The sequence below is a fragment of the Chryseobacterium luquanense genome (assembly GCF_026460945.1).
In the GTDB taxonomy this organism is placed as follows: Bacteria; Bacteroidota; Bacteroidia; order Flavobacteriales; family Weeksellaceae; genus Chryseobacterium; species Chryseobacterium luquanense.
The window spans coordinates 229,740-287,410 of sequence record NZ_JAOVZV010000015.1; the positions used below are offsets into that span (position 1 = coordinate 229,740).

At 34.7% G+C, this 57,671-nt stretch carries 56 protein-coding genes (2 of these 56 cut by a window edge); 23 read left to right on the forward strand and 33 right to left on the reverse strand.

The genetic code is table 11. From position 1 onward, the window contains the following. Positions 1 to 182 carry the 3' end of a YifB family Mg chelatase-like AAA ATPase gene (locus tag OEA66_RS13735; protein WP_267281908.1) on the forward strand. Its footprint begins 1,354 nt before the window's first position, so 182 of the gene's 1,536 nt are visible here — the last part of the coding sequence; its start codon lies off the left edge, out of view; the stop codon is at positions 180 to 182. Positions 183 to 283: 101 nt separating this feature from the next. On the opposite strand, the gene OEA66_RS13740 is transcribed toward OEA66_RS13735, so the two are convergent. Both OEA66_RS13740 and OEA66_RS13745 read right to left on the reverse strand, forming a co-directional pair. After that, complete coding sequence (locus OEA66_RS13740) at positions 284 to 499, reverse strand: hypothetical protein (protein ID WP_267281909.1); 216 nt, start codon at positions 497 to 499, stop codon at positions 284 to 286. Positions 500 to 610: 111 nt separating this feature from the next. Beyond that, entirely contained in the window at positions 611 to 2,809 is a 2,199-nt protein-coding gene (locus OEA66_RS13745; protein WP_267281910.1) for a S46 family peptidase, read from the reverse strand. Positions 2,810 to 2,967: 158 nt separating this feature from the next. On the opposite strand from OEA66_RS13745, the gene OEA66_RS13750 reads away from it, so the two are divergent. Then, entirely contained in the window at positions 2,968 to 3,330 is a 363-nt protein-coding gene (locus OEA66_RS13750) for an META domain-containing protein (RefSeq protein WP_267281911.1), read from the forward strand. A gap of 61 nt (positions 3,331 to 3,391) precedes the next feature. Here the strand turns inward: OEA66_RS13750 and OEA66_RS13755 are convergent, their stop codons facing one another. From OEA66_RS13755 to OEA66_RS13765, 3 genes are read right to left on the reverse strand one after another with little or no spacing between them, the layout of a single operon-like run. Then, positions 3,392 to 3,796: a hypothetical protein gene (locus OEA66_RS13755; protein WP_267281912.1), complete on the reverse strand. Its 405-nt coding sequence runs from the start codon at positions 3,794 to 3,796 to the stop codon at positions 3,392 to 3,394. A 7-nt stretch (positions 3,797 to 3,803) separates the two neighbouring features. Further along, positions 3,804 to 6,350, reverse strand: coding sequence for a beta strand repeat-containing protein (locus OEA66_RS13760; RefSeq protein ID WP_267281913.1), 2,547 nt, complete (start codon positions 6,348 to 6,350; stop codon positions 3,804 to 3,806). A 4-nt stretch (positions 6,351 to 6,354) separates the two neighbouring features. Beyond that, positions 6,355 to 6,834, reverse strand: a complete 480-nt coding sequence (locus OEA66_RS13765; RefSeq protein WP_267281914.1) for a T9SS type A sorting domain-containing protein — start codon at positions 6,832 to 6,834, stop codon at positions 6,355 to 6,357. A 209-nt stretch (positions 6,835 to 7,043) separates the two neighbouring features. On the opposite strand from OEA66_RS13765, the gene hflX reads away from it, so the two are divergent. The 9 genes from hflX to OEA66_RS13810 all read left to right on the forward strand — a co-directional run bounded on the left by hflX (position 7,044) and on the right by OEA66_RS13810 (position 16,440). Next, positions 7,044 to 8,282 carry a GTPase HflX gene (hflX, locus tag OEA66_RS13770; protein WP_267281915.1) on the forward strand — a complete coding sequence of 413 codons (1,239 nt, stop codon included), beginning with the start codon at positions 7,044 to 7,046 and terminating at the stop codon, positions 8,280 to 8,282. Next, positions 8,269 to 8,895: a DUF4919 domain-containing protein gene (locus tag OEA66_RS13775; protein ID WP_267281916.1), complete on the forward strand. Its 627-nt coding sequence runs from the start codon at positions 8,269 to 8,271 to the stop codon at positions 8,893 to 8,895. The genes hflX and OEA66_RS13775 overlap by 14 nt, the downstream gene beginning before the upstream one ends. Before the next feature lie 21 nt (positions 8,896 to 8,916). Then, positions 8,917 to 10,203: a cation:proton antiporter gene (locus tag OEA66_RS13780; protein WP_267281917.1), complete on the forward strand. Its 1,287-nt coding sequence runs from the start codon at positions 8,917 to 8,919 to the stop codon at positions 10,201 to 10,203. A gap of 14 nt (positions 10,204 to 10,217) precedes the next feature. Beyond that, entirely contained in the window at positions 10,218 to 10,937 is a 720-nt protein-coding gene (locus OEA66_RS13785; protein ID WP_267281918.1) for a DNA alkylation repair protein, read from the forward strand. A gap of 63 nt (positions 10,938 to 11,000) precedes the next feature. After that, positions 11,001 to 11,669, forward strand: coding sequence for a hypothetical protein (locus OEA66_RS13790; RefSeq protein WP_267281919.1), 669 nt, complete (start codon positions 11,001 to 11,003; stop codon positions 11,667 to 11,669). Positions 11,670 to 11,684: 15 nt separating this feature from the next. Continuing rightward, the gene (locus OEA66_RS13795) at positions 11,685 to 13,733 is read left to right on the forward strand and encodes a hypothetical protein (protein WP_267281920.1); all 2,049 of its coding nucleotides are present in this window, start codon (positions 11,685 to 11,687) and stop codon (positions 13,731 to 13,733) included. Next, complete coding sequence (locus OEA66_RS13800; protein ID WP_267281921.1) at positions 13,733 to 14,959, forward strand: hypothetical protein; 1,227 nt, start codon at positions 13,733 to 13,735, stop codon at positions 14,957 to 14,959. Before OEA66_RS13795 ends, OEA66_RS13800 begins: the two co-directional genes overlap by 1 nt. A gap of 6 nt (positions 14,960 to 14,965) precedes the next feature. Continuing rightward, complete coding sequence (locus tag OEA66_RS13805; protein WP_267281922.1) at positions 14,966 to 15,304, forward strand: DUF6122 family protein; 339 nt, start codon at positions 14,966 to 14,968, stop codon at positions 15,302 to 15,304. Between the two features lie 65 nt (positions 15,305 to 15,369). After that, complete coding sequence (locus OEA66_RS13810) at positions 15,370 to 16,440, forward strand: calcium:cation antiporter (RefSeq protein WP_267281923.1); 1,071 nt, start codon at positions 15,370 to 15,372, stop codon at positions 16,438 to 16,440. 24 nt (positions 16,441 to 16,464) lie between these two features. Here the strand turns inward: OEA66_RS13810 and OEA66_RS13815 are convergent, their stop codons facing one another. Beyond that, positions 16,465 to 16,845 carry a group III truncated hemoglobin gene (locus OEA66_RS13815; RefSeq protein ID WP_267281924.1) on the reverse strand — a complete coding sequence of 127 codons (381 nt, stop codon included), beginning with the start codon at positions 16,843 to 16,845 and terminating at the stop codon, positions 16,465 to 16,467. A gap of 172 nt (positions 16,846 to 17,017) precedes the next feature. Here OEA66_RS13815 and OEA66_RS13820 point away from each other — a divergent pair, with 172 nt between their 5' ends. The 3 genes from OEA66_RS13820 to OEA66_RS13830 are packed head-to-tail and all read left to right on the forward strand — an operon-like array spanning position 17,018 to position 19,157. Beyond that, entirely contained in the window at positions 17,018 to 17,989 is a 972-nt protein-coding gene (locus OEA66_RS13820; protein ID WP_267281925.1) for an ion channel, read from the forward strand. After that, positions 17,989 to 18,477, forward strand: a complete 489-nt coding sequence (locus OEA66_RS13825) for a YkgJ family cysteine cluster protein (RefSeq protein ID WP_267281926.1) — start codon at positions 17,989 to 17,991, stop codon at positions 18,475 to 18,477. The genes OEA66_RS13820 and OEA66_RS13825 overlap by 1 nt, the downstream gene beginning before the upstream one ends. Before the next feature lie 41 nt (positions 18,478 to 18,518). Beyond that, the gene (locus tag OEA66_RS13830) at positions 18,519 to 19,157 is read left to right on the forward strand and encodes a hypothetical protein (RefSeq protein ID WP_267281927.1); all 639 of its coding nucleotides are present in this window, start codon (positions 18,519 to 18,521) and stop codon (positions 19,155 to 19,157) included. A 144-nt stretch (positions 19,158 to 19,301) separates the two neighbouring features. Here the strand turns inward: OEA66_RS13830 and OEA66_RS13835 are convergent, their stop codons facing one another. The 4 genes from OEA66_RS13835 to OEA66_RS13850 all read right to left on the reverse strand — a co-directional run bounded on the left by OEA66_RS13835 (position 19,302) and on the right by OEA66_RS13850 (position 23,122). Beyond that, positions 19,302 to 19,526, reverse strand: a complete 225-nt coding sequence (locus OEA66_RS13835; protein ID WP_267281928.1) for an iron chaperone — start codon at positions 19,524 to 19,526, stop codon at positions 19,302 to 19,304. 129 nt (positions 19,527 to 19,655) lie between these two features. Continuing rightward, positions 19,656 to 21,014 carry an NADP-specific glutamate dehydrogenase gene (gene gdhA, locus OEA66_RS13840; protein WP_267281929.1) on the reverse strand — a complete coding sequence of 453 codons (1,359 nt, stop codon included), beginning with the start codon at positions 21,012 to 21,014 and terminating at the stop codon, positions 19,656 to 19,658. Positions 21,015 to 21,205: 191 nt separating this feature from the next. Then, on the reverse strand, positions 21,206 to 22,315 hold the full coding sequence (gene dprA, locus OEA66_RS13845; protein WP_267281930.1) for a DNA-processing protein DprA: 1,110 nt from the start codon (positions 22,313 to 22,315) through the stop codon (positions 21,206 to 21,208). Positions 22,316 to 22,354: 39 nt separating this feature from the next. Continuing rightward, positions 22,355 to 23,122 carry a rhomboid family intramembrane serine protease gene (locus OEA66_RS13850; protein ID WP_267281931.1) on the reverse strand — a complete coding sequence of 256 codons (768 nt, stop codon included), beginning with the start codon at positions 23,120 to 23,122 and terminating at the stop codon, positions 22,355 to 22,357. 216 nt (positions 23,123 to 23,338) lie between these two features. Between OEA66_RS13850 and OEA66_RS13855 the strand changes: the two genes are divergently transcribed. Beyond that, entirely contained in the window at positions 23,339 to 24,271 is a 933-nt protein-coding gene (locus tag OEA66_RS13855; protein WP_267281932.1) for a DUF3078 domain-containing protein, read from the forward strand. A 70-nt stretch (positions 24,272 to 24,341) separates the two neighbouring features. On the opposite strand, the gene sufD is transcribed toward OEA66_RS13855, so the two are convergent. The 6 genes from sufD to OEA66_RS13885 all read right to left on the reverse strand — a co-directional run bounded on the left by sufD (position 24,342) and on the right by OEA66_RS13885 (position 28,861). After that, entirely contained in the window at positions 24,342 to 25,649 is a 1,308-nt protein-coding gene (gene sufD / locus OEA66_RS13860) for a Fe-S cluster assembly protein SufD (RefSeq protein WP_267282012.1), read from the reverse strand. 114 nt (positions 25,650 to 25,763) lie between these two features. After that, on the reverse strand, positions 25,764 to 26,507 hold the full coding sequence (sufC, locus tag OEA66_RS13865) for a Fe-S cluster assembly ATPase SufC (protein ID WP_047443242.1): 744 nt from the start codon (positions 26,505 to 26,507) through the stop codon (positions 25,764 to 25,766). A gap of 6 nt (positions 26,508 to 26,513) precedes the next feature. After that, complete coding sequence (locus OEA66_RS13870; protein ID WP_267281933.1) at positions 26,514 to 26,786, reverse strand: Txe/YoeB family addiction module toxin; 273 nt, start codon at positions 26,784 to 26,786, stop codon at positions 26,514 to 26,516. Beyond that, positions 26,777 to 26,986: a DUF2683 family protein gene (locus OEA66_RS13875; protein WP_191736885.1), complete on the reverse strand. Its 210-nt coding sequence runs from the start codon at positions 26,984 to 26,986 to the stop codon at positions 26,777 to 26,779. The genes OEA66_RS13870 and OEA66_RS13875 overlap by 10 nt, the downstream gene beginning before the upstream one ends. 30 nt (positions 26,987 to 27,016) lie before the next feature. Beyond that, a complete protein-coding gene (sufB, locus tag OEA66_RS13880) occupies positions 27,017 to 28,465 on the reverse strand; it encodes a Fe-S cluster assembly protein SufB (protein WP_267281934.1) in 1,449 nt (482 codons plus the stop codon). Positions 28,466 to 28,531: 66 nt separating this feature from the next. Next, positions 28,532 to 28,861: a HesB/IscA family protein gene (locus OEA66_RS13885; RefSeq protein WP_267281935.1), complete on the reverse strand. Its 330-nt coding sequence runs from the start codon at positions 28,859 to 28,861 to the stop codon at positions 28,532 to 28,534. A 145-nt stretch (positions 28,862 to 29,006) separates the two neighbouring features. Here OEA66_RS13885 and OEA66_RS13890 point away from each other — a divergent pair, with 145 nt between their 5' ends. Beyond that, a complete protein-coding gene (locus OEA66_RS13890) occupies positions 29,007 to 29,849 on the forward strand; it encodes a GLPGLI family protein (protein ID WP_267281936.1) in 843 nt (280 codons plus the stop codon). 36 nt (positions 29,850 to 29,885) lie between these two features. Here OEA66_RS13890 and ypfJ read toward each other — a convergent pair whose 3' ends face one another. The 12 genes from ypfJ to OEA66_RS13950 form a co-directional block, all read right to left on the reverse strand. Beyond that, positions 29,886 to 30,743 carry a KPN_02809 family neutral zinc metallopeptidase gene (ypfJ, locus tag OEA66_RS13895; RefSeq protein ID WP_267281937.1) on the reverse strand — a complete coding sequence of 286 codons (858 nt, stop codon included), beginning with the start codon at positions 30,741 to 30,743 and terminating at the stop codon, positions 29,886 to 29,888. 47 nt (positions 30,744 to 30,790) lie between these two features. After that, complete coding sequence (ribH, locus tag OEA66_RS13900) at positions 30,791 to 31,318, reverse strand: 6,7-dimethyl-8-ribityllumazine synthase (protein ID WP_267281938.1); 528 nt, start codon at positions 31,316 to 31,318, stop codon at positions 30,791 to 30,793. A gap of 3 nt (positions 31,319 to 31,321) precedes the next feature. Beyond that, positions 31,322 to 32,032, reverse strand: coding sequence for a YfgM family protein (locus OEA66_RS13905; RefSeq protein ID WP_267281939.1), 711 nt, complete (start codon positions 32,030 to 32,032; stop codon positions 31,322 to 31,324). Between the two features lie 160 nt (positions 32,033 to 32,192). Beyond that, complete coding sequence (locus OEA66_RS13910) at positions 32,193 to 32,729, reverse strand: adenine phosphoribosyltransferase (RefSeq protein ID WP_267281940.1); 537 nt, start codon at positions 32,727 to 32,729, stop codon at positions 32,193 to 32,195. 1 nt (position 32,730) lies between these two features. Beyond that, positions 32,731 to 33,918, reverse strand: a complete 1,188-nt coding sequence (locus tag OEA66_RS13915) for a hypothetical protein (protein ID WP_267281941.1) — start codon at positions 33,916 to 33,918, stop codon at positions 32,731 to 32,733. Between the two features lie 52 nt (positions 33,919 to 33,970). Then, positions 33,971 to 34,990 carry a hypothetical protein gene (locus OEA66_RS13920; RefSeq protein ID WP_267281942.1) on the reverse strand — a complete coding sequence of 340 codons (1,020 nt, stop codon included), beginning with the start codon at positions 34,988 to 34,990 and terminating at the stop codon, positions 33,971 to 33,973. A gap of 139 nt (positions 34,991 to 35,129) precedes the next feature. Then, on the reverse strand, positions 35,130 to 36,461 hold the full coding sequence (locus tag OEA66_RS13925; protein ID WP_267281943.1) for a quinol:cytochrome C oxidoreductase: 1,332 nt from the start codon (positions 36,459 to 36,461) through the stop codon (positions 35,130 to 35,132). Between the two features lie 8 nt (positions 36,462 to 36,469). Beyond that, the gene (locus tag OEA66_RS13930) at positions 36,470 to 37,162 is read right to left on the reverse strand and encodes a c-type cytochrome (RefSeq protein ID WP_267281944.1); all 693 of its coding nucleotides are present in this window, start codon (positions 37,160 to 37,162) and stop codon (positions 36,470 to 36,472) included. Beyond that, the gene (locus tag OEA66_RS13935) at positions 37,155 to 37,676 is read right to left on the reverse strand and encodes a DUF3341 domain-containing protein (protein WP_267263837.1); all 522 of its coding nucleotides are present in this window, start codon (positions 37,674 to 37,676) and stop codon (positions 37,155 to 37,157) included. The genes OEA66_RS13930 and OEA66_RS13935 overlap by 8 nt, the downstream gene beginning before the upstream one ends. Further along, positions 37,663 to 39,060, reverse strand: a complete 1,398-nt coding sequence (gene nrfD / locus OEA66_RS13940; protein ID WP_267263836.1) for an NrfD/PsrC family molybdoenzyme membrane anchor subunit — start codon at positions 39,058 to 39,060, stop codon at positions 37,663 to 37,665. The genes OEA66_RS13935 and nrfD overlap by 14 nt, the downstream gene beginning before the upstream one ends. Positions 39,061 to 39,089: 29 nt before the next feature. Further along, positions 39,090 to 42,152, reverse strand: a complete 3,063-nt coding sequence (locus tag OEA66_RS13945; RefSeq protein ID WP_267281945.1) for a TAT-variant-translocated molybdopterin oxidoreductase — start codon at positions 42,150 to 42,152, stop codon at positions 39,090 to 39,092. A gap of 23 nt (positions 42,153 to 42,175) precedes the next feature. Continuing rightward, positions 42,176 to 43,534: a c-type cytochrome gene (locus OEA66_RS13950; protein WP_267281946.1), complete on the reverse strand. Its 1,359-nt coding sequence runs from the start codon at positions 43,532 to 43,534 to the stop codon at positions 42,176 to 42,178. 184 nt (positions 43,535 to 43,718) lie between these two features. Between OEA66_RS13950 and OEA66_RS13955 the strand changes: the two genes are divergently transcribed. Then, positions 43,719 to 44,255 (forward strand): SPOR domain-containing protein, encoded by a 537-nt coding sequence (locus OEA66_RS13955; protein ID WP_267281947.1) that lies wholly within the window; start codon positions 43,719 to 43,721, stop codon positions 44,253 to 44,255. 52 nt (positions 44,256 to 44,307) lie between these two features. On the opposite strand, the gene OEA66_RS13960 is transcribed toward OEA66_RS13955, so the two are convergent. The 5 genes from OEA66_RS13960 to OEA66_RS13980 form a co-directional block, all read right to left on the reverse strand. Then, positions 44,308 to 45,582 (reverse strand): DUF6080 domain-containing protein, encoded by a 1,275-nt coding sequence (locus OEA66_RS13960; RefSeq protein WP_267281948.1) that lies wholly within the window; start codon positions 45,580 to 45,582, stop codon positions 44,308 to 44,310. Positions 45,583 to 45,646: 64 nt separating this feature from the next. After that, positions 45,647 to 47,188: a protein adenylyltransferase SelO gene (locus tag OEA66_RS13965; RefSeq protein WP_267281949.1), complete on the reverse strand. Its 1,542-nt coding sequence runs from the start codon at positions 47,186 to 47,188 to the stop codon at positions 45,647 to 45,649. Positions 47,189 to 47,264: 76 nt separating this feature from the next. Next, positions 47,265 to 49,649 (reverse strand): penicillin-binding protein 1A, encoded by a 2,385-nt coding sequence (locus OEA66_RS13970; RefSeq protein ID WP_267281950.1) that lies wholly within the window; start codon positions 49,647 to 49,649, stop codon positions 47,265 to 47,267. 6 nt (positions 49,650 to 49,655) lie between these two features. Continuing rightward, positions 49,656 to 50,117, reverse strand: coding sequence for a gliding motility lipoprotein GldH (locus OEA66_RS13975; RefSeq protein WP_267281951.1), 462 nt, complete (start codon positions 50,115 to 50,117; stop codon positions 49,656 to 49,658). Then, positions 50,110 to 51,561, reverse strand: coding sequence for a PSP1 domain-containing protein (locus OEA66_RS13980; protein ID WP_267281952.1), 1,452 nt, complete (start codon positions 51,559 to 51,561; stop codon positions 50,110 to 50,112). Before OEA66_RS13980 ends, OEA66_RS13975 begins: the two co-directional genes overlap by 8 nt. A gap of 277 nt (positions 51,562 to 51,838) precedes the next feature. Between OEA66_RS13980 and OEA66_RS13985 the strand changes: the two genes are divergently transcribed. The 6 genes from OEA66_RS13985 to OEA66_RS14010 form a co-directional block, all read left to right on the forward strand. After that, on the forward strand, positions 51,839 to 53,077 hold the full coding sequence (locus OEA66_RS13985) for an OmpP1/FadL family transporter (RefSeq protein WP_267281953.1): 1,239 nt from the start codon (positions 51,839 to 51,841) through the stop codon (positions 53,075 to 53,077). A gap of 9 nt (positions 53,078 to 53,086) precedes the next feature. Further along, positions 53,087 to 54,523: an SGNH/GDSL hydrolase family protein gene (locus tag OEA66_RS13990; protein ID WP_267281954.1), complete on the forward strand. Its 1,437-nt coding sequence runs from the start codon at positions 53,087 to 53,089 to the stop codon at positions 54,521 to 54,523. Between the two features lie 83 nt (positions 54,524 to 54,606). Next, positions 54,607 to 55,545, forward strand: a complete 939-nt coding sequence (locus OEA66_RS13995) for a ribose-phosphate pyrophosphokinase (RefSeq protein ID WP_267281955.1) — start codon at positions 54,607 to 54,609, stop codon at positions 55,543 to 55,545. A 56-nt stretch (positions 55,546 to 55,601) separates the two neighbouring features. Beyond that, complete coding sequence (locus tag OEA66_RS14000) at positions 55,602 to 56,240, forward strand: 50S ribosomal protein L25/general stress protein Ctc (protein WP_267281956.1); 639 nt, start codon at positions 55,602 to 55,604, stop codon at positions 56,238 to 56,240. 160 nt (positions 56,241 to 56,400) lie between these two features. Further along, complete coding sequence (locus OEA66_RS14005; RefSeq protein ID WP_267281957.1) at positions 56,401 to 57,621, forward strand: aminotransferase class V-fold PLP-dependent enzyme; 1,221 nt, start codon at positions 56,401 to 56,403, stop codon at positions 57,619 to 57,621. A gap of 43 nt (positions 57,622 to 57,664) precedes the next feature. Further along, positions 57,665 to 57,671, forward strand: the start of a protein-coding gene (locus tag OEA66_RS14010) for a retropepsin-like aspartic protease (protein ID WP_267281958.1). The gene runs 1,112 nt beyond the window's last position; only the first 7 of its 1,119 coding nucleotides appear in the window; its start codon is at positions 57,665 to 57,667; the stop codon falls past the right edge of the window.

Here is a 57,671-nt window from a genome sequence, read left to right on the forward strand (position 1 = left end):
CATCTTTTAACCTCATCAAATTGGCAATGGAAAAACTGAATCTTTCGGCAAGAGCGTACGACAGAATTTTAAAAGTTGCCCGAACAATTGCCGATCTTGAAGAATCTGAAAATATTTTGTCACATCATATTTCGGAAGCGATACAGTACAGAAGTCTCGATCGTGAGTTTTGGAATGTTTAATGTAAATTAATATTTATGCAAATCAAAATCTAATCTGTTATTACTTCTCTTTAATGTTTGTTTAAAATTTTCTGCTTTTTTTCGCATCACTTCGTTTGGGTCTAATCTAAATCTGAATTGATAATTGAGTCTGTTACAAAAACATCATAACTGTAATATTTAGAACCTTTGTCCGAAATATCCAGTAACATTAATTCCTTTTTTACATCAGCTCGATTTGTAGAGTCTGTAATAAAGTGATATTCGTATGTGAAGCGCTGGATTTGTGACGAACACCATGCAGAAAGTAACAAAAATAGAAATGCGTAGATTTTCATTAATAATATTTTCACTAAAAATAAATAATTTTTCACTTAAAATTGAGAAATTTAAACACAAAAAAACCGTGAAATAAAATTCCACGGTTTCAAAAATATATTTCAAAAAAATTATTTTTTCTTCTTTACAGGAGCTGCAGTTTTAATTTTAGATTTTCCTGTATCAGCCGGAGTATTTTCGTCTCTTACTAATTTCAGCTCATCTACAATTCTTCTTGCACCAGCATATTTATCAATCGTCCAAAGAACGAAACGGATGTCTACACTGATTGTTTTCTGCCAATCGTTTTCGAATACGATATCACCGCTTAAAGCTTCGCTGTTTCCGTCGAATGCGATACCGATAAGGTTTCCATCTCCATCAATTACCGGAGAACCAGAGTTACCACCTGTAATATCGTTGTTTGAAAGGAAGTTTACCGGAAGGTAACCTGCTTTATCAGCATATTGACCGTAATCTTTAGCATTTTGAAGAGCGATTACTCTTTGTGGAAGATCAAACTCTTCGTCACCCGCTTTGTATTTTCCTACTAAACCTTCCATTGTTGTGTAATAGTTGTCTGTTACACCGAAATAGTTTCTGTCGTCTCTGATTGGTAAAGTATCAATTGTTCCGTACGTTAATCTCATGGTAGAGTTTGCATCCGGATAGAATTTTTTCTCAGGCATTGCTTTCATTAAACCAGCTAAGAAAAGACGGTTGTTTTTAGCAAAACTGTCATCAAGCAAGATATATTTTTCGTTTGATGCTTTTTGATCTGCGATAATCCCTCTTGCGATTTTTAAAAGTGGATCAGCATCCAATTTTAAACGATCAGGATTCATTATATAATTAGTTACAGACGTTTTGTTTGCAAACAATGAAGAGAAAGCCAAAGTTGACAAGTTTTTAGAATCTAAAGCCGTAATTGTTGGGGATGCAACATCTGCTTTTACTCTTGTTTGATAAAGATTTACCAAAGAATTCAACATTTCTCCTTCAAGATTGGTGTTGATGTTGTCATAAGCTTCTTTTACAGCAGTTTCCAATTTAGCTTTCATTGCTAATCTTCCTGCTAAATCTTGTTTTGCGTAAGCATCTAAGGCAGGAGCCAATTGGTTTGCAAGAGCAAGATATTTAGCATTTCTTGTTAATAAAGAAGCGTAGTTTCTTTCTACATTTCTGTCTGAAACTTGTGAGTAATAGTTTTGAATTCTTTTCAAAACATCTTCATACATTTCATTCCCTGGTTGCAATGCCCAATCTTGAAATTTCTTTTCTAGCTCTCTTTTGTCAGTAATTGTACCGTTTTTTTCAACAGCATCAATTGTACCTTGTCTGTTTTTCCAATAGTTGGCTACAGAAGCATATTGAGAAGCGTAACCCAATTGAGTTGCTTTATCTTTATCCATATACTTCTTCATAATGTCCATCGCCATTTTAGAAGTCTCTACCCAAGCTGGATAGTCTTTAGATACCATTTGCTCAATTCCGTAAGAAGTTAAGTAACGGTTTGTTCTTCCAGGGTATCCTAAAATCATTGAGAAATCTCCTGGCTTAATTCCTTTTAGAGATACCGGCAAGAAATGCTTAGGTTTTAATGGAACATTGGTAGGCTTAAATTCTGCTGGATTTCCTGCAGCATCAGCATAAACTCTGAATACTGTAAAATCTCCTGTATGTCTTGGCCATTCCCAGTTATCAGTATCTCCACCGAATTTTCCGATTGATGATGGCGGTGCACCAACTAATCTGATATCTTTATAATCTTGATAAACGAAGAAATAAAACTCGTTTCCGTTGAAGAAATCTCTTACAACAACAGTGTATTTTCCGTTTTCAGAATTTTCTGTCTGAATTGCTTTCGTTTCAGCTTCAATTACAGCTCTTCTATTGGCTGCAGACATATCGTTGCTTAATTTAGAATTGATTCTCTGAGTCGCATCATCCATTCTTACCAAAAATCTTACGTAAAGATCTTTAGAGTTGAATTCTTCTTTTTCATTTTTTGCCCAGAAACCATTCTTCAGGTAATCTTTTTCCGGAGTAGAAGCCGCAGCAACCGCACCGTAACCACAGTGGTGATTGGTAAAAATCAAACCTTTGTCTGATACAATTTCTCCTGTACAAAAACCTCCGAAACTTACGATAGCATCTTTCATGCTGGAATTGTTTACAGAATAAATCTCTTCTGGAGTCAAATGCAGACCTTCTTTCTGCATATCAACACCATTAAGTCTTTTGATGAGCATCAACAGCCACATCCCTTCGTCTGCTCTCATTTGAGCAAAACCTAATAAGAAAGTGAATAGTAAAAATATTCTTTTCATTTTTTAAAATAATTTTAGTGGGGCTAATTTACTAATTTTTACTGTATTTATTATTTAAATGGTATGAAAATGGGTATCTGTGCATTATGAATAAGTTTTTAACAATATTTATCGGAGTTATTTGTTTAGGATTTGTCTTAAACTGCTCCTCGGCGAAGATGGAAAATCAGCACATTCAAAGACAATGGATGCTGGTTTCTTTTGACCAATTTTCTAAAGATCAATTGGTGAAAAACAAAGCAGAAATTAATCTTACAGCAGAAAAGAAAGACGGAAAAATAAGAGGAACGGCTTTTATGGGTTGTAACAGAATGTTTTTTAATTCTGAATTTAAATCTAAAAACAAAGCAGAGATTTCCGGAGTTGGAAGCACATTAATGGCTTGTCAGGAAATGGATTTAGAAACAAAATTTGCTCAATCATTTGAAAAAATGACTCGATATCAAATTGAAGGTCATTTTTTGACGCTTTCAGACGACAAAGGAAACCAGATGAAATTTATTGCTGCAGATTGGGATTAAATAAGATAAAGCCCGCAAAATACTACGGACTTTATCAAACTTAAAATTATAAAAGAGATAATTAATTTTTAGGAATCGTTTTTTTGATTTCCTCTAAAGTTGCCGTATTGGGAAGTCTTTGAATATTATCATTTGAACTTTTGGAAATATTTTCTTTCTTTGATGCTCTTCCCGGAATTGTTGCTAAAATTTCTTCCATTGAAGCCGTGTTTGGCAATAATTTTCCTGAATCGTTTTCAGAAGGCTGAGTTTTTTGCTTTTCTTTTACTTCAAGACCTTGCTCTGAAGCCAATCCTGTTCTTACTTTTTGTTTTGCGTTTTCCTGAGCCTCCTTCATCATTTTTGCTTCAAAATCTTTAGATTCTTTATAATTTTCGGTTTGCTGTGTTTCTACAGATTTTCTGTCTTGCTGTGCATAAATATTTAGACTAAATACTAAAAATGCGATGATATATAGTGATTTCATAAGTAGATTATTTAATGTTAACTAATACTTTTATTTTCCCGATTTCGTTTTGATTGTAGTCTTGAAGTGCTTTTCCAAGAACCTGTCCGATCTGTACTTTTTTGATGTCGGCTTTCATGGCAACTCCTGCTTTTGACGAGGTTACCAAAAGATCACCTCTTTTGATTTCACCACCTTCAAGGCAAACTTTAGTAGGAATTACTCCAATTACACCCATCGGAACCTTGTCTGAAATATCAGTGTCAACACTTTCTTCAGTCAATAAAACTCCAGGTTTTGTAGCGTAAACTCCCGAAACTAATGACGAATAGGGTTTTGAAGATTTTTCCACAGCTCTGTCACTTGAAGTGGAAATTACTAAGACGTCACCCATTTCGTATTCTGAAATATTTCCTTCCACATCAAACGCTTCTGCAAGGTCGGCGCCGCTGTTTTGAGTTCCGCCATTAAAGAATCCCGTTCCTGTTTTATTGATTCTTGCCACATTGGTACTTCCACTTTGGAAAACTGCGATATTTCCTGATGCTCCCGTATGATTTACAAACACTCCCGTTCCGGTTCCTACATTGGTTACAGAGACTACTGCTTGAGAATTTGCTGTATTAAAGTTTCTGAAATAAGCAGCGCGACCGGTTCCAAAGTTGGGAACCCAACCATAGATTGCGCTTCCGGTTCCGTCAACAGTTGCTTCTACGCCGTCTCCTGAATTTTTGGCATTAGCAGTAATTCCGTTTCCGTTTCCATTGGCTAAGGCAATTAAAGCGGGACCATTTCCTGAAGCATTACTTGCATAAAATAATCCCCCAAAACCTCCTGTTCCGGCAGATTCGCCATAAATCCCTGCGGTTCCGAAATTGGCAAACTGGGAATTAACTTTTCCTTTTACCGCCGGAGAAGTTCCATTGGTATTATCTACGAAGAAATCTCCTGCGATACCATTTCCAACTGTAGTGGAAGAAAGTGCTGTCGACGTATTTGATGTATTGAAATTTTTAAACTCTGCGGCTTTTCCTAAGCTGAATGTAGGAACCCAGCCATAAATTGCACGTCCTGCTCCGTCTACATTTGCTTCGACAGCATCACCGTCTTTACCTGCATTGGCTCTGATTGCATCACCGTTTCCATCTGTTAATGCAACTAATGCGTTACCATTTCCTGTTGCATTTGAAGCGTGAAAAAGCCCTGCAAAACCTCCTGTTCCGGAAGAAACGCCAAAGATTCCCGCCGCACCAAAGTTTCCGAAAATTGTTTTCACTTCTCCTCTTACTGCTGCACTTACACTGTTTGTGTTACTTGAAAGAAATGATGCAACGTTACCTTGAGTATTATCAGGGATATTACCATTACCATTAGATTCTACTTCGAAAGTGTTTCTGTCGTTCGTTGCAAGGAAATTTTGAAATCTTCCTGCTCTACCTTTGCTTCCGCTTACGCCGACTCTTCCGTAAACTCCAATCCCGTTTCCGGAGGTATTAGTTGCTACAAAACCATGAACACCGTAGCCACCGCCATCATTTCTTCCGACTACGGCTCCTGCAATATCACTTGTGTTTCTACCAACTACTGCTTCACCTGCACCATTATTATCGGCAATTACTCCGGCAGAAGTCTGTGCGTTGGTAATACCATGAATGGCAAAACCTGCACCTGTATTACTTACAACACCTGCACCTGTTCCTGTCGTTGAAACATTAACTACCGTTCCGTTTCCTAACGTATTGGCATTGATAACATTATTGGCATTAGCATTATTTGAGATTGAAATATTGGCTGCAATTCCATTAGTACTTGTTGCATTTAAACCAGTTCCTGTGTTGCTATTAGCATAAACACCATATCCTGCACCTGAAGAGTTTCCGTAAACTCCCAAACCTGTAGGTGTTACACCGTAAACTCCCCATCCGCTTCCTGCTTGTGAGCCCCAAACGCCTACGCCTAAACCTGCTGTTCCATTGTTGATTCCACGAACTGCAGAAGAGAATCCTCCGGGAGCAGTTTGGTTTACAATTCCTCTTACTGAAGCAATGCTTGAAGTTGTTGTATTATTAATTCCTTCCAGAGAAGTTCCGTCTCCATCATTGTTAATTGAAAACAACGTGTTTGCATTGTTTACTGATGCTGTATATGGCAAAGTGAATCCTCCTCCCGAACTGCCTGAAGTTTTTGCGTACATTGCATAAGGAACGCTTAGTAATTGGCTGGTTCCTGCGATAGAGTAGGCTGTTCCTCCTGTAGGGTCGGTTTCTGTTTTCAGATAATAATTTCCGGATGCCCAATTGATAGTCGCAAAAGTTCCTGAAAGTACCGTTCCTGTTCCTATTTCAAGACTTACCAAACCGTTTGTGTTGGTTGTTCCTGTTAATCTTTCAGAATAAACGACCGTTCCCGATGAAGATCCTTGAAGTACACTTACTTTTACTCCGATGTTTTGATTGATTAATAATTGCCCACCTGTATTTCTCATTACCGCTTGGTAACTCATTTTTTCCGGAGCCTGAGCTGAAACTAAATGACAGCCTAATAAAATTCCGACTGTTAGTAAAACTTTTTTCATGATATTATTTTTTAATGATTTTAAATGTTTTTAGGTTTTTTCCATTTTGATTGACTCTGATGATATACATCGCCGAGGGAAGAGCAGAAAAATTAAATTCCGATTTCGATTCTTTTATTTTTTCTTCTTTTAAAAGTTTTCCTGAAGAGTCAAATAGTTGATATTCAGAATTTTTGTAATCGTTTGTAGTAAAATCCAGAAAAACAAAGTCTTTAAAAGGATTCGGGTACAATAAAATGTTTTTTTTGTCTGCTGCTGGAGCTTCATTGGTCGCAAGTGTGGTAATTTCATACGCCTGTTGCACACCTTCCATAATCTGGCTGTTGCTTCCTTTGTTGTAGTAGTCGATTTGCCCGACACTGTAAGAAAGAGAGCCGTTGCTTCCTGTAGCATTTGATCCGGTGGCGAGAACTGCTTTTTGAGCATTTATATTTATCGCTAAACCAAAGACCAAAAAGAAGCTGTAAGTGAAAGTTCTTTTCATGTTATTTAATTTTAGGTTGTTAAAAATCGTTTTGAGGTTAGTCTCTGTAAATGAATTTTTTACGATGTAAAGGTAGTAGTGGAGACAGCAGATTTGTAAGAGGTAAAAAACTGGAATTTAAAAGGTGTTTTGCCTGTATTTAGATTGTCAGTTTGCATTTATTGATTAAAAATGTTATCTTGTAAATCTTATAAATTATATAGAATTTAATGTTAGAAAAGAAACAACATAGTTACGAAAAGGCAGTCTTGGTGGGAGTTGTCACACAAAACCAAGATGCAGATAAGTTACAGGAATATATGGACGAGCTGGAGTTTTTAGCCTTAACGGCGGGCGCTACGGTAGATAGACGCTTTACTCAGAATTTAACTCAGCCAGATTCTAAAACTTTTGTAGGGAGCGGAAAAGCTCAGGAAATAAAAGAATATGTAAAGGAAAACGGTATAGGTACAATTATTTTTGATGATGAATTGTCTCCTTCTCAGCTTAAAAATCTTGAAAAAGAAATTGAAGTAAAAATTCTCGACAGAACCAATCTTATCCTTGATATTTTTGCCCAGAGAGCACAGACTTCTTACGCAAGAACGCAGGTTGAATTGGCGCAATACCAATATCTGCTACCCCGATTAAGCAAAATGTGGTCTCACTTAGATAAGCAAAAAGGGGGAATCGGAATGCGTGGTCCCGGTGAAACGGAAATTGAAACCGATAGAAGGATTATTCGTGACAGAATATCTTTATTAAAGGATAAGCTGAAAATAATCGATAAACAAATGGCGACCCAGCGAAACAACAGAGGTAAGGTTGTTCGTGCGGCTTTGGTGGGGTACACAAACGTTGGAAAATCAACTTTGATGAATGCTATTTCTAAATCTGATGTGTTTGCTGAAAATAAATTGTTTGCGACTTTAGATACAACTGTTAGAAAAGTTGTTATCGGAAATTTACCTTTTCTTTTAACCGATACAGTTGGTTTCATCAGAAAATTGCCGACACAGTTGGTAGAATCTTTCAAATCGACTTTGGATGAGGTGCGAGAAGCAGATCTTTTGATTCATGTTGTGGATATTTCTCATGAAAGTTTTGAAGATCACATCGAATCGGTGAATCAGATTTTAATGGAAATAAATGCACATCAAAAACCGATGATCATGGTTTTCAATAAAATTGATGATTTCAGTTATGAGAAGAAGGATGAAGACGATCTTACGCCGGGTTCCAATAAAAATATCTCTTTAGAAGAATGGAAAAAAACGTGGATGGGTAAATCAAAATATCCTGCAGTTTTCATTTCGGCATTAACGAAAGAAAATTTCCCTGAGATGAAAAGATTGGTTTACGATGAGGTAATGAAAATTCACATTTCAAGATTTCCATACAATGATTTCCTTTTTGAATATTTCGATAATGACGAAGAGGAAAACGAAAAGGAGAATGATGAAGTTTAAATTCTTATTTTTTATTCTGATTATTCCGTTTTTGGGATTCGGTCAAAAACTTGATTTCAAGGAAATTGAGAAAAACCTCAGCGATCCGAAGTCGAATTTTAATTACGATAAACTGATTTTTAAGTTTAAAGGAATGCCTAAATCTTTAGACAGTATTGAAGCACGTAATCTGTATTATGGAAGAAATTTTAGAAAAGATAAAATTTCAACTTTAGATGATGATTTTAAAGGACTTGCAGATTCGTTTAAAGCGGGTGATTTTGAAGAATGCATCAAAAAAGGAAAAGTTCTTTATACAAAAGATCCCACCAATCTTGATGTAATTCTCATTTTGCTGAGAGCGTATGATCAGATCAAAAAAGCAGATGATTTTGTGCATCATCTTTCCCAATTGAGACTTTTGACCAATGCTATCAGAACTTCCGGTGACGGAAAATCTGAGAAAACGGCCTTTGTGGTTAATTCTGTTGGTGACGAATATATTTTTCTCAATATTATGAATGTCGGACAAGATTATTCCAGGCATTCTACAACGTACAAAGATTCGGTGATTGATGTCTGGACAAAAGACAGCAACACAATATATATTAAAGTTCTGTATATGAGCTTTTAAAATTTTTTAAAAAACTTAGTTTTGGAGTTATATTATTCATTTTCTGCGCTAATTGTATTAGCCTCTATTTTTGCTTACATTAATTACAGATTTTTAAAACTTCCGAGTACAATTGGAATCATGGTGATTGCAATTGTAGTTTCTATCATCCTCGTTTTTTTTGGTGAGAAATTTCTTCCGAAAACGTTTACTCATTTGCATGATTTAATGAGCAGTATTGATTTTACGGAGGTTTTGATGGGAGCAATGCTTAATTTCCTGTTGTTTGCGGGAGGAATTCACATTAATATCAACGATTTAAAAGAGCAGTTTCGTCCTGTCCTCATATTTTCTACAGCCGGAGTCATCATTTCGACCTTTATTGTAGGTTTTGGAATGTTTTATTTGCTTCCGTTTGTAGGGCTGCATATTCCATTTATTTACTGTTTGGTTTTCGGAGCGTTGATTTCTCCGACAGATCCGGTTGCGGTTTTGAGTGTTTTAAAACAGGCAAATGTATCAAAATCACTAGAAACAAAAATCGCCGGAGAATCTTTGTTCAACGATGGTATGGCGGTTGTGGTTTTCACGGTCGTTCTTCAGTTGGCAATTGGAAATGAAGTCGATTTAGGGATTGAAAACATCGCTATATTACTAATAAAAGAAGCAGGTGGTGGATTGTTGCTGGGAATTGTTTTGGGTTGGACGACATCAAGATTAATGCGTGAAGTTGATGATTATATTATCTCAGTTTTAGTAACACTTGCCGTTGTTATGGGAGGTTATCTTGTAGCAAGACAAATGCACGTTTCCGGTCCGTTAACGATGGTTGCAGCAGGTTTGTTTATGGGGAACTTTAGTATGAAGTTTAAAATGAAATCGATCACTCAGGATTATTTAATAAAATTCTGGGAGTTGATTGATGAAATTTTAAATGCCGTTTTATTCCTTTTCATCGGTTTTGAATTACTGATGATTAAAGATTTAAATCATTATATCATTCCGGGAATTGCAGCAATTGCAGTTGTTTTAATAGCAAGATTTATTTCAATTTGGGGTCCCACGAAATTTATGTCTTTCAGAACAAGGTTTAGTCCGCAAACTATAAAAGTTTTATTTTGGGGCGGAATTCGCGGTGGTGTTTCCATCGCTTTGGCAATGTCTATTCCGAAAAACGAGTACAGCAATGCTATTTTAAGTATTACTTATTGTGTGGTTGTGTTTTCTATTATTGTTCAGGGACTTACGATTGCAAAAGTTGCAAACCCAAAAAGGATTGCTGATGAAGAGAAAGAGCTGGAAAGTATCGCTTTAGAAGAAAGTCATTAATTATTTGTTAATCAATGAGTACAATTCTCAAAGAAATAAAAGAATCATTAGCTGTTTTGTCCATTCCAGAGAAAGCAGCTTTTTTTCCTAAATTTTTCAAAACTGGAAAAGGAGAATATGGCGAAGGTGATTTGTTTTTGGGAGTAAAAGTTCCAGATCAAAGAGCGGTTGCCAAAGAATTTTTTGCTAAAATATCTTTGGAAGAATTAGGTGAATTGTTGTCCTCCCCTTATCACGAACATCGTTTGACGGCTCTACTAATGTTGATTTCTAAATTTGAAAAAACGAAAGATTTAGCAGTAAAAGAGGAGATCATTAATTTCTATCTGAGGCATCTTGATTATGTTAATAATTGGGACTTGGTTGATACAAGTTGTTATAAAATTTTAGGTCGGTATGCTTTTGAAAATCAGAAAGAAAACTTGTTGAGAGATTTGGCAGCTTCCGACAAAATGTGGTACAAAAGAGTAGCGGTTGTCGGAACAATGTATTACGTTAAAAAAGGTTCGTTCGAACTTACAAAAGAATTTGTGACTCAAAACTTATATCATCCACACGATTTGATGCATAAAGCAAATGGGTGGCTTTTAAGAGAAATGGGAAATAAGAATGAGGCAGAATTGATCTCTTATCTGAATCAATACTACAAAGAAATGCCACGAACCTGTCTTCGTTACGCTATTGAAAAATTAGACGAAGAATTGCGACAGGATTATTTGAAAGGCAGAGTTTAAACATGATGAATTTCACATTCAGGCAAACTAAAAAGAGGTACATTTGTTTCTCAACACCGATTTATGAAAATATACTTAAAGCAGATTTTTCTGCTGATTCCCTTATTTCTTTTGACGAGCTGCTTTGATATTTTAGATAAAGTCAATGTCAAAGCCGATGGAAGCGGAGAATATTCTTTAATTCTAAATGCCAGTAAAAGCAAAACCAGATTGGCTTCTATTTCAAAAATGGAAACTGTCAATGGTAAAAAAGTTCCTAAAAAATCTGAGATTGAAAGTAAAATCAACGAAGCTGCAATGGTTTTCAAAAGCGTTCCAGGAATCTCCAACGTGAAAACTTCAATGGATTTTGATAATTATATCATTAAACTAAGTTGTAATTTCAAGAAAATTGAAAATATCAATGCGGGTTTAGAACAGTTAAAAGCCAAAAATATGTTAGGTAAAATGGTTCCGACACAGATTTACAGTCAAAGTTCAGACAGAAAATCTTTCACACGAAATAAGATTAATACTTTCAAAAGCGATTACGATAAATTGAGTAAAGCCGATAAAGAAATTTTTAACGACGCAAAATATACATCGATTTTACAGTTTGAAAACACGATTAAATCTCAATCAAATTCTGCTTATTTATTAGCTCCCAACAAAAAAGCGTTAAAGCTTGACGGAAATATATTAGACTTTATCCTTCAGAAAAAACAGATTCAAAACAACATCAACTTTCAATAATAACTAAACTCAAATATGAAATCTCTATTTTTTAAAACACAAACAATTTTCATCTTTCTCTTCGGTTTTATGCTAGTTTTTGCGCAAAATGGCTTGAAAATTCCTCAAAATTCCGTTTTTTACATGGAAGTAAACGGGAAACAATTGAATCAAAAAGTCAATTGGGAAAAATTCAATCCGCTTCTAAAAGAAATGGGCAAAAAAGACAAAAAAGCTTCATGGAATGATTATTCTAAAACGGGAATCAAGTATGATGCGACTCAATATCATTATGCCACGATGAATGATTCTGTAAAGTCTTACAATATGCGTTTTGCTTTAGATAATCAGAATAAATTTCTGGAATTTATTAATTCAATCAAGAAAAAAGGACAGGAAGTTACCAAGAAAAACAATTATTCATACATTGATATTGATAATGATGTTTTCGTAGCCTGGAGCGAAAATCGCGCAGTTTTAAGCATTATTAATTATCAGAAACCATACAAATGGGATGATGATTATGCAGTTGATAGCGCTGTTGCAGTGATTGACAGTACTGCTGTTGCAATTGATAGTGCTTATGTGGAAGAAGAAAAACCTTTTGATTATAAAGAGGAAATACAATATCTTAAGGACGATATTAAATATTTAAAACAAAGTATTAAAGATAATAATGCAGAGATTTTAAAGTTACAAAAAGATATTAAGTATCTTGAAAAACATCACAAATATCCTGAAGAAAAGAAAGAGCCGGAAGTTGCTGTTGAAGATTCTACATATGCTCCGAAAGTAGAAATTTTACCACCACCAATTTCACGAGAAGATTATTACGAAGATGAATCTCATGAACTTGATTCTAGTTACCAGAAAAAAATGGATTCGCTGAATATTGAGGAATTTAAAATCGTAAAGAAATTTGCGGAAGATAGTTTTGATCAATATTTTAATTCAAATAAGGAGATTTCTGTTACCAAAGATATGTTGAGTTTCAGAGATCCGAATTCTGATGTTTTTATTTATGCAGATTACGGGAAAATCATCAATGACGGAATCTATAAAAAAATGCCTTCCAACTTCAATTTCACAGGTATTTTAGGCAAATTATATAATTCAAATACTTCTTACAACTTGTATTTTGATAAAGACAAAGTAAGACTCGTTAATAATTACCAGCATAAAGATTCTGAAACGCAAAAGAATATTTCTGACGTCTATAAAGGCAAAAAAAATAAAAAATTGGCTGCGTTAATCAATGATAAAAGTATCGGTTATTATGTGATGAATGTGGATGGTTCTAAATATTTTGATATGATGTATGGAATGCTGAAAAATTCCGGGGATTCTGGATATCAAAAAGAAGCAGAACTGGTTATAGAAACCATGAAAATTGTTTTGGATGAAGAAGCCATCGCCAAAATCGCTCCAGGGAACGGAATCTTTGTTCTAAATGAATTAAAATCTAAAAACGTAGAATACACCGATTACGATTACGACGAAAATTACAATGAAAAAGAAGTAAAGAAAACGAAAGATGTTATGGTTCCTGACTTTACTTTTGCATTCGCTACAGAAAATGAAAACTATTGGAAACGTGTTTTTAATGTCTTGACTTCTAATAAAGCTTTTGCCAAAAACTTTTCGAAAAGTGGCGAGTTTTATGCTTTCAAAGATGAGAAAAATAAAAACACTTATGTTGAGCAATTATTTTTCACCGTAAAAGACGGAATCGTTTATGTGACGACCTCAAAAGATAATATCAACACCAATAATCAGTCTGAAATTTCTAAGCAATGGATGAAAGATTCGTCAAAATATCCTTTGTCTGGAAGATTGAATATTCAGAAGCTTTTGGGTGGACTGGATAAAGAATTTAAGAGTAAATCTGAAAAAGGGACGCTTGATATTTTAAGGAAAAATGCAGGAGAGGTTTATTTTAAAACTGAGTCTAAAGCAGGAAGTATTCAGACCGAAATGAATTATAATATCAAATCAAATTCTGAAAACAGTTTGATGTATTTCTTTGATCTGATCGAGGATTTTTATAAAAATTCACAGACTGATAAATCATCAAAAACTTTGTAATGAATTGGAAAAAAATTGTACTTGCTGTTACAATTCTGCTTTCTGTTTGTATTTATTTTCTGTTTTTCCACAAAGATAAAAATCTGAAATACATTCCTGAAAATGCAGATATTGTGGTTTTGCTTGATGTAAAAAAAGCGACAAGACAATATATTTCCAGCTTTATAACACATCCTTCAAAATGGTTTGAAGAAGGAAAAAAAGATGAAAATAAAATTTCAATAAAAAATTCGGGTCTTGAAATTCCGGATTTTCTGCAGATTTTCCATTTAAATAAAACTAATATTTCTGAATGGTACACTATTTTAGAAATTGAGGATAAAAAGAAATTTTCAGCGTTTTTGAAAAGCTGGCAATTTGTAAATGATGGAAAAAACAGGTTTAAAAATAGTCGGGTTTTTATTAAAATCGAAGGTGAAAAATGCATTGTCGGAACATCAAATTTAAATTTTAACAATATTGGAAAACCATTTTCTCAGAATTTTAGAAATAATGAATTAAATGCCGATTCGTTTTTAAAAGATGGATTAGGAAGTATTTCTTTTATTACTGAATTACGAACTCAAAATTTTTCAATTATCTTAAATGATGATGAAATTGAAGTTAAGAATGACGAAAATTCTATAAATTTTGAATCATTAATCACTGATTTAGAAAAGAAAACTCAATTTTTGCAGACTGAATTAGATTCAGAAAATATCAAAAAAATAAGTTCTTTTTTTAATAAGAATTTAAGTGATTCTATATCTGTTAATTCTTTGAAAATGAGTGCGAACCTTTTAGAAGTTAGTGATACAATAATCAGTTATGGTTATGATGATAACTTTAATGAGATTGAAAAAGTAAATTATCAGAAAATCGTTCAGCCGGATTATGAAATTTTGCTTCAATCTTCAAATCCCGATAAAACCTGGAGTTATTTCCAAAATAAAAAATGGATTAATCCACAAAACCAATTTACGGCAATTCCATTTCAGCCCAATTTAATTAGTAAAAATGGAATGCAGATTTTAATTAAATCTGCACGAAAATCTGTTAAAATTCAAGAAAGTAGAAATCAAAATTTCATCTTTGTGAAAAATAATCCGTTATTATTTTCTTCATTTAAAACTTTAAACAACCCGATTTTTAAAAACATCGAATATCTTTTTTACGGAAATAAAAATCAAGATTATTCAGTGAAAATTAAATTCAAGAAAGATAAATATCCATTAATTCTTAGATAAAAATAAATGTGTCCTCCTGAAATTGCTCTATTAAAAACATGTACGCATTACTTTCTGCATTTGGTTTTTCCTGCAGTGATTGCTCTTGTTTTTTACCGCAAATATTGGAAAAAAGCATATTTAATTCTTTTGGCAACAATGTTGGTCGATCTCGATCATTTGTTTGCGGATCCAATTTTTGATCCCAGCCGAATGAGCGTTGGTTTTCATTTTTTACATTCCTATTATGCAATTGCGGTGTATTTTTTGCTGTTATTTTTCAAAGGAAACTTAAGATTAATTGGCATCGGATTACTCTTTCACATGCTCACAGATTTTCAGGATTTTGAGTTGTGGTGTCATTAAAATATTATTAATATTTTCTCTTAAGATTGCGGTTTTCATAGATTTTTTGTATTTTAGAGACAATTATGAAGCTAAAAGAATTTCTACATTATACGTATATTTTCCCTGTCCTTTCAGTAATTTATTACTTCACCGGATTAATGGGAACTGGTACAATTTCAGACATTGTTGCGGGTATTTTATTAACAGGTAGTGTGCTTTCTGCTGTACATCATGCAGAAGTTGTAGCTCACAAAGTAGGTGAACCGTACGGTACAATCATTCTAGCGCTTTGTATCACTATTATTGAGGTTGCGCTGATTGTGTCACTCATGGTTGCAGGTGGTGAACAAGCTATTACTTTAGCCAGAGACACGGTTTTTGCTGCTGTAATGATTATTCTGAATGGTATTATTGGTATTTGTGTTTTGGTAGGTGGCGTTAAGTATTTTGAACAATATTTTGCCCGAACTTCAGCCACAACATATTTGGTAAGTATTGTATCGATTTTGGTGATTACTTTAGTTCTCCCGAATTTCACTTCAAGCGTGAACGGTCCTTATTATAATAATGCGCAGTTGATTTTTGTTTCCATTGCCTGTCTTGTGATTTATGGAGTTTTCCTGATGGTGCAAACAGTGAGGCACAGAAGCTATTTTGTACCTGCAGATGGTAATGCAGAAGAATATTTTATTCCAAATAAAACGCAGGCGATTATCAGCTTTGTATTTTTGGTAATTTGTCTTGTGATCGTTGTATTGTTGGCAAAAAGCCTGTCAAAAACAATCGAAGATATGGTGCAGAGTATGGGAGCGCCTAAGTCTCTTGTGGGAGTTATTATTGCAGGAGTTGTATTGCTTCCGGAAGGTCTTGCAGCCATCCGTGCTGCGAGAAATAATCAGATACAGTCGAGTTTAAATTTAGCTTTGGGATCGGCTTTGGCAAGTATCGGTTTGAGTATCCCGGCGATTTCTGCAGTAAGCATTATGTATGATATTCCTTTGGTTTTAGGACTTGATAAGAAAGATATTATTTTACTTACCTTATCTGTATTTATCGTGATGTTGTCCTTAAGCAGAGGAAAAACCAATGTTTTATACGGAACAGTTCTTTTAGTAAATTTAGCAGCTTACATCTTTACGGTAATCGTACCTTAATTTTAACCTAAAATTCCGAAAAGCTTAAAGTTTTCTTGCCATTTCCATTTTATAAGCCATCAGATTGGCAATGTTTTCAGACTTTGTAATGGCCATATCAGCGTTTTGACCTGTGAAATTTTTTTCAATAGTTTGTTTCCAAAGTTTTAACCATCGTTCAAAATGATGCTTTTCCATCGCTTCCAATGCGTTGATAGGGAAATGTACTGCCATCGGGTTTCCTTTGTAGCTCATCTGTCCGAAGAGAATCGTTTCCCAGAAAGAGTACATTTTCGGTAAATGTTTGTCAAAATCAACTTTTATAATGTCTTTAAAGAAGAAGCCAATTGTTTCATCCTTAATTACTTTATCGTAAAAAGAATTAACAAGCAATTCTATATCTTCTCTGGATTCTAAATTTTTCATTTTTAAAATTTTTAATTTAAGCTAAAAATTATACCTCAAATTTAGTTTAATTCTAAATCTTTATGATGACGATGTTTGTGATAAAATTCATAAAAACAATATTTTATCTTTGTAAATTATTTTATCTTTTTAAAGTTTCAAAATAAAAATCAGCACAAATGATATAACTATTATGGCAAGAGGTTTCAGAAAAAAAATCACACAGGAAAACACCGAAAACAGCGGTTTTGGAAGTCGTGCTTCCGGAAGATTTATCAATAAAGACGGGCTTCCCAATGTAAGAAGAAGAGGAGTCAATGTGTTCAACAGATTAAGTTGGTATCATACGATGCTGAATTTATCGTCTTTTAGGTTCATTACTTATTTGGTGGTAATGTATATCTTGATAAATCTCGTTTTTGCGTTTATTTATTATTTAATTGGCGTAGAACATCTTACGGGAATTGATAAAAGTGATCCGTTAAACGAATTTATTGATGTATTCTTTTTCAGTTCACAGACATTTACAACGGTTGGTTACGGGAGAATTGCTCCTGTAGGATTTTTGGCAAGTTTAGTGGCTACTTTTGAGGCATTTTTAGGATTGCTTACCTTTGCCATTGCAACAGGTTTATTTTATGGAAGATTTTCAAGACCGAGAGCTTATCTCAGATTTTCAGATATTGCGGTGATTGCTCCTTTTCAGGGTGTTACAGCTTTAATGTTTAGGTTGGCTCCTTATAAAAATAATGCGTTGACTGATGCGGATGTTACACTTTCTACAGCAATTGAAATTAATGAAGAGGGAACAACGAAGAGTAATTTTTATCGTTTAGAAACTCAGTTAAGTAAGATTAATACTTTGGCTTTAAACTGGACGGTTGTTCATAAAATTGATGAGGATTCTCCTTTTTATGGTTTTTCAGATGCAGATTTTAAGAATATTAATATCGAAATTATCGTTCATGTAAGAGCATTTGATGAAGTGTTTTCAAATACAGTTGTTCAAAGATCGTCTTATGTGTCGAGAGAAATTATTTATGGAGCAAAATTTCTCCCAATGTACTATCCTGATAAAGAGAAAGATTCAACGGTTTTGGATCTTGATAAAATTAATGAATATCAAAAAGCGGAACTTCCTGTTTTTGATGCGGAAAGATCATAATGGATTTAGAATCATATAAAAAGCAAGCTTTACAAAAGCAGAAAGAACATAAAAAATTCCTGGAAGGTTTGAAAAAAAAGCCTCCCAAAAATCTCGATTACGTTGTTCAGGAAACGCACGAAGAGGTTTTTGAAAAGATCGACTGTCTTCAATGTGCCAATTGCTGCAAAACGACAGGTCCGCTTTACACTGAAAAAGACATCGAGCGAATTTCAAAGCATCTTCGCATGAAACAAGCTGATTTTGAAGCTAAATTTCTGCGTGTTGATGAAGAAAACGACAAAGTTTTACAAAATCTTCCGTGTTTTTTTCTGAATCAAGATAATACGTGTTCTATTTATGATGTCCGTCCAAAAGCTTGTCGGGAATATCCGCATACAGATCGTAAAAAAATCTATCAGATTAATAATTTAATGATTAAAAATACAGTGATTTGTCCGGCTGCATTTGAGTTTGTAGAAAGGATGATAAAGAATTTGGGTAAGTAAATAATAAAATATTCTTTCAAAAGTTATTACATAAATTTCTGATGAGATCATTAATAATTCTTTGGTCAATTAGTTTTATACTAATAAGTTGTAAACTGGCACCCTCATCTACTGTAAAGATTGAAAATCACGAACTTCCACATGACACATTTGTTCTAGAAAAAGAATCAGATTTTGAAAAAATAGGAAAAGATTATATTATTTATATTAAATGGAATTTTGGAAGCAGAAAAATAAATAATGATTGTAATTGTCCTGAGTTAGAAGAAAAATATATTTTATTTAAGAAAGATAATAAATCTCATATTCAAAAGGTTGTTGGCAATGCTGTTTATTATCCTATAAAACTAAAATCAAATCATATAATCACTCTATATTCTAAATCATTTTCAAAGTTTAGGAATGAAAGCGTTAAAAAATTTGGAACAATGCAAGGAGATCAAGTTTTTCGATCTCATAGTATTATTAAACAATATATATTAGCAATTGAACAAGACAGGCCTATTACGATTAAATTTTATGAAGAAGATTTTCAAAAAGATAGTTTTGATAAAATTAACGCGAGCTACATTCACAATAAAAATTTAATGCTTTATAAAATTGATAATTTGCTTAATTCAGAGATTAATGAGCTGAATAAACAAGATGCTTTCATATTTAGAATATGTCGCAAAGATTAATAAGTTATAAATTTTCAATTTCCATAATTCTCCATTTTACCATTTTTTCAATCAAATCTAAAGTCAAGTCCTCTTTCATAGGAAACTGTACAGCACCTTTTGAATATTTAAATTTCCTTTCAATAAAGTCATTTTCAAATTCTTTTAATACATCCGGAAGCGGTAAAAGCCAATGTGTTTTTTATAGGCTGCAAAATAAAGCAAAGGTTTGTTTTTATATTTAAAAGCAGGCATTTGATAACCGATATATTCTTCTAAATGAGGATTTTGGGCATGAATGGTTTTTCTTAAAATTTCAAGCTTAACTTGTGCTTTTTCAGGAAAAAGAAGAAAATATTCCTCAAAATTTTTAAATGTGTTTTTCATCATATAAAATAAAAAAAAGCATTGAACTGGACATTCAATGCTTTCACTTTCACTATTACTTTTTTCCCATTTATAAATCCCGGGACAGGCTGTAAGAAAAAAGGCCGGGTAAACTTCCCGACCTTTATATTTTTATACTACTCCTTGAGCTAACATTGCTTCTGCTACTTTTACGAATCCAGCGATGTTTGCACCTTTCACGTAATTTACATATCCGTCTTCCTCTTTACCGTAGTCTCTACAAGCTTTGTGAATTCCGATCATGATTTCTTTTAATCTTGCGTCAACTTCTTCAGATGTCCAGTTTAATCTGATTGAGTTTTGAGTCATTTCTAAACCAGAAGTTGCTACACCACCTGCATTTGAAGCTTTTCCTGGAGAGAATAATACTTTATTTTCAAGGAAATAATTGATTGCTTCTAATGTAGAAGGCATATTTGCTGCTTCAGTTACACAAACGCAACCGTTTTCTACCAATAATCTTGCATCTTCTAAATCTAGTTCGTTTTGGGTTGCAGAAGGAATTGCTACATCACATTTTACTTCCCAAGGACGTTTCCCAGCATAGAATACAGCTGAAGGATATTGTTTAGCGTAATCTTCAGCTCTATTATTACCAGAAGCTCTCAGCTCTAATAAATAATCAATTTTTTCACCGTCAATACCGTCTTTGTCGTAAACATAACCATCCGGACCAGAAAGCGTAACCACTTTTCCGCCCAATTCGTTTACTTTTTTAATAACTCCCCAAGCTACGTTTCCGAAACCTGAAACTGTTACTGTTTTATCTTTAAAAGTTTGTCCGATAGTTTTCAGCATTTGCTCAGCAAAGTAAACCACACCATAACCAGTCGCTTCAGGACGGATTAATGATCCACCATAAGCAAGACCTTTTCCGGTAAGAACTCCTGTAAACTCGTTTCTTACTTTTTTATACTGACCAAATAAATACCCGATTTCTCTTGCTCCAACTCCGATGTCTCCTGCAGGAACGTCGGTTTCAGGACCGATATGCTTACATAATTCTGTCATGAAAGCCTGGCAAAAACGCATTACTTCCATATCAGTTTTACCTTGCGGATCGAAGTCTGAACCTCCTTTTCCTCCTCCCATTGGAAGCGTGGTCAAAGAGTTTTTGAAAACTTGTTCGAAAGCCAAAAATTTAAGTACAGAAAGGTTTACTGTAGGGTGGAAACGAATTCCTCCTTTGTAAGGCCCGATTGCAGAGTTCATCTGAATTCTGAAACCTCTGTTTACCTGAATTTCTCCTTTATCATCAACCCATGGAACTCTGAAAATAATAATTCTTTCAGCTTCAGCCATTCTCTCAAGCAGCTTCATGCCGGTATATTCTTTTCTTGTCAAAATAAACGGAATTACAGTGATTGCAACTTCTTTTACAGCCTGTAAAAATTCCGGTTCATTAGGATTTTTCGCCTCAATTTTAGCGATAAATTCTTGAATTTTCTGGTCAATATTATATTGTTCCATATTAGGTAGGGTTGAATATTATGTCAACAAATTTAATTTTTTTTTCAAGATTCACAATAGCTTATTTGTTATTTGTGGATAATTGAATAATAATGCTACATAATATTGTTAAATTGATAATTTTGATTTAAACTTTGTTGAAAATTAAATGTTATTTGTGAAATAATGAAATATTAAGAAATCATTAATTCTTATATTGCTATAAATTGTCTCCCGGAAAATGATTTTACTTTCCCTAAAAGTTCCAATTCAAGAATAATAGGCAATATTTTGTGTGAAGAGAGCGAAATCTTCTGTGCCAAATCATCCAAATTGATGTTCGGATTTTCTTCAATAATTTTATATATTATTTCTTGATTTTCAGATAATTGAATGGGAATTTTGCTCGATGGAAAAAGCTCTTCAATTTTATGTAAAGGCTCATTAAAACCGAGCAAATCGATAAGGTCTTTTATCGTTGAAATGGCGGTCGCTTTATTCTGCAGTATTAATTGATTGCACCCCTGACTGTATTTGTCTGTAATTCTTCCCGGAAGCGCATAAACTTCCCGATTGTAATTGTTTGCAAAAGTAGCTGTAGAAATCGAACCTCCTCCAAAAGCTGTTTCTACTACAATTGTAGATGGAGAAATTCCTGCAACGATTCTATTTCTCTGAATAAAATTCTCTCTGTCTGGTTTTCTTGATGAATTAAACTCAGTCAATAAAGCTCCGTTTTCTTCCAGTATTTTCTCCGAAAGCTTTTTGTTTTTTGAGGGATAAAGGGTGTGAAAGCCGTGTGCTAAAACCGCAATTGTAGGGATCTTATTTTGATTTGAAAAATCATGAACTTCTTTATCTACGCCTAAAGCCAATCCACTTACCGATTGATATTTACAGTTTTTAGTTTCAGTAAAGAAATCTTCAATGAATTTTTTGCCGTAAGAAGTAATATTTCTTGTACCTACAATGCTTACATTTTTTAACTGAGGGTTAAAATTTCCTTTTTGATAAAGAATTGCGGGTGCGTCATCACATTCATTCAGTAAATCGGGGAGTTCGTCTAGATGTCGAAGTTTTATTTGAATTGAATTTTTCTCACAAAACGCAATTTCTTTTTCTGCAAATTTTAAATGTTCAGGATTTCCGATATCTGAAATGATTTTTTTACCGATTCCGTCGGTTTTGCCCAATTCTTTTTTTGATGTTTCCCAAACAGTTTTTGCGCTTCCGAAAATTCTTACAAGTTTATAGAATGTAATATCGCCAATGAGGCTGCATTCTCGCAATGCGATGGAGTAGAGTTGTTCCTCGGTGTACATTTGTGTTTTTATTTTAATCAAATATACTGAAATTAAGTTTTATTTTCTTCTTAGTTCGTCCAAATGATCCCAAATATCGTCTCTCTTTTTATGAGGCAGTTCCAAAAAGTCATCGGGATTGTTTTCTTTATATTCCTGCCAAAGTTTATCATCTTTTTCGCTGTAATAATTAGGAAACTCCCAGATAAATTTTTTCTTTTTTTCACCTGAACTTTTAAAAATATATGCCATTACACTTCCCATTAATGCTCCGGATAAATGCGCCTGCCAGGAAATTTTACTCGGTTCATTTAGGTTATAAAACAATTCTTCAGGAAACATTCCCCAAATTAAACTTCCATAATATAAAACGACAAGAAGCGAAATGGTCAAAAGTTTCATATTCCATTTAAAAACGCCACTAAAAAATAAGAAAAATGCCAAAACGTAAACAACTCCACTTGCTCCGATGGTACAGGTATAAGCGTATTCTCCTGTTAAAATATCGATTGGAGGAAGCAGCCAAAGCAGTAATCCTGCACTGAGCCAGCCCATGATAAATACTTTTGTGGCAACTTCAGAATAAAACTGGTAGAGTAAAAACATCAAGACAGCAATCGGAATTGAGTTTCCTATTATATGATCAATACTTCCGTGTAGAAGTGGAGAAGTAATAATTCCAAGCAAACCTTCCGGCAAAAGAGGAATAATGGCACCAAAACAACTCGAGAAAAATCCCAAACTCTGTAAAAAGTATCCCAACCACATTGCTGACAGCATAAGTAAGGGTGCAAAGATTGCTTTTTTGTGAATTATATTTTTAATCATGTTGATTAGCTGTCAAATCAAAAGCCAAGTATAAATTTCGGAAAATTTGTCGATGATTTTTATTTTTTTTAAATATTTGAGACAAAACGTAAGATTTTCATATTATCTTTTTTTAAAATCATGACGTAAAAGTGTTTTGTTATAAACCTCTGAAAATGTGTAGACTTTCTATTTAACATTATATTCTTATTTTTGCATTTGGAAAAATTGAGATTTATGAAAAAGATTTTCGTTTTACTTTTTATGTATCTGAGTATACATTCTTTTTCGCAGGTTGTTATCAGCGATTCTGCGGCAGTTGACACCATTAAAAAACCAAGACATTGGTCTGTGCTTGCTAAAAACAGCGTGATGTTTAATCAGGCAGCTTTTTCCAATTGGGTCGGTGGTGGTGCCAACAATGTGGGTTGGCTGGCAAGTGCAAATTATAATTTGGTGTATGAAAATGGGCGTCATCTCTGGGAAAATATTATTATCCTAAATTATGGTCAAAATACAACCAAAGGTGTAGGTACAAGAAAAACGCAGGATGTTCTCAATGTTTCTACGAACTACGGGCGACAGTTTTCAAAGAGTTGGTATGTTTCTACAGGGGCGAGTTTGCTTTCGCAATTCTCAGGTGGTTTTGAGGATGGAAATAATCCTGAAGCCAAGAAAATTTCTAACTTTATGGCTCCAGGATATGTGAATGCCGGTATAGGGGTTACTTATAGGCCCAATGACAATTTAACGGTAACTTTCAGACCTGCTAACGGAAGATTTACGTTTGTTCTTGATAAAGAGTTACAGTTTTCGGGAAGCTATGGTTTAAAATCTGACGGTGATTTTTTCCTGATGCAGATGGGTTTCCTGGCTTCAGCCATTTATAAAGTAAAATTGATGGAAAATATTGAAATGACCAACACTGGATCTGTATTCTCCAACTATCTTGAAAATCCAGATCACATGGTGTTATCCTACAATATGCTGCTGAATATGAAAATCAACAGGTTTGTATCTTCAATTGTTACTTTAGATTTGATGTACGACCATAATCAGATTCAGAAAACACAGCTGAAACAGACTTTAGGAATTGGTTTTGCCTACAATATTGATAATGGCGTGAAGCGTTCAGACCGTAAAGACAGTCAGTGGTGGTTAAAGAAATAGATTTGATCTCATTATAAAACAAGAAAAGCACTTCAATTGAAGTGCTTTTTGTATATATTTCAATGGAAAATTAAAACTCCATCGTAACTTCAAGTTTTTCAGCTAAAAGCTGCTCGATTTTTACTTTTAATGGCTCAATGTCGATATTCTGCATTGCGTCATTGGCAAAAGCGTACAGCAATAATGCCTGTGCTTCTTTTTTAGAAATACCTCTTGCTCTTAAATAGAATAAAGCATCTTTGTTCAACTGACCCACTGTACATCCGTGAGAACACTTCACATCATCCGCAAAAATCTCCAATTGAGGCTTGGTGTCGATTGTTGCGCCTTCGCTCAGTAAAACGTTGTTGTTTTGCTGGTAAGCGTTGGTTTTCTGAGCAATTTTATTTACAAATACTTTTCCGTTGAAAACTCCGTGAGATTTATCTTTGAAAATACCTTTGTAATTCTGGTAACTCTGACAGTTCGGCGTGTTGTGGTGAACTGCTGTATGGTGATCTACCAACTGATCTTTCCCGATAATGGTGATTCCGTTCATGAAAGAATTGATATTCTCTCCGTTATGAATGAAATCAAGATTGTTTCTGATGATTTTCCCGCCGAATGTAAACGTATTTACAGTGGTCAAGCTGTCTCTTTCCTGCTTTGCAAAAGTATGATCTACCAGATATGAAGTATCGCTGTCATTCTGAATTTTGTGCCAGTCTGCTTTCGCGTTCTGATATGTGAAAATTTCAGTTACCGAATTGGTAAATACAAAACTTTCGTCAAAATTATGGTGACTTTCGATGATTTCTACTTTTGCTCCTTCTTCAACAATCAGTAAATTTCTGGTATTGTAGAATGTGTTTTCTTCCTGATTTTGAGAAAGGTAAAAAACGTGAATCGGTTTTTCGATGATTACATTTTTCGGAACTTTTAAGAAAAATCCATATTTGCAGTATGCCTGATTTAGATTGGTAAAAGCTAAATCTTTTGAGGCAATTGTATTGAAATATTTGTCGAAAACATCTTTATGATTCTCATCATTCAAAGCATAATTGAAAGATAAAAATTCTGCATTTTCGATAGAAATATTTGAAAGCTCTTTGTGAAGCTGACCATTTACAAATACAATCCAGTCAAAATTTTCTTCTCCCAAATGAAGCTCATCAAGCTGTTCTTTGGTGATGTTGTGACTTTCTTTCGGGAAAAAATTGTAATCTTTCTCCGTGATTTCTTTGATGTTGGTATACTTGTATTCTTCGTCTTTCTTGGTAGGAAAACCTTTGATTGCAAATTTCTGAAGCGCCGTTTTTCTGTCGTCATCTAAAAATCTGTGACGCAGACTCTCCAAAAATTCACTGTGATTTTCTATTGTTTGATCGTATAAAGCCATTACTGATATTTCGGCCATCACACCTTTATTATAAATTTAATTTGTATCAATATCGCAGTTTTTCACTGCCTTTTCGACTAAGGATTGATAAAAAACTTAACCAAAAATATTTTCTTAGTTAAGCAACCAGTCGTATCCTTTGCTTTCCAATTCTAAAGCTAAAGATTTATCACCTGTCTTAATGATTTTTCCGTTCGCTAAAACGTGTACATAATCAGGCTCAATATAATTCAGCAATCTCTGGTAATGGGTAATCAAAAGAACTGCATTTCCTTCGTTTTTAAACTGGTTTACACCATCTGCAACGATTCTCAAAGCATCAATATCCAATCCAGAATCGGTTTCGTCAAGAATGGCCAATTTCGGATTCAGCATCATCATTTGGAAAATCTCGTTTCTTTTCTTTTCACCTCCTGAAAATCCTTCGTTTAATGATCTTGAAAGGAAATCTTTTTTAATTCCCAATTTCTCAGATTTTTCACGAATCATGGCCAACATTTCTTTTGCAGGCATATCTTCAAATCCGTTGGCTTTTCTGTTTTCGTTTAAAGCAGCTTTAATGAAATTCGTTACAGAAACTCCCGGAATTTCTACCGGATATTGAAAAGAAAGGAAAATTCCTTTGTGAGCTCTTTCTTCAGGAGCATCTTCAATAATGTTTTCACCTTGAAAAAGGATTTCTCCCTCTGTAACTTCGTAATCCTCTTTTCCTGCAATCACAGAAGAAAGAGTAGATTTACCGGCTCCATTGGGTCCCATGATCGCATGAACTTCGCCCGGCTTGATTTCAAGATTGATACCTTTTAATATTTGTGCGCCATCTTCAATTCTGGCATGTAAGTTTTTAATGTTTAACATACTTTTTTATTCGTAGTGTCCTTTTAAAGACAAAATATTTAATATTTCTATTGTATTCTCTTCGGTAATCTGATAAATTATCCTGTGCTCTTTATCAATTCTCCTTGACCAGGTTCCAGATAAATTATATTTCAAAGGTTCTGGTTTTCCAATTCCTTCATAAGGACTAGTTTGGATGGAACGAATAAGCTGCGAAATCTTTTTCAAAATAATTTTGTTTCCTGATTTCTGCCAAAAAAGCAAATCACTTTTTGCTTTATTAGAAAATATTATTTCCATAAAGCATCCAGTTCTTCAAGGGTCATTTTCGTACCTTTCCCTTCTTCTATTTCTTTTTGAGCATCCAAAATCTTCTTTACAAACTCTGGATTGTACGGACTTTGTTCTTCCTTTTTTTCAATTTCAAAGCCCAATGCTTTTGCCAGTGATTTAATCACTTCAAAATCTTTTTTCTTCAAATTTTTCAGAACAACTTCCATAACTTAAATTTTATTTAAAATTACAAAATTCTATCCTACAGAACCTTCCAAAGAAATCTCCAATAATTTCTGAGCTTCGATGGCAAACTCCATTGGTAATTTATTTAAAACTTCTTTACTGAAACCATTTACAATTAAAGCAATTGCTCTTTCTGTGTCGATTCCTCTCTGGTTACAGTAGAAAATCTGATCTTCACCGATTTTTGAAGTCGTAGCTTCGTGCTCCAGCTGAGCTGTTGGATCTTTAATTTCAATATAAGGGAAAGTATGCGCTCCACATTCGTTACCCATCAGTAATGAGTCACACTGTGAGAAGTTTCTCGCTCCCTTTGCAGAAGGCATTACTTTTACCAATCCTCTGTATGAATTTTGAGATTTTCCTGCAGAAATTCCTTTAGAAATAATCGTTGATTTTGTATTTCTACCGATGTGGATCATCTTTGTACCGGTATCAGCATACTGATGATTGTTGGTTACGGCGATAGAGTAAAACTCACCGATCGAACCGTCACCTTTCAAAATACATGAAGGATATTTCCATGTTACTGCAGAACCTGTTTCAACCTGAGTCCATGAGATTTTTGCTTTGGTTTCGCACAATCCTCTCTTGGTTACAAAGTTGAAAACTCCACCCTTACCTTCTTCATTTCCCGGATACCAATTCTGAACTGTTGAATATTTAATTTCGGCATTATCCAAAGCAATCAATTCTACAACCGCAGCGTGAAGCTGGTTTTCATCTCTTGACGGAGCTGTACAGCCTTCCAAGTAAGAAACATAACTTCCCTCATCTGCAATGACAAGCGTTCTTTCAAACTGACCTGTCCCAGACTGATTAATACGGAAATAAGTTGATAATTCCATGGGACATCTTACGCCTTTTGGAATATAGCAGAAACTTCCGTCAGAAAATACTGCGGAGTTCAATGCTGCGTAAAAATTATCGCCTCTAGGAACTACTTTTCCAAGATATTTTCTTACCAAATCCGGATGATGCTTAATCGCTTCGGAAATCGAACAGAAAATAATTCCTTTTTCTGCTAAGGTATCCTGAAACGTTGTTTTTACGGACACAGAATCTATCACGATATCTACAGCAACATTTGAAAGTCTTTTCTGCTCTTCGATATTGATTCCTAACTTGGCAAAAGTTGCCAATAATTCAGGATCAACTTCATCTAAACTTTCTAGTTGTGGATTTGATTTTGGAGCAGCATAATATTTAATCGCCTGAAAATCCGGTTTCTCATATTTGATGTTAGCCCATTCCGGCTCCGTCATTTTTAACCAGATTTTGAAAGATTCCAAACGCCATTCTGTCATCCATTCCGGCTCTTCTTTTTTAGCAGAGATAGCACGGACGATGTCTTCGTTTAAACCAGTTGGGAAATCTTCGTAATCGATCTTCGTTTCCCAGCCGAATTCGTATTTTTTATTTTCTAAATCGACTCTTAAGTCGTCTTCAGTATATTTACTCATTTTAATAGATTTTAGAAATTAGAATTAAGATTTAGATAATTCCAAATCAATATTTCCAATGTCTAATTATAAGCTAAAACTCTCTCCACAACCACACGTTCTGGATGCATTAGGATTATTAAAAATAAATCCTTTCCCATTCAAACCTCCGGAATATTCTAAAGTAGTACCTGCCAAGTAAAGTATAGATTTTTTTTCAACAACGATTTTTATTCCGTTATCTTCAAAAATCTGGTCTGTTTCGTTTTGCTTATTGTCAAAACCTAACATATACTCTAGTCCTGAACAACCACCACTTTTTACCCCAACTCTTATATAATCTTCAGCAGGGTTAAAGCCGTCTTCTGTCATCAGCTGAACTGCTTTTACCTTTGCCTGATCTGAAACCTTTATCATTGTATTAATTTAGAATGATTTAATCTTGCAAAAATACGAACAATAATCAGTAAATAAAAATCGGTGATTTTATTTTATCGATTTTTATCATCGATGCTTTAACTTTGGTTAAAATTTAAAATCAAAACTATAAATCAAGAAAATAATGAAAAAAATTGGTGTTTTTGCTATGGTAGTATTAGCGCAAATCACTTTTGCACAAGCAAACAGATTTGTGTATCAAGTTACAATGAAACCAAATGCAAGTGATAAGAATGATATTAAGACTGAAAATGCTTATTTAGACATTTCAGCAGATAAATCGATGTTCTATTCTGAAAACAGAATTAAAAGAGATTCTGTGATGCGGGCGAATTTTCAAAGCGGTGGAGGAAGAGGTTTTAACAGAGATCAAATGGAAGGTTTAAGATCAATCATTAATTATTCCATTGAAAAAGACAAAAAAGATCAGAAAACGACTTATAAAGATAGAATTGGTAGAGATATTTATACTTACGAAGAAGATCGTCCTTTAAATTGGAAAATTTCATCTGAAACTACAAAAATAGGTGATTATAAAGTGCAAAAAGCTGAAACTGATTTTGGTGGAAGAAAATGGACAGCTTGGTTTACAACAGATCTTCCTTATCAAGACGGACCTTATAAATTCAGCGGACTTCCAGGTTTGGTTGTAAAAGCAGAAGATTCTACCGGCGAATATTCTTTTGATTTAATGAAAAACTATAAAATCGCTGGTTTCCCTGAAATGAATACTTTCGGAAATGTTGTGAAAGTAAAAAGAACAGATTATGTAAAGCAACAAGAAAAATATAAAAGTGATCCCTCTGCTTTTATGAATAGTCAGCGTGGAGGCGGAGGTTTTGCAGGAGGTGGCCCAAGAGGAAATGGAGGTGGAGGAAATCAAAATCCAGCCGATATGAGAAAAAGAATGGAGGAAAGAGTAAAAGAGGAAGCTAAAAATAACAGCAATCCAATTGAATTGAAATAATAAAAAAACCTGAAGAGCTTCTTCAGGTTTTTTGTTTTATCTTAAAAGTTGGCTGAATGTATCGCCCTGTTTAATATTTGTCGCATTATATCCTTTCATAAACCATTCTTTTCGTTGTGCGGATGAACCGTGTGTAAAACTTTCCTGATTTACGTATCCCTGAGATCTTTTTTGGATATTATCATCTCCAACAGCTTCAGCTGCTTCAATTGCTGAGTCTATATCTCCTGGCTCAAGAAAATGCTCTCTTTCATTAGAATACTTAGCCCAAAGTCCGGCATAAAAATCAGCCTGAAGTTCTGTTGCTACAGAGATTTTATTCAATTGCGCTTCAGAATATCTGCCGCTTCTTCTTGCATTATCTGTTTCGTTTAAAGTTCCCAAAAGATTTTGTACGTGATGACCCATTTCATGAGCCATTACGTAAGCGATAGTAAACTCGGTAACTTTAGCACCAAAGTTTTTCTGCAATTCCTTGAAAAAACTCATATCCATATAAACCGATTGATCTGCCGGACAATAAAATGGTCCCATTGCAGATTGTGCAGTTCCACAACCGGAGTTAGTTGCGCTTTCAAATAAAACTACTTTTGCAGGTCTGTATTGCAATCCGTTATCTTTAAAAATCTGAGCCCAGGTTTGTTCGTTCTCTGCAGTAACCATTTTTACAAATTCTCCAATTTGCAGTTCGCCTTGACTTAATTCTCGTTTTTCTGTTTGACGAGGAGCGCTTCCACCTCCCGAAGAAAGTATTGCAGAAGGATCTCCACCTAAGAAAAATACAATTGCTGCGATAATTATAGTGCCTAATCCACCACCAACAATTGCGCCTCCACCGCCTCCAGAGCCACGTCTGTCGTCTACGTTAGTACTTCTGTCTTCAGTCCATTTCATAATTTGTAATTTTTAAAGTAAAGTTAAAAATTTTAATGAATCAGAAATTAATTGTTTTGAGAATTTCCAAAGCCAATATTTCCTTTCTTGTCGGAAAGATTTCTTTTAAAATTGATCATGCTTAAGGCTGTAACTGCCGCTTCAACGCCTTTGTTTCCTAAATCTCCGCCACTTCTTGCGATAGACTGCTCTTTCGTGTCATCTGTTAAAACACAGAAAATTGTCGGAGTATCGGTTAAAATATTACAGTCTTTAATTCCCTGTGCAACTGCATCACAAACGAAATCAAAATGCGGTGTTTCTCCCCTGATGACACATCCGATGGCAATTACTGCATCAAAACTTCGTTCCTTACAGAGTTGCATGCTTGCATAATTTAATTCAAAAGCTCCGGGAACGGAAAACTGTTTTATATTTTCAGCTTTTACACCTTCTTTTTCAAGGATTTCTAAAGCTGCATCACGTAGATTGTATGTTACAAAGTCATTCCACTCAGAAAAGACAATGCCGATAGAAAAATCTTCGGCATTGGTAATATTAAGTGGCTTGTAATCTGAAAGATTAACTGTTGCCATGTTTTAATTTAAATATTTAGTCATTTCGATATAAGAATCAGACATTCCGTTGTCATAATCCTGATATTTTTCGTCGATTGTAGCGAAGTATTTTTTAGCTTCTGCATTTTTCTTCATTCCTAAAGCTACAATACCAGCTTTTCTTGTGAAATAATAAGAAGTATAAGGGTCATCAGATGCTGTCGCAGCTTTGTCTAATAATGCTAAAGCTTCATCATTTTTGTTAAGACCGGATTTTGCATCTGCCATTACACCAAACTTCATTGCTGTTAATGTTTTGTTGTCAGACGAAAATTTATCTAAAAGATCATAAGCTTCCTGATATTTTCCTTCTTTAAATTTAAGCAAGCCTGCGTTGTAAGCAGAAAGTTTACCTATTTTAGTAGAAGAATATTCATTATAAGTTCCTAAAAAACCTGGGTTTGCTGCAGATTTTCCACCTAAAGCTTCTTTATCTTTACCTTCTGTAAGATTTTTTTGTGCTGTAAGATACGTTTTTACAGCTTCAGCATTATTTGGAGCAACCACAAACTGTTGGTACCCGAAATAAGCTAAAACTCCAACAACCAAACCTATAAATACGGCACTTAATGGTTTTTGATATTTTTCTAGGAATCTTTCTGTGTTTAAAGCCTCTCTATCAAGGTCTTTAAAGAATTCCACTGTTTCTTTGCCTTCTTGCTCGTTTGGAGCATTCTTTCCCAATTTTGCCATAAATTTTTTAAAAATTGAACTGCAAATTTAATTGTTTCTGAGTGATTTACAAAATACTTTGCAGGGGATTGTTGATTTTATTTAAAAAAGTAAAATGATTTGCCAATTATTAATTGTTAAAACAGTTATTGTAGCATTTCTTCACTTTTTCATTCTAGATTTAATATTCTAAAGTGTGATAGATTTCAGCATTGAATTTTTTAAGTTTTTCTTCGCCTTTCAAATCTTTCAAGCCAATTAAAAAACTGAACTGTACTACTTCTGCACCTTGTTTTTTTACCAATTTTGCAGCAGCTTCTGTTGTTCCTCCGGTTGCTAAAAGATCATCATGAATTAAAATTCGCTGTCCTTTTTTTATCTGCCCTTCTCTGGTTTCTATTTCTGCGCTTCCATATTCCAAATCATATTTTTCTGAAATAATCGGTGGTGGAAGCTTTCCTTTCTTCCTAATTAAGATAAACGGAACTTCTAAAGCGACTGCTATTGCAATTCCGAAAAGATAGCCACGACTTTCAATACCACAGACTGCATCTACTTTTCCTTTGCTGAATTTTACCAAATCTTCAATTACTTCTTCATACAATTTAGGATCAAGAAAAATCGATGAAATATCTTTAAACTGAATTCCCGGAATAGGAAAGTCAGCGATATTTTCTATGGTTGCTTCAAGCTTTGAAATGAGTTCCTGCGATGCCATTTTATGGATTAATCTTATAACTTGAAATTTTCCATTCTCCGTTTACATTTTTAAGACCAAAAGTTGCCTTTAAAGATGTCGTTCTCCCATTTTTATCTGTTACATCGTACGTTGCATTTACGCTTGATGAATTTGCATTTGAAGCATTTGTTGTAACATTTTTTACACTTACGTTTTTAATCGCTCCAAAACCTGAAGTAGGATTTGAGAAAGACTCGTAAGTTCCCCAACTTGGGTTGCTTGATGAATCGAATGCCGCTTTTAAATTCTGTGAGCTTACATTATTTAAAAATTTGTTTACGGTATTTTTCGGATCTGCAGTTGGTTGTTTTGGTGTCGCAGGTGTCGTTGTTGCTGGATCTGTTCCTGTAGTTGGAGGAGTTGGATTACTCGGATCAATTACTGCATTCGGATCTTGGTTAATCATTGTTGAGTCCGTTTTTGGTACTTCAGGAACTTTTAAAGCTGAAGGATTTACATCTAAACCAATTTTAGACATTTTAAATGTTTTCCCAGTTGTTTTTACAGAAACTGTTATATCAATTTTGTTATCAACAATTTTTGAAGCCAATAAAGATGAAAATTTAAGGTTAAAACCTTTAAAATTGTTATCCTGCATTAAGTTTTTAGCCGTTGAAAGCTTCATACCATTGCTGAAAACTTCTAAAGTTGTTTCTAAACCAGCGCCTGTAAATGCAATCGGATTTCCTGAGTTGTCAACCAATCTTGGTACGATTTGAATTGCAGTAGGGCCATTTCCTGTATCGCCAGAAAGTTGGGTAAGAATACTTAACGAACTTGCTCTTACGTCATTCGGATCACTTTCTTTAGCTTTATCATCCCCGAAAATATTCATTTCACCTAATGACGGTGGAGCTGTACTTGCCCATTCAATACCGTTTTGTTGTGCAACCTGATCTGCTAAAGACAAAATTTCGGGTACTTTTTTACCGTTGATCAATTGACCTAAAGCTTTTAATTCGTTTACATCACCTTCTGCTTCTACACCAAAAGTTTTTAGAATATAAAGCGCTTCGTTGAATTTGATTTGCTTAATTGTGGTAAGACTCGATGCCATATCGTTGATACTCGACTGTAAAGTCTGGGTTGTAGTTGCATCTACGCTGTCTTTTTTACATGACGTAAAAAGTAACAGGCTGAACATGAGTAGCAAAGAAAACTTTTTCATTTTAATTATGGTTTATGGCAAATTTAGTAAAACCTTTATTAATAAAGATTTTTTATTTTTTGTTTTCTTTTTCCTTCAAATCATCCTTAAAGAATGAAGAGAAAATTGCCTGCATATTTGGGAAAGAAGCATCCTGCCAATAATTTGATGAATAGTTGCTGTTGTTTTTATTTAATTTAACTTTATTTTCAACATCATTATCATCACGGAAGTCTAATTCTGTGGGATAAAAATTTTTGTATGAAATAAGTTGGTTGTAATCGGGTTCGCTTTTATGTTTAAATTTGATGTAACCGATCTCGTTTGATTCTAAGAAATCTCTCAAATCTTTTTTAGAGTCTTTTTCGTAAGAATGGTTAATCAGTGCTTTAATATCATAAAGTCTATACCCAAAAAGAGCCATTTCTTTTTCCTGTAAAGCACTTCCACTGATTTCTATTTCGTCTTTTGTTTTTCCTTTCAGCTCTTTGATGGTAGCTTTTTTATTTTTATATTCTTCAATATTTCCAACATTCGGTAGTTTCGGAAGGTCTAAAAATGCGTTGTAATCTAAAAGTCCGGTTTGCTTTCTGTCGGTTGACGGATTTTCTAACCTGAAAACTCTATATTGTTGCACGTTTGTGCTTTTCAGTTTTTTTGTTTTATTATCAAAAACATAGGTTGCAATTCCATCCATATAACAATTCAATTTACCGTTTACTGTTAGATAAGCATTGAAGTTTCCTTTTACAAAAACATATTTTGCGGGTTTATTATTTTTAATGACAACCGCTTCGATTTCTTTTACTCGGTCATTCAGTTTTACAACATCTTTGTTGATTTCGTTAAATGATAAAGTAGCAATTGAAATGTTATCATAAACCAACTGAAATTTTTCCTGATCTTGTGAAAGAGTAGATTTTTCAATTTTTCCGTCGATGTCTGAGGTCGCTAAAATATTTCCTTCTTTTCCAAAAACTGCAACTTTTGGTAATGGCTGTCCTGTTTTTTCAGAAACAAAACTGATGCTTTGGGCATTAAAGATGCTGAAGAAAATAATGAATAGAAAATTTAGTAGATGCGATTTTTTCATGGTTTTAATTTATTTAAAAAAGTTAAGGAATTAAGTCTATTATTAAGACAACGAATTTTTAAAAAGGTTGCCTGTTTAAAATAAAAAAAGACTGATTTTTAATAATCAGTCTTTTTCAAATATATTTTGTTACAAGTCCTTAGAAAGGATACTCATAAATTTCAGATTCGTGTAAGTAAGGGTTACCTGTAGGAATCAATTTAAGCTTAGTTAATGCTGAAAGCACTGTAAACATAAACAATCCAACTACAAATAAGATAGAACCTAAAACTAATAATAATACTTCAGGAGTATTCCAGTAAGGTCCTACTGTTCCCGGCATTACCATGTTGAAGTAATCTAAGATATGACCGCAGATTACTACAATTGCCATAACGGTTACTACTTTATAGTTTCTCTTAACGCTACTACTTACTAATACTAATAATGGTAATACAAAGTTTACAACTAGCATTGGTAAGAATGTTGGAGAGTAATGCTGAAATCTTCCGAAGAAATAATTTACTTCTTCCGGTACGTTAGCATACCAATAAAGCATGAACTGTGCAAACCAAGTATACGTCCAAAGTAAACTTGTAGCGAAAAGGAAAACTCCTAAATCGTGCAAGTGATTGTCATTAAACTGTGGTAAGAAACCGTTTTTCTTAAGATAAACACTTAATAAAATGATTACTGCAATACCACTAGATAAACAACTTACCATTGAATACCAAATATACATTGTAGAGTACCAGTGAGGGTCAATAGACATCAACCAATCCCAAGCCCAAGATGCAGAAGCAAATCCGAAGAATGCAATATATCCTACAGCCCACCTGTAAAGGAACTGATATTCTACTAGAGATTTAGTATCATCTACTTTCTTAGACTGAGCTTTAAGCTTCCAAGCGAAGAAAGATGCTCCTACTACATAAATAATCGTTCTGATTGCGTAGAAAGGAATATTTAAGAATTTTTTCTTTTCGTATAAGATCACATCAAAGTGACCAGATTCTGGATCTGTCAATTCAGGATCCATCCAATGGAAAAGATGCCCGTTGTGTGTAATGTTAAGAATCATAATGATAATTAAAATTGCACCACCCCAAGGAATATAAGAAGCAATAGCTTCCATTACTCTTGTAATAATGATTGGCCATCCTGCGTGAGCGGCGTGCTGAATACAGTAGAAAAATAATACTGCTGCACTTACTCCGAAGAAAAATACTGCTACAAAGTGAAGTGAAGCTAATGGCTGATTGTGAACCTGCATTTCTGCATGCTCTAAATGAGCAGTGTGATCTTGAGGCCCAATCATTTCGCTAGAGTGTGTAGGAGAAGTATGACCTGCAGAATGTACTGCTTCCATCATATGCTCAATTTTTTCTGTAGAAAGTCCTCTATTTAAAAAGAAACCTGCAGCAAAAAGAACTACACCTACAACAAGAAGGATTATAGAAGTTGATTTTAATTTTGGTGAAAAACTATACATTTCTTTTCTTATTTTTTAGTTTCGGTAGTCTCAGTGGTTGCTGGAGTCGCTGCTGCTGCCGGAGCTGGAGCTGCGTTCTTTTTAAAAGCATTCATTACATACATTGCCACTCTCCATCTGTCTCCTGCATTCAATTGTCCTGCATAAGATCCCATCGCATTTCTACCGTTTGTTAATACATAGTGTACAGATCCTACAGTGATTTCTCTGTCTGCATAATTCGGTACACCAGAATAAGCCCCACTTTGTACAATTGGTCCTTGTCCGTCACCACCAGTTCCGTGACAAGCTGAACAAGTACGATCAAAAAGCATTTTACCTCTTTCTATATCTTTAGCTGCATTTGCAGGATTTAGTGGAGAAGTGCTGATTGCTTTTGAAGCGTCGTAACCAGTGTTATATTCGTCCGGTGTTTTTGGAAGTTTGCTTTCCTCGAATACACCATCTTTATTTTGAGCTACTGAACCTTCTACAGGAGAAAGACCAGTTGCACCGTTGTTTTTTACAAATGCAGGAATTTCATTTTCATGATCTGAATAAGCATCCTGAGCTTTCATCAACGGATCGTATGCCACTGGGAAATACATATCCGGAAAATAAACTAGAGGTGCATTTTCATTCGGTCCGCAAGAATTAAGTAAAACTGTAGTTAAACCTAAAATTGCTGTAATTTTTAATACATTCTTTTTCATTTTAAGCATCTTTAACAGTTATTTCTTCTACTCCGGTTTCAATTAGCAACTGTTTTACAGATTCTACATCTTCAGTAATGAATTCCATAAGAAATTTATCATCTGTAGTTCTCGGATCTGGGTTTTGAGCTGGTGCAGCAGGATACATTTTATTTCTTACAAAGAAAGTCAAAGACATCAAGTGAGCACAACAGAATACCATTAATTCAAACATTGGGTCAATAAAAGCAGGGAAGTTATTTACCCAGCTAAAAGACGGTTTACCACCAATATTTTGAGCCCAGTCATGATTCATAATATACCAAGTAACCGTCAAACCGATAGAAACTCCATAAAGTGCGTAGATAAAAGCAGCATCAGAAATTCTAGTTTTCTTTAAACCTAAAGCTTTGTCTAGCCCGTGAACAGGAAATGGTGTATAAACTTCGTTTATTGCAATCCCTTTATCGTTGAATGCTTTAACGCCGTTCATTAGATCGTCGTCGTCCGCATAAAGTCCGTATACAATTTTAGTGGTGCTCATCTCCTTCTTTTACTTTATATGTTTCACCTGAGATTTTCAAAATCGATTTTAATTCGGCCTGTGCAATTACAGGGAATGTTCTTGCGTATAGTAAGAATAATACAGAGAAGAATCCGATTGTCCCTAAATATACACCTACATCAATAATTGTTGGTTTAAACATCGTCCAAGAACCAGGTAAGTAATCTCTTGAAAGGTTGATAACGATGATGTCGAAACGCTCAAACCACATACCGATGTTGATGATTAATGCGATGATAAATGTTGCAATAATATTTGTTCTTACTTTTTTAAACCAGAATAATGCTGGAATAACAAGGTTACAAATAATCAATGCCCAGAAAGCCCACCAATAAGGTCCAACAGCAGCACCTGGAGAAAGATAAGTAAAGTCTTCATATCTTGAACCAGAGTACCATCCGATGAAATATTCAGTTGCATAAGCTACAGTTACCATACCACCTGTTAATACAATTACGATGTTCATAATTTCGATATGATACATTGTGATGTAATCTTCAAGGTGACAAACTTTTCTAGCGATTAACAATAGTGTTTGGACCATTGCAAATCCTGAGAAGATTGCTCCAGCAACGAAGTAAGGAGGATAGATCGTAGAGTGCCATCCTTTAATAACCGAAGTTGCGAAGTCAAAAGATACAGTAGTGTGTACTGAGAATACAAGCGGAGTTGCCAAACCTGCAAGAACCAAAGATACTTCTTCGAATCTCTGCCAGTGTTTTGCTTTACCACCCCAACCAAATGCCAGGAATGTATAAATCTTCTTAGTCCAAGGAGTTTTAGCTCTGTCTCTGATCATTGCAAAGTCAGGAATCAAACCGATAAACCAGAATACTGTTGATACTGAGAAATAAGTACAGATTGCAAATACGTCCCAAAGTAGAGGAGAGTTGAAGTTAGTCCAAAGTGAACCAAACTGGTTAGGAAGAGGGAATACCCAATATCCTACCCAAACTCTACCCATGTGAATAAGTGGAAAGATTGCTGCCTGTACAACTGCGAAGATTGTCATTGCTTCCGCTGAACGGTTTACAGACATTCTCCAACGCTGTCTAAATAATAATAATACTGCGGAGATAAGTGTTCCGGCGTGACCGATACCTACCCACCATACGAAGTTGGTAATATCCCAACCCCAGTTAATAGTTCTGTTAAGCCCCCATGCTCCAATACCTGTTCCGATAGTGTAGGCGATACAGCCGAATCCGTAGATGAATAGAACTAAGGCTGCATATAGTGAGATCCACCATAATTTTCCTGCTCTTTCTTCGATAGGTCGTGCAATATCTTCTGTGATATCGTGATAAGTTTTGTGACCAATAATCAGAGGTTCCCTTATCGGAGCTTCGTAATGTCCTGACATTTTTTACCTATTTATTATTTAAACTTTATTTATACTCTGTTTCTTACTTTAGTATGATAGAACACATTTGGTTTTGTTCCGATCTCTTCAAGTAAATGATATCTTCTGTTGCTAGAATATAGTTTTCTAACTGAAGATTCTTTATCATTCATATCTCCAAACTGCATTGCTCCTGTAGAACATGCCGCTGCACAAGCACAAGAGTTCTGGAACTCAGTGTCTGTTACCTTTCTGTTTTCTCTCTTAGCATTCAAAATTGTTGCTTGAGTTTCCTGGATACATAATGAACATTTCTCCATTACCCCTCTTGTTCTTACAACAACATCCGGGTTCAGTACCATTCTTCCAAGATCGTTATTCATATTGAAATCGAACTTGTCATTTAGGTTATATGTAAACCAGTTGAATCTTCTTACTTTGTAAGGACAGTTGTTTGCACAATATCTTGTACCGATACATCTGTTGTAAGCCATGTGGTTTTGACCTTGCTTACTGTGAGAAGTTGCCGCTACTGGACAAACAGTTTCACATGGAGCGTGGTTACAGTGCTGACACATTACTGGCTGGAAGATAACATCTGGGTTTTCTGCAGGATTTTCTAAAGCTCCTTCAATTCCTAAAACGCTACTTCCGTAAAGTTCTGGAACTGCTTTTCCTTGTGCTAATCCCTCATAAACAGTTAGATCTTGTTTAGAAGAATAATAACGGTCAATTCTCAACCAGAACATATCTCTAGACATTCTGATTTCTTCTTTACCTACAACAGGAACATTGTTTTCTGCTTGACAAGCAATAATACATGCTCCACAACCAGTACAAGAGTTCAAGTCTACGGATAAGTTAAAGTGAGGACCATCTGTATCATCGAAAGCATCCCAAAGGTCAATTTTACCTGCTGGAAGTGCTCCGCTAATTGTGTGATATTCCAAAGGCTTGTTCCATCCTTTATGCTCATCGTCAAATGCAACGTTTATAAAGTCGGCCAAAGGAACTTCTTTAGCGATATCATAACGTCCCATTAATGTATTCTGAAGCTGTACTCCTGCAAACTCGTGATCTTCACCTGTCTTTTCTAAAGAAACATTAGAAATTACCAAGTTTGAACCATCAAATAAAGGATAAGCGTTTACCCCTGTATCTGCAGTTGCTCCTGAATCTTTTTTACCGTATCCTAAAGCTAAACCAACGGATCCGTCAGCTTGTCCTGCCTGAATAAATACAGGTACATTTTCTATTTTTACTCCGTTTACTGTAAGATTTACAATAGAACCGTCTAACTGCATTCTTGCATTAAGATCATTGTCTATTCCTAATCTTTCAGCGTCTTTTGGAGACATTGTCAAATAATTATCCCAAGACATTCTTGTCAATGGATCTGGTAATTCCTGCAACCAAGGGTTGTTTGCCTGAGTACCGTCACCAATTGAAGTCTTAGTATAAAGAACTAATTCTAAATCTGATGCTTTAAAGTTTCCTAATTCTGCAACAGCTTGAGCACCATTACCACCTGTATAAGATAAAGTAGTTGCATTAGCAGAAGCTATAATACCGTTGTATAAAGCTTTGTTGAAAGATGTTCCACCTAAAACAGAAGCCGAATTAGCTTTTAAATAATCATAATAATTGTTAGCAGCACTATTTTTACCATTTTTCCAAACCAATAGAGATTCTTCAATCTGTCTTGATTTATAGATTTTCTGGATCGTTGGCTGCATTAATGTATAAACACCCGTCTGAGGTTCCATATCACCCCAAGATTCTAGCCAGTGAGCTACAGGAATTACAGCTTTCGCTGCTTTATACATTTCGTTTTTCTTATCTGTAACTGCAATTACGTAAGGAACTTTAGTCAAAGATTTTTTGAAATCCTGCCCTTTGTGGTGAGAATAAATAGGGTCAACGTTGTTTGTAATCAATACTCCAACTTGTCCTGCATTTACCCATCCTAAAAATTCCTGATATCTTGCCTTGTCAAATTCTTTTAAGAAGTTTGCTTTACCTGTGAAAGCAACTGAACCTAACTTTTGGTTAATTAAGTGTGCTAAAACCTGTGCTCCTTTAGAACCATCAGCTAAAACAACAGCTTTGCTGCCTTTAGCTTTTAATTCTTTTACGATTTCAGTAGCAACTTTACTTGTTGGGTTAGCTCCTGCAACGATAGCGTTGTAAACTTCAACCAAAGCTTTGTTTACATCACTTGGTTTTACTCTGTATCTTGAATCCGAGTTTGCACCAGTCAAAGACATATTAGATTCAACCTGAATGTGTCTCAACATCGTTGCTCCCGGAACTCTTGCTGCTGCGTAAGAAGTTTCTAGGCTAGCTGCATTATAGTCTCCTAAGAAATCAGCTTGGAATGCAACAACCAATTCAGAACCTTTAAGATCGTAAACCGGCAATGCTCTTTGTCCGAAAACTTCCTGAGCTGCATCTAATGCTGCAGAATAAGGGAAAGCATCATAAGTTACTAATTCAGCTGTAGGATATTTCGCTTTAAATTCAGCAAATAATTTTTTGAATGTAGGTGAAGCGAAAGACTGAGATAAAAGAACAATCTTTTTACCTGCAGACTGAGCTTCATTTAATCCTTTCAAAACGAAATCATCTACTTTGTCGAAAGTTTCGTCTTTACCGTCAAGTTTTGGTTGCTTTACTTTATCATTGTCATAAAGTGAAAGTACACTTGCCTGAGCTCTTGCATTAGTTTTACCTAAATCTCCAGCTGCCGGATTCGGATCGATTTTGATTGGTCTACCTTCTCTTGTTTTTACTAAAACACTTGCGAAGTCGAAACCATCAAAATATGTTGAAGCGTAGAAATTTGGAACCCCAGGAATAATTTCATGTGGTTTTACTACGTAAGGAATCGTTTTGATTACCGGAGCTTCACAAGCAGCCAAAGTTACTGCTGCTGTAGAGAAACCTAATAATTTCAGGAAATCTCTTCTGGATGTACCGTCAGTTTTTTCGGCACCTTCTAGGAAATCTTCTACCGGAATTTCTTCTTGGAACTCTTTAAGAGCCAGCTTACCGTTTAAGGCAGGGTCTTTAAGTTCGTGAATACTTCTAAATTGTATTTTGTTTGAAGCCATTTATACTTCTAATTTTTTAGTTATTAATAATGACATTTACCACACTCAAGACCTCCAATTGCATCTACAGTGATTTTACCACCATCTTTCGGGTATTGCTTTTTAAGCTTTTCGTGTAGATTTTTGAAGTATTCTTTATTATAACCGTTGTTCATATCAATTTCGGTTGTTCTGTGACATTCGATACACCATCCCATAGTGAAATCGTTTGCCATTTGTACAACGTTCATTGTATCGATTTTTCCGTGACAAGCTTTACAAACTACGTCGATTTTGTTGTCTGGATTTTTCTTGTTGAAAGAATTGATAATCGCTTGCTCACCTGCTACTACGTGTTGAGAGTGGTTGAAGTAAACGAAATCCGGCATATTGTGAATTCTTGTCCATTCTACAGGAGTTGTTTTGCCTGTGTATTGTTGTTTTTCAGAATCCCAACCCGTTGCAGCATATATCTTCTGGATTTCTCCGTCGTAGAATGCTTTGTCTTTTCCTGGCTCAATGTATTTACCGTTGTATTCAGAAATAGACCTGTGACAGTTCATACAAACGTTCATAGAAGGAATTTCAGACACTTTACCGTATTTAGCACTTGAGTGACACAGTTGACAGTCGATTTTGTTTTCTCCAGCGTGAATTTTGTGAGAGAAGTAAATCGGTTGCTCAGGCTTATAACCTTTGTAAACACCAATCCACATAATCCAGTTCCAAATACCGTAAGTCGCTAAAATAGCAAGAATTGCCAAAGCTCCTTTACCAATAAAGTGGTACTTTTCGTAAATTTCACTGAAAGATTTTACTCTTGTTTCGTTAAGTCCAGCCAAATCTTCTGACTGACCTAGTTTTACTAACTGTCTCAGTTTAACTAAGATCCAAACTAAAAGACCAGCAATAGCAATAAGTGAAATGATTACAATACTTGAAGTCGTATTGTTTGCAGGTGCTGCATTTGCCGTATCAACAGTAGAAGTTTTTTTGTCATCAACTGGAGGAGCCGGCTCAGGAGGATTAGTTGTATATGCTAAAATATCGTCAATATCCTTATCTGAAAGATTCGGAAATTGCTGCATAACAGTTTTGTTATTCTTCTCAAAAACTTCATTAGCATACTTGTCACCAGAAGCCCTCAATGCTACGTTGTCTTTAATCCACTTGTGAAGCCAATCTGTATCAAGTCCTTGCTCAGTTTTAAGTCTTGCTACTACACCTTTCAGCGCAGGTCCCACTACTTGTTTGTCTAAAGCGTGACATGCTGTACAGTTTGCCTTAAAAAGTTTTTCACCATTTTTAGGATCGCCGTCTTGCCCGTAAATTGAAGCACTTGTTGATAGCAATAAACCTATCGCAATCAGCCCTTTTTTATAATGCTTTCTCCAACTAATCATTTAAATTATCTTATGTTAGTAAATATTGAATGTGTAATCAATCCCGCAAAAATAATATTTTTAAGAAGAATTTAACGGCTTTAACAAAAGGTAAAATGTCATATAGCTTTAATTTGTAACTATTCTAAATAACTGTGTTTGCTGTATTTTTTAAATTATCATAACTTTGCGGAAACAAGTTTAAATGAAAAATTTGATCAAAATATTTTCAGTATTAGCTCTTATGGGATTTTATACTCTTGAAGCACAGCAAATTGTAAAGAGAGATACCTTATCCGGAACAGAGTTGGTCATTACAATGGATTCTAGAGTGAATGATGCTTTAGCTTCAATTGAAGACCGATGTGCAAAAACAACTGCAACTAAAGTCTCTACCGGATTTGATGATGATATGCCTTCAAAACCAACAAAAATTTATGTTCCAAGCAGAGAATTGACGAATGCTGAAATTTGTAGAAAAAACCCAAGAATTTTAGGTTTCAAAATTCAAATCACAACCGTGAAAAGTAATGAAGAAGCGAATGAAGTTAAAGCCTATTTTAGAAAAAGATTCCCAAATCTTAAAGTTGAAACCGATGCTTCATTGAGACCCAATTATAAGATTTTAGCAGGAAGTTATTTCTCAAAACAGAGTGCTGCAAGTGATTTAGCCAGAGTAAAAGAGTACTTTAAATCTGCAACTCCTATTCAGTACAGAGTTTTTTGTGCAGAGGCAAAATAAGGTTTAAATATTATAAAAATTAAAGGCTGAGAAAAATATTCTCAGCCTTTTTTTATCTGTAAAATTGATTGACAAATTCAAAAAATTCCCACATTCTCATATAATTGTTGAACAGTAAATAAACCAGCATGACTCCAAGAACTGATGTGAAAAATGACATCATTTTTGGTGAATCTCGGTATGAAAAAAACAGCCATCCCAACAAAAGCGGAAAGACAAAAATAAAATGGCCACCGTAAATGTATGAAGTGTGAAGTCCGAATCTGAAAACGCAATGAATTAAAACGTCTACTAAAAGTGAAATCATTAAAATCTGAACTAATTTGTTCTTGAAATTTTTAAAATAACTCCATAAAATCAGTAATAAAAGTAACCCAATAAAAATGTAAGGTATTATTGAAGTGTAAACATCCATGAAGATAGCTTTGTAATAAAAACCTTTCATATTATGTTTTTCACGAATAAAAAAACTCGGAAAAAGAATGCTTCCACCAAAAAAATACGAGTAAATCATGTCCCAGGTCGGAGTAGATTTTACATTAGAAAATTTTTCATATTGTTCTCCCGATTTTGAAAGGATATTGGTGTATTTGAAATCAATTCTGTAAAGATAAAGTGCTATGAAAGCCGCGCAAGTCAGCAAAACTCTGAGTGTTGCATTTCCGAACTTTTTCCAGCTTTTAAAAAGTCCTTTTTCAAAAATAATGGGAATAAAAACTTTAACAATATTGGTTACCGTTAATCCTCCAATAGTAACTCCCGCCAAAGCTAGAGCAGAGCCTGCAATTTTTTTATCTTTTTTAAATTTAACAGCAGTGTAATAATTGAATAAAACCAATAGAAATAAAGTGTAAGTATAGGTTTCCGGAGTGAAAGAAAGTAAAATGTTGGTCGAAAAAACACTAAAAAAAGCAACAATCAAAAGATTTAAACCAATCGGAAGCTGAACAATGTTTTTTAAATATTTATAAACCTGAATTAAACTTAAACTAATGGTAATATTACTTAGCCAAGCTAATGTCAGCCTGAAATTACTTCCTGTTTTTCCATTTGAAATATAAAATGCCAATTCTCTAATCCAATTGAAAAAATAATAGGAAAGAGGGTGTCTTTCGAAACTTCCGCCGGTCATAACGATGGCTTTGTTATCAAAACTGAAATATCCGTCCCAAGGAATTCTTGCGTCAAAAATAATACGATAATGTTGAGCAAAATAACTTCCCAAAGCTCCGTATGCAATAAGAAAGAAGATGAAAATTCCCAATTCTGCGAAGGAAGAAGGAAAAACGATTTTGAAAAAGTTTAAAAATTTAGATTTTAAAGACACAGATTATAATTTTTGCAAAAGTAAAATAAAAAACCCACCTGAAAAGATGGGTTTTGAATTATATTTAAGAACTACAAGACAACATCGAGCATCCTGAAACATCATCATATCCGGAAGGTCTTTTTGCAGAAAATTCCGGGAAAATTTCTTCGTAAGGATTTTCCAAAGCTTTAATCAATTCATCAAGCATTTCTGTTTTTCCTATGTTTAATTCCTCGATACATTCAAAAAGAAGGTAGTTTCTAAGGATAAATTTCGGATTATTTTTCTTCATTAAATCTAAAGATTCTTTTCTCGAAATTATATTTTCTTTTAATCTTAATTGATATATTTCAATAAAATGTTGAAGTTTTTGAAGTTTTGCTTCATCTAAATTTCCGTAAGAAACTTTTGAAAAGAAGTTTTCAAAGTTTGAATTATCGTCAATTTTCTCCAATTGATTAAAAAATAGATTGTAATCAAATTCAAGTTCCTGCATTAAACCTTGCCAATTGGTAAAAAATTCTTCATCACTTTTTTTCAGTTCATCAAAACCAAATTTTTTGCATAGCATTTTGTCGTGAGCTTCCCAAAAGTAATTTCCATAACGATTTAATGTTTCTTCCAAAAACTTTTCATCCTTAACTAAAGGAAAAAGTGAGTTTGCCAATTGCCAAAGGTTCCATTGAGAAATTTGGCCTTGTTTTCCGAAAGCATATCTTCTTCCCGGCAAATCTGTTGTATTTGGAGTGAAATTTAAATCATATCCATCCATCATAGAATAAGGTCCGTAATCGATTGTTAAGCCTAAAATCGACATATTGTCAGTATTCATTACACCGTGTACAAAACCAACTCTAAACCATTCAACCATCAAATTTGCAGTTCTTATACAAACTTCGCTGAAAAAGTCTTTGTATTTCTGTTCGCCTTCAGATTTAATGTTTTTAAAATAATTTTCAACTGTGAAATCAACCAAGTCAATCAATGTATTGATTTCTTTTTGAGCGGAAATTAATTCAAAATGACCAAAACGAAGAAAACTTTCTGCAGTTCTTACCACGACTGCACCTTTTTCTTCTTGAGGATTTCCACTGTACATCATATCGCGTACAACATTTTCTCCTGTAAGGCTCAAACTTAAAGCTCTGGTTGTAGGAACTCCCAAATGAAACATGGCTTCGCTCATTAAATATTCACGAACAGACGACCTTAGAACGGCTCTTCCATCTGCGTGACGAGAATAAGGCGTTGCTCCAGCTCCTTTCCATTGAATTTCGTTTTTTTCTCCGGCTTCGTTTGTGATTTCTCCGGCAAGAATTGCTCTCCCGTCTCCAAGTTGACCTGCCCAATTTCCAAATTGGTGACCTGCATAGGCAGTTGCGTAAGTTTTTATGTTTTTAGGCAAATTCGTTGCTGCTAAAAATTGGAAATCTTTTTCATCTAATTTTCCCAATCCGATTTCTTTTGAAAGTTTTTCATTAAAAATAATGGATTCTGGATTTTCGAAACCAACGGGTTCAACAGTTGAAAACAAAACTTTCGGTGTATTTCGCTGAATTGTATTTCCTGAAAAATCTCCTGGAAAAATCTCAATGAAAGGTTGGGTGATTTTATCAATATTCATGGTTCAAAGATATTAAACAGATCACAAAAAAAGACCTTCCAATAATTGAAAGGTCTTATGATAATTATAAAGAAATTTATTTGTTAAAGTCGATATCTTCACTTGTATTCAGATGTTCATTTACATTTTCTTCTTTTTTACCTGAATTATTTTTCGATCCGTTATCTGCAGGACGTGGGTTTTTTAAGTCATCAATAGTCTGAAGTCCGCCATCGTCGCCATATCCTCCTCCTAAACCTTGAAGGTTGCTACAACCGTCTTTCCATTCGAGAGGTTTGACGAATTTATCGTCAGGAGATATTTTTAAACTTTTATCAGCCCAAACTTTTTTCATAAAGATTGCCCAAATTGGTAGTGCCATTTTTGCACCTTGACCTTCACCGGTTCCTAAGAAGTGCGTTGCTCTGTCTTCCCATCCAACCCATGCTCCGGTTGCTAATTTGGGAGTAATTCCCATAAACCAACCATCTGAGTTATTCTGAGTTGTTCCTGTTTTACCGGCAATTTCCACTGCTTTTGAAATTCCTCTCCTTCCTAATTCTCCAGATGCAGTACCAAATTCAGCAACACCTTTCATTAATTCAATCATGGTGTATGCGTAATTAGGATTCATGACTTCTTTAGGTTCAGAAATCACTTCTTTTATTACTCTTCCGTTCACATCTTCAATTCTCCAAACCATTTCGGGTTTATTGTAATTTCCGTAATTGGCAAAAGTACTATAAGCTCCAAGCATTTCATAAATTGTAATATCTGATGAACCAAGCGCCATTGGTAAACTGGTTGAAATTTCTTCAGTTACGCCTAAATCTCTTGCAGTCTGTATTACACTTTGGGTTCCTACCATTTCTGCTAATCTTACCGCAACCGGGTTTTTTGAATGAGCTAACGCATTTTTTAGAGTTAACATTCCTCCAGATCCTTCAACATTCCAAGTTCCTTTTCTGTAAGAAGCATTCGATATTGTAGAACAAGGTGTTAAACCTAATTTCATAATGGCTGTTGCATAAACGAAAGGCTTAAATGTTGAACCAACCTGTCTTTTTCCTTGTTTAATGTGATCGTATTGGAAATGTTGCCAATCGATTCCTCCAACCCAAGCTTTTATTTCACCAGTTCCAGGAACCATTGACATTAATCCTGCCTGTGCAACTTTTTTGTGCCATCTTATAGAGTCCCACGGACTCATTTCGACCTCTTCTTCACCTGCCCAAGTAAACCTTGACATTTTTACAGGCTTGTGAAATTCCATCATGATAGAATCTTCAGGCATGTTTTCCGCTACCATTTGTTTGTAACGGCCTGTTCTTTTGACAGCCTGCATCATGATATTATCAATCTGCTTATTATTTAACTTATAAAATGGCCAGTCTTTTCTGCCTCTTTGTTCTGAATCAAATCTTCTTTGAAGGTCTGTTAAATGTTCTTTGATTGCGTCTTCTGCATATTTCTGCATCTTGGAATCAAGAGTAACATATATTTTTAAACCATCCTTGAAAAGATTTAGTTTTTTACCTGTCTCTTTTTCATAATCCTCTAAATATTTATTTATCTCTTTTCTTAAATAAAATTTGTAGTATGCGGAATAATCGTCATTAATATCTTTAATCGGGTGATAATCTGTTTTAATTGGGGTTGCTACAGCTTTATCATAATTTGCTTGATCGATATATCCCGTTTCCAACATTTGCTTCAATACAACATCTCTTCTGTCCTTTGGTCTTGATGTATTGTCTCTAAGCGGGTTGTTTGCGTTAGGAGCTTCCAGCATAGAAACAAATATTGCAGCTTCAGGAAGCGTTAGCTGTGAAGCAGATTTGTTAAAATAAATTCTAGATGCCATTTCTATACCATTGGCATTGTGCGTGAAATCAAACTTATTGAAGTATAAAGTGATGATTTCTTCTTTGGTATATCTCTTTTCTAAACTTACAGCAACCACCCATTCTTTAAGCTTTTGAATAGCTCTTTTAGCAGGATTTTTTGAAGGCTCTTTTGTAAATAAAAGTTTTGCCAACTGTTGGGTAATCGTAGAACCTCCACCTCGGTCACCACCATATCTTATTGCTCTTAAAATTGATTTTAAATCAATACCAGAATGTTCCTTAAAACGCTCATCTTCTTTTGCCTGAAGTGCATAAATCAAATAAGGGGGTAATTCTTTATAAGTAACGGGTTGTGTCTTTTCTTTTTCAAATTTTCCTAAAAGAACTCCGTCTGAAGAATAAATCTGAGAGGCAACATAAATATCCGGATTTTCAAGCTCTTTCACATCGGGCATTTCCCCAAGAAAACCTTGGGAAACTGCAAAGAAAAGCCCTGAAATACCTAAAACTACTGCGATGAATCCAATCCAAATGAATTTTACCCATCTTTTCCATGCGGAATTTTTAGCATTTTTTTTAGGAGGAAGCGGGAAAGTTTTTCCCTTATTTCCTGTATTTTGTTTGTTTTCTTCCATGTATAATTACGGTTTAGCCGTTTCTACTTTTATACCTAAGTCTTCAATTCCGGGAAGGTTGTCGTTTCTCATCGCCTGCGCAATAGAAAGTTCATAATTGCCTTTATCCGGAAATTTATAATTCAGTTTATACTGAAAAAAAGTTTCTTTCGTTTCTCCAAATCCTGTTCCAAGCCATTCTCCGTTTGGTTTTGCTAAAATATAGTTCAGCGTATCAATTTGCTTGGCTTTGGTTTTCGGGTTGGTAAGATTTACAATGAATCTTATATTACTGTAGGGATAATCATTGTTATTTCTTACAACAAATATAAGGTTTTTAGGATTTTGCGGATCCGAAATTTCAAGATTAAATTTTTGTTCGGTCTTCTTATTCCATTTATTATCAACGTTATTCATAATAACGTCTTCTCCGGAAGCATTACAGCTTGCCAAAAAAATAAGGAGAAAAAGCCCTGAAATTTTATGCATCGTTATCTTTTTTGGGAGGAAATTTCTTTTTAAACTTCTTTTTCGGTTGTTGATTCTGAGGTTTTTGCTCAGCATTGTTATTTACAGTTGCAGCATTTTCCAGTTGCGGTTTCTCCGATTGTGGCTTTTGCTGTTGCGGTTTTGGTTGTCTTTGAGTATTGTTTTGATTAGGCTTTACAGATTTTTCAGGTCGTGGTTGACGTTCCTGTCTTTCTAGCCTTTCACCTTTATCGTTTCTCTCAGGTCTTTCGCTATTATTTTCAGGTCTAGATTTTCTAGGTCCTTGATTTTGATTGTTGTTTGGTCTGTTTTGATTTTGATTCTGACCTTGATTTCTGTTTTTGTTGAAACCTCTGTTTTTCTTTTCAAAACGATCTACGCTATTTTCCTGAATTAAATCTACAGTCTTCACAGAAAGTTCCGGCTGTTTCAAATCTTCGAGAGGTAACGTTTTTTCTCCTCTTTTATTTTGAGAGATCATTTTTTTAACCAAATCAACATCGAAATCATACCAAGCCATTGAACTGTCTACGTACGCAAACCACATTTTCTTTTTGAAAACATCAATTTTTATACAGAAAGCTCTTCCTTTTTCAGTATCAAGCATTGTTGATGAAGATGGGAAGTGGCTCAAAGCATCAAGATAACTGTCTAATTCATAATTAAGACAACATTTCAATTTTCCGCACTGTCCGGCTAATTTTTGAGGATTAATGCTTAATTGCTGATATCTTGCAACATTCGTATTTACAGATCTGAAGTCGGTTAACCATGTTGAACAACAAAGTTCTCTTCCACAAGATCCAATTCCACCAATTTTTGCAGCTTCCTGTCTGAAACCGATTTGTTTCATGTCGATTTTTGTGCGGAAAGCTCCTGCAAATTCTTTTATCAGCATCCTAAAATCAATACGATTATCGGCAGTGTAATAAAAAGTAACTTTAGAGGAATCACCCTGATATTCCACATCGGTAATCTTCATTTCAAGACCTATTCTGTGTGAAATTTTTCGGGCTTCAATTTTTACATTTTCCTCTTTTTTTCGGGCTTCCTGCCAAACTTCAATGTCTTTTTGGTTGGCTAGTCTATATATTTTAAGTGGGTTTTCTTCTGAAGCTCTTTTTTTCTTCATCTGAATTTTCACTAATTCACCGGTGAGGCTTACTACGCCCACATCATGTCCCGGACTAGATTCTACTGTTACAACGCTACCTATATGTAAAGGAATATTATTTACATTTTTATAAAATAATTTTCTGTCATTTTTAAATCTAACTTCTACAAAATCACACCTGTTTTGAGTAGGGTTTTGTACGTTAGACAGCCAATCGAAAACACTTAATTTATAACTATTACCGCAGGTATTTACACTTTCACAGCCATTCGCAGATTTAGTTCCGCAAGAATGTGCAGAATCGCCGGATGTTTTGCATCCACAACTCATATTATAATTTGTTTAATCTTGCAAATTTATTGATTTTTATCTTTATACAATTCCAAATGTAGTAAATATTAATTTTTCAAAATGTTTAATATTAAACATGATTGATGGTGTGTGAAAGTTTTCAATTTAATTGGTTGTTTTTGAGTCTGTTATTTTATTTTATGGTTAAGGTGTTATTTTAAACATAGTTTTCTTTTGAGTGTTAGTTTAAAAATTTAAGATTTATTAACAGGTGTATCTAAAATAATTTTATATTTGGGTTATATAATAATAGTCTATGAAAAAAATATTAGTATCAACTGCCTTATTGGCTGGAGTTTTGTCTTATGCAGGAGGCTTTAGAGTTTCTCTGCAGGGGGTGAAACAATTGGCAATGGCGCACACCAGTGCACATGCTGAAGATGCGAGTGTTGCATTCTTTAATCCCGCAGGTATTTCATTCATTCCTTCTAAACTAAGTATTGTTGCAGGAGGTTTCGGAGCAAGTAATAAAGTTACTTTTCAGAATTTAAATACTTTAAATAGTACAGAAACAGATAACCCGATGGGGACGCCTATTTATGCTGCAATAGCGTATAAGCCAATGGAAAAATTGTCTGTCGGTTTCAGTTTTTCAACACCTTTTGGAAGTACAATTCAATATCCTTATGATTGGGAAGGTAGAGAAATGGTGCAAAAACTTGAATTGAAAAGTTTCTATTTCCAACCCATGGTTTCGTATAAAATGGCAGATTGGATGTCGTTTGGAGTAAGCTATATTTATGCAAGAGGAAAAGTGAACTGGGATAAAGCTGTTACACAATTTGGAGGAACAGTTAATATTAATGATGAGAAAGCAAGTGGTCATGGTTACGGTTTCGGGTTTTATTTCAGACCAGATCCGAAATTTGATGTAAGTATTGCTTATCGTTCGCCAGTTGATATGAAAGCTAAAAAAGGAACAGCAACATTTACGGTTCCTGCACAAAATACAGTAAATACACTTTTAGGTTTAAATGCAGCGGGACAAGATGGTTTCACGGCAACTTTGCCATTGGTGTCAGAATATACAATTGGTATGACGTATAAAGTAACCCCAAAATGGTTAATTTCTGCAGACTTCAATTATCACGGATGGGAAAGATATAGCAAGCTTACTTTAGATTTTGCTAATGCTCCAATCGGAAACCAAACAGATCCTACAATTTTGGTATCTCCAAAAAACTTTAGAAACTCAAAAACAGTAAGATTAGGAACTCAATATGCATTTTCTAATATGATTTTTGGTCGTTTGGGAGCTTATTACGATGAATCTCCTTATTCAGATGATAACTTTATTCCGGAAACTCCATCTTTCGATTCTTTTGTTTTAACGGGAGGTTTAGGATTTAAACTTAATAAATTCGGAGTTGATGTTGCAGGAGGTTATGTAATGCCACAGAGCAGAGATGTAAATAATAAAACGTTAGGTTTTTATGGTCAGGCAAAGGCTAAAGCATTCTATTTTGGTCTAGGTTTATCTTATAATGCTTTTTAATTTTAAATTATGAAAAAAATAATAATATCTACAATCGCTGTTTCTGCAATGCTTTTCACAGTAAGTTGTAATACAGATTTTGATACTGACGTAGAAGATATCGTTGTAACAAAAGGTGAGGCAGATTTCTCGAAATTTATTTCTTTAGGAAATTCACTTACTTCAGGTTACAGAGACGGTGCTCTTTATTCTGGCGGACAAAACGAATCTTTTCCAAGCATGATTGCTCAACAAATGAGACTTGCCGGAGGAGGAGAGTTTAAACAACCTTTAATGCCGAATAATGTCGGTGGTTTCATTGGAATAACTGGTTTTCCTGGAAAACTTGAACTTAAAATGGTGAACGGAGCTTTGAGTCCTGTTCCAAATAATCCTGCAGCAGCTTTAGATAATGTTGCAGCAGGAAGACCTTACCAAAATATGGGAGTTCCCGGAGCAAAAGTTTCACATTTATTAGCAGCCGGATATGGGAATTCTGCAGGTCTTCCATTTGGGCTTGCAAATCCTTATTTCGTAAGGTTTGCTTCATCTGCAACGGCTTCTGTTGTTAGTGATGCTTTAGCTCAAAATCCTACTTTTGTATCTTTATGGATTGGGAATAATGATGTTTTAGGATATGCAACTTCAGGAGGAGATGGGTCAAACCCTATTACTCCAGTTGATGGAGCAGTTGGTGTAGGTTTTACCAATACTTATACAACCCTAATAAACACTGTTTTTCCTACAGGAACTACAAGAAAAGGGATTGTTGCAAATATTCCTAATGTTACTAATGTGCCGTTTTTCACTAGAGTTCCGGCAATGCCGCTTACAAATCTTACAGACGCGCAAGTTTCTCAGCTGAACACAGCTTATGCTACTTACAATGCAGGTCTTGCTCAGGCAAAATCTTTAGGAGCAATTAACGATGCTGAATATCAGAAAAGATTAATCAAATTTGTTGCTGGAGCTGTAGCAAATGGAGCTGTTATCGCAGATAAAGATTTGTCAACCGTTCCTGGTTTACCAAAATACAGACAAACAACATCAAAAGATTATATTTTATTAACTGCAAGTACGGTGCTAACTCCTCAAGCCGGAGGTGGTACTTCTGTTCCTTTGGAAGATAAATTAGTATTAACTGAAGCTGAAGCGGCTAAAGTATTAACCGCAACAGCAGCTTATAATACAACAATCAGAAGTTTGGCAGATTCTAAAGGTTTAGCATTTGTTGATATGAATGAAAAAATGATAGAACTTAATTCTAAATCAGGAATTTCTTGGAATGGAGTTAAATATACCGCAACTTTCGTTACCGGAGGATCGTTCTCTTTAGATGGGGTTCACCTTACTGGTAGAGGGTATGCTATCGTTGCCAATGAATTTATCAAGTCAATTAACAAAAAATACAGATCGACTTTACCACAGGTAGATGTCAATAAATATTCAGGGGTAACATTCCCTTAATATTCAGAAAGTATAAAAACTTAGAAACCACAGGATTGATTCTTGTGGTTTTTTTTTAAATTTGCAAAATCTAAAAAGTAAAAATGGCCGAGCAACAAAGTTATCTATTTTCGACAAGAACTAGTAAGGAGCTAGCAGAAAAAATTGCCCATTACTATGGGAAAGAATTAGGGAAAATCATCATTCAGGAGTTCAGTGATGGTGAATTTGAACCTGTGCTAGACGAATCTGTAAGAGGAGGAAGGGTTTTCCTAATTGCTTCTACATTTCCGCCGGCAGACAATCTTTTGGAGCTTCTTTTAATGATTGACGCATCAAAAAGAGCTTCTGCAAAAAGTATTACCGTAGTACTTCCATATTTTGGACTTGCAAGACAAGACAGAAAAGATAAGCCAAGAGCACCTATCGGAGCAAAATTGGTGGCAAATCTTTTAACTGCTGCCGGAGCAACTAGAATTATGACTATGGATCTACACGCAGATCAAATTCAAGGGTTCTTTGAAATTCCTGTTGATCATCTTTATGCTTCTACAATATTTGTAGATTACATCAGAGATATGAATCTTGATAATTTGACCATCGCATCTCCGGATATGGGTGGTGCAAAAAGAGCGAAAAACTATGCAGGTCACTTAGGTGCAGACGTTGTAATTGCTTACAAAGAAAGAAAAAAAGCAAACGTAATAGAAGAAATGTTCCTTATTGGGGATGTGGAAGGTAAAAACGTAATTCTTATCGATGACATGATTGATACCGCAGGAACACTTTGTAAAGCTGCAGGTATTTTAATGGAAAAAGGAGCAAAATCTGTAAGAGCAATGGCTACTCACGGTGTTCTTTCAGGAAAGGCTTATGAGAATATTGAGAACTCTCAATTGTTGGAAGTTATTGTAACTGACTCAATTCCTGTAAAAACTAATTTGTCATCTAAAATAAAAGTGCTATCTTGCGCCCCATTATTTGCTGATGTTATGAAGATGGTGCACGAGCATCAATCAATTAGTAGTAAATTTGTTATCTAATTGATAATTAATTATTTGCAAATTAAAATCGAGACAATTTTTTTAAATTATTTATAATGAAATCTATTACAATTCAAGGTACAAAAAGAGAAAGCGTGGGCAAAAAGTCGACAAAAGCTTTACGTGATGCTGAATTAGTTCCTTGTGTTGTTTACGGAGGTGGTGAGCCATTGAACTTCTCTGCTTTAGAGAAAGCATTCAAAGGTTTGGTATATACTCCTGAAGCACACACGGTATCTATTGAAGTTGACGGACAGGTAATTCCTGCAGTTCTTCAGGATATTCAGTTCCACCCAATTACAGACAAAATTATTCACGCAGACTTCTACAGATTAGCTGACGATAAGCCAGTGGTTATGGAAGTTCCTGTAAGAATTACTGGTCGTTCTAAAGGTGTTGTAGCTGGTGGTGTTCTACGTCAAACTTTCAGAAAGTTGAAAGTAAAAGCTATCCCTGCAAACTTGCCAGATGAGGTAGTTGTTGATATTACTTCTCTTAAAATTGGTAACAAACTTTATGTAGGAACTATCAAAGCTGAAGGTTACACTTTCATGCACCCAGACAATGCAGTTGTTGTAGCTGTTAAAATGTCTAGAAATGCAGCGAAAGGTGGTGCAGCAGCTCAGGATGATGATGATGAGGAAGAAGTTGCAACTGAAGGAGAAGCTCCTGCAACTGAAGCAGCAGCAGAATAAGAATTTTCTTACTCGAAATACATTAACCTGTCAATTTTTTGGCAGGTTTTTTTGTTTTTAGATTAAATCTATTATGGTTGTAAGCATCAAACGCTTTCAGAAAAAAGCCGTAAATTTGATGGGTTCTAAATAAAGGACGTTTTAATTAAAATTTTAATAAATGTTTGACATTCAGGAAATAAGAAGTCAGTTTTCTATATTAAATAAGGAAGTGAACGGTAAACCACTGGTTTACTTAGATAATGCGGCTACATCTCAGAAACCGAATTCCGTTTTAGAAGTTTGGGAAAAATATTACAAAGAGCTTAATGCTAATGTACATCGCGGAATTCATACTTTAAGTCAGTTAGCGACCGAAGAAATGGAACTTTCAAGAAGAAAAATCCAGAAATTTATTAATGCTAAAAATGATTTTGAAGTTATTTTCACCAAAGGAACTACAGAAGGTTTAAACCTTATCTCTTATATTTTAACATCAAAATTAAAAAAAGATGATGAGATTATTATTTCTTATTTGGAGCATCATTCCAATATCGTTCCCTGGCAATTACTTTGCGAAAGAACGGGAGCGAAACTTCGTGTTATCCCAATTGATGAGAATGGGATTCTTCAGTTAGATTATTTAGACCAGTTTTTAAGCGAAAAAACAAAAGTAGTTTCTGTAAATCAGGTTTCAAATGCTCTAGGAATTGTAAATCCTGTTGAAGAAATTATTGCCAAGACCAGAGCAAATTCAGATGCTTATATTGTAATCGATGGTGCACAATCTGCTCCGCATTTTACGATTGATGTTCAGAAATTAGACTGTGATTTCTTCGTTTTTTCAGGACATAAAATGTACGCTCCAATGGGAACCGGAATTCTGTACGGGAAACAAGAAATTCTTGAAGATTTACCACCTTTTCATGGTGGTGGCGAAATGATTGCCGTATGTTCGTTCGATGGAACCACGTACGCAGGTTTACCTTTTAAATATGAAGCCGGAACACCAAATGTTGGTGGGAATATCGCTTTGGGAGCCGCTGTAGATTTTATTAATAAAGTTGGACAACAAAATATTCAGAATCATGAAAATGCTTTGCTTGAATATGCACAAAAACAATTATTAGAAATCGAAGGCTTAAAAGTATATGGTGAAAAAGCGTACAGAACGGGAGTTGTTTCATTTAACCTTGAAGGAGTTGGTATTTCTTCAGATGTGGGGATGATTCTCGATAAAATGGGCATTGCGGTAAGAACCGGACATCACTGTACACAACCGATTATGGATTTCTTCAATATTGCAGGAACCGTTCGTGCAAGTTTTGCGGTTTACAATACCTTTAATGAGATTGATTTATTGGTTGAAGGTGTGAAAAAAGCACAGAAAATGCTTTCCTAATAATTAACAGACTGTTTCTATGAAGCAGTCTTTATTTTTTTTAATGATGA

What these genes read in the sequence shown, in the direction of transcription:
- OEA66_RS13740 (WP_267281909.1), bottom strand. Translation starts at nt 499, where the DNA reads ATGAAAATCTACGCATTTCTATTTTTGTTACTTTCTGCATGGTGTTCG.
- OEA66_RS13745 (WP_267281910.1), bottom strand. Translation starts at nt 2,809, where the DNA reads ATGAAAAGAATATTTTTACTATTCACTTTCTTATTAGGTTTTGCTCAA.
- OEA66_RS13750 (WP_267281911.1), top strand. Translation starts at nt 2,968, where the DNA reads ATGGAAAATCAGCACATTCAAAGACAATGGATGCTGGTTTCTTTTGAC.
- OEA66_RS13755 (WP_267281912.1), bottom strand. Translation starts at nt 3,796, where the DNA reads ATGAAATCACTATATATCATCGCATTTTTAGTATTTAGTCTAAATATT.
- OEA66_RS13760 (WP_267281913.1), bottom strand. Translation starts at nt 6,350, where the DNA reads ATGAAAAAAGTTTTACTAACAGTCGGAATTTTATTAGGCTGTCATTTA.
- OEA66_RS13765 (WP_267281914.1), bottom strand. Translation starts at nt 6,834, where the DNA reads ATGAAAAGAACTTTCACTTACAGCTTCTTTTTGGTCTTTGGTTTAGCG.
- hflX (WP_267281915.1), top strand. Translation starts at nt 7,044, where the DNA reads ATGTTAGAAAAGAAACAACATAGTTACGAAAAGGCAGTCTTGGTGGGA.
- OEA66_RS13775 (WP_267281916.1), top strand. Translation starts at nt 8,269, where the DNA reads ATGATGAAGTTTAAATTCTTATTTTTTATTCTGATTATTCCGTTTTTG.
- OEA66_RS13785 (WP_267281918.1), top strand. Translation starts at nt 10,218, where the DNA reads ATGAGTACAATTCTCAAAGAAATAAAAGAATCATTAGCTGTTTTGTCC.
- OEA66_RS13790 (WP_267281919.1), top strand. Translation starts at nt 11,001, where the DNA reads ATGAAAATATACTTAAAGCAGATTTTTCTGCTGATTCCCTTATTTCTT.
- OEA66_RS13795 (WP_267281920.1), top strand. Translation starts at nt 11,685, where the DNA reads ATGAAATCTCTATTTTTTAAAACACAAACAATTTTCATCTTTCTCTTC.
- OEA66_RS13800 (WP_267281921.1), top strand. Translation starts at nt 13,733, where the DNA reads ATGAATTGGAAAAAAATTGTACTTGCTGTTACAATTCTGCTTTCTGTT.
- OEA66_RS13805 (WP_267281922.1), top strand. Translation starts at nt 14,966, where the DNA reads ATGTGTCCTCCTGAAATTGCTCTATTAAAAACATGTACGCATTACTTT.
- OEA66_RS13810 (WP_267281923.1), top strand. Translation starts at nt 15,370, where the DNA reads ATGAAGCTAAAAGAATTTCTACATTATACGTATATTTTCCCTGTCCTT.
- OEA66_RS13815 (WP_267281924.1), bottom strand. Translation starts at nt 16,845, where the DNA reads ATGAAAAATTTAGAATCCAGAGAAGATATAGAATTGCTTGTTAATTCT.
- OEA66_RS13820 (WP_267281925.1), top strand. Translation starts at nt 17,018, where the DNA reads ATGGCAAGAGGTTTCAGAAAAAAAATCACACAGGAAAACACCGAAAAC.
- OEA66_RS13825 (WP_267281926.1), top strand. Translation starts at nt 17,989, where the DNA reads ATGGATTTAGAATCATATAAAAAGCAAGCTTTACAAAAGCAGAAAGAA.
- OEA66_RS13830 (WP_267281927.1), top strand. Translation starts at nt 18,519, where the DNA reads ATGAGATCATTAATAATTCTTTGGTCAATTAGTTTTATACTAATAAGT.
- OEA66_RS13835 (WP_267281928.1), bottom strand. Translation starts at nt 19,526, where the DNA reads ATGATGAAAAACACATTTAAAAATTTTGAGGAATATTTTCTTCTTTTT.
- gdhA (WP_267281929.1), bottom strand. Translation starts at nt 21,014, where the DNA reads ATGGAACAATATAATATTGACCAGAAAATTCAAGAATTTATCGCTAAA.
- dprA (WP_267281930.1), bottom strand. Translation starts at nt 22,315, where the DNA reads ATGTACACCGAGGAACAACTCTACTCCATCGCATTGCGAGAATGCAGC.
- OEA66_RS13850 (WP_267281931.1), bottom strand. Translation starts at nt 23,122, where the DNA reads ATGATTAAAAATATAATTCACAAAAAAGCAATCTTTGCACCCTTACTT.
- OEA66_RS13855 (WP_267281932.1), top strand. Translation starts at nt 23,339, where the DNA reads ATGAAAAAGATTTTCGTTTTACTTTTTATGTATCTGAGTATACATTCT.
- sufD (WP_267282012.1), bottom strand. Translation starts at nt 25,649, where the DNA reads ATGGCTTTATACGATCAAACAATAGAAAATCACAGTGAATTTTTGGAG.
- sufC (WP_047443242.1), bottom strand. Translation starts at nt 26,507, where the DNA reads ATGTTAAACATTAAAAACTTACATGCCAGAATTGAAGATGGCGCACAA.
- OEA66_RS13870 (WP_267281933.1), bottom strand. Translation starts at nt 26,786, where the DNA reads ATGGAAATAATATTTTCTAATAAAGCAAAAAGTGATTTGCTTTTTTGG.
- OEA66_RS13875 (WP_191736885.1), bottom strand. Translation starts at nt 26,986, where the DNA reads ATGGAAGTTGTTCTGAAAAATTTGAAGAAAAAAGATTTTGAAGTGATT.
- sufB (WP_267281934.1), bottom strand. Translation starts at nt 28,465, where the DNA reads ATGAGTAAATATACTGAAGACGACTTAAGAGTCGATTTAGAAAATAAA.
- OEA66_RS13885 (WP_267281935.1), bottom strand. Translation starts at nt 28,861, where the DNA reads ATGATAAAGGTTTCAGATCAGGCAAAGGTAAAAGCAGTTCAGCTGATG.
- OEA66_RS13890 (WP_267281936.1), top strand. Translation starts at nt 29,007, where the DNA reads ATGAAAAAAATTGGTGTTTTTGCTATGGTAGTATTAGCGCAAATCACT.
- ypfJ (WP_267281937.1), bottom strand. Translation starts at nt 30,743, where the DNA reads ATGAAATGGACTGAAGACAGAAGTACTAACGTAGACGACAGACGTGGC.
- ribH (WP_267281938.1), bottom strand. Translation starts at nt 31,318, where the DNA reads ATGGCAACAGTTAATCTTTCAGATTACAAGCCACTTAATATTACCAAT.
- OEA66_RS13905 (WP_267281939.1), bottom strand. Translation starts at nt 32,032, where the DNA reads ATGGCAAAATTGGGAAAGAATGCTCCAAACGAGCAAGAAGGCAAAGAA.
- OEA66_RS13910 (WP_267281940.1), bottom strand. Translation starts at nt 32,729, where the DNA reads ATGGCATCGCAGGAACTCATTTCAAAGCTTGAAGCAACCATAGAAAAT.
- OEA66_RS13915 (WP_267281941.1), bottom strand. Translation starts at nt 33,918, where the DNA reads ATGAAAAAGTTTTCTTTGCTACTCATGTTCAGCCTGTTACTTTTTACG.
- OEA66_RS13920 (WP_267281942.1), bottom strand. Translation starts at nt 34,990, where the DNA reads ATGAAAAAATCGCATCTACTAAATTTTCTATTCATTATTTTCTTCAGC.
- OEA66_RS13925 (WP_267281943.1), bottom strand. Translation starts at nt 36,461, where the DNA reads ATGTATAGTTTTTCACCAAAATTAAAATCAACTTCTATAATCCTTCTT.
- OEA66_RS13930 (WP_267281944.1), bottom strand. Translation starts at nt 37,162, where the DNA reads ATGCTTAAAATGAAAAAGAATGTATTAAAAATTACAGCAATTTTAGGT.
- OEA66_RS13935 (WP_267263837.1), bottom strand. Translation starts at nt 37,676, where the DNA reads ATGAGCACCACTAAAATTGTATACGGACTTTATGCGGACGACGACGAT.
- nrfD (WP_267263836.1), bottom strand. Translation starts at nt 39,060, where the DNA reads ATGTCAGGACATTACGAAGCTCCGATAAGGGAACCTCTGATTATTGGT.
- OEA66_RS13945 (WP_267281945.1), bottom strand. Translation starts at nt 42,152, where the DNA reads ATGGCTTCAAACAAAATACAATTTAGAAGTATTCACGAACTTAAAGAC.
- OEA66_RS13950 (WP_267281946.1), bottom strand. Translation starts at nt 43,534, where the DNA reads ATGATTAGTTGGAGAAAGCATTATAAAAAAGGGCTGATTGCGATAGGT.
- OEA66_RS13955 (WP_267281947.1), top strand. Translation starts at nt 43,719, where the DNA reads ATGAAAAATTTGATCAAAATATTTTCAGTATTAGCTCTTATGGGATTT.
- OEA66_RS13965 (WP_267281949.1), bottom strand. Translation starts at nt 47,188, where the DNA reads ATGAATATTGATAAAATCACCCAACCTTTCATTGAGATTTTTCCAGGA.
- OEA66_RS13970 (WP_267281950.1), bottom strand. Translation starts at nt 49,649, where the DNA reads ATGGAAGAAAACAAACAAAATACAGGAAATAAGGGAAAAACTTTCCCG.
- OEA66_RS13975 (WP_267281951.1), bottom strand. Translation starts at nt 50,117, where the DNA reads ATGCATAAAATTTCAGGGCTTTTTCTCCTTATTTTTTTGGCAAGCTGT.
- OEA66_RS13980 (WP_267281952.1), bottom strand. Translation starts at nt 51,561, where the DNA reads ATGAGTTGTGGATGCAAAACATCCGGCGATTCTGCACATTCTTGCGGA.
- OEA66_RS13985 (WP_267281953.1), top strand. Translation starts at nt 51,839, where the DNA reads ATGAAAAAAATATTAGTATCAACTGCCTTATTGGCTGGAGTTTTGTCT.
- OEA66_RS13990 (WP_267281954.1), top strand. Translation starts at nt 53,087, where the DNA reads ATGAAAAAAATAATAATATCTACAATCGCTGTTTCTGCAATGCTTTTC.
- OEA66_RS13995 (WP_267281955.1), top strand. Translation starts at nt 54,607, where the DNA reads ATGGCCGAGCAACAAAGTTATCTATTTTCGACAAGAACTAGTAAGGAG.
- OEA66_RS14000 (WP_267281956.1), top strand. Translation starts at nt 55,602, where the DNA reads ATGAAATCTATTACAATTCAAGGTACAAAAAGAGAAAGCGTGGGCAAA.
- OEA66_RS14005 (WP_267281957.1), top strand. Translation starts at nt 56,401, where the DNA reads ATGTTTGACATTCAGGAAATAAGAAGTCAGTTTTCTATATTAAATAAG.